General features: G+C 39.9%; 38 protein-coding genes, 2 tRNA genes and 1 pseudogene (1 of these 41 running past the window's edge). 28 read left to right on the top strand and 13 right to left on the bottom strand.

Annotation, left to right across the window (positions count from 1 at the left end):
* The 18 genes from M2419_RS16855 to M2419_RS16770 all read left to right on the top strand — a co-directional run.
* A protein-coding gene (locus M2419_RS16855; protein ID WP_259255432.1) for a rhamnogalacturonan lyase crosses the window boundary here: on the top strand, window positions 1-1,822 show its 3' portion. 26 nt of this gene lie to the left of the window's left edge; 1,822 of the gene's 1,848 nt are visible here — the last part of the coding sequence; the start codon falls outside the window, past its left edge; it ends in the stop codon at window positions 1,820-1,822.
* A gap of 55 nt (window positions 1,823-1,877) precedes the next feature.
* Window positions 1,878-2,648, top strand: a complete 771-nt coding sequence (locus M2419_RS16850) for a rhamnogalacturonan acetylesterase (protein WP_159727312.1) — start codon at window positions 1,878-1,880, stop codon at window positions 2,646-2,648.
* Between the two features lie 8 nt (window positions 2,649-2,656).
* Window positions 2,657-3,436 (top strand): rhamnogalacturonan acetylesterase, encoded by a 780-nt coding sequence (locus M2419_RS16845; protein WP_259255431.1) that lies wholly within the window; start codon window positions 2,657-2,659, stop codon window positions 3,434-3,436.
* A gap of 1 nt (window position 3,437) precedes the next feature.
* Window positions 3,438-5,033 (top strand): arylsulfatase, encoded by a 1,596-nt coding sequence (locus M2419_RS16840; protein WP_259255430.1) that lies wholly within the window; start codon window positions 3,438-3,440, stop codon window positions 5,031-5,033.
* A gap of 114 nt (window positions 5,034-5,147) precedes the next feature.
* Complete coding sequence (locus tag M2419_RS16835; RefSeq protein ID WP_259255429.1) at window positions 5,148-6,302, top strand: glycoside hydrolase family 88 protein; 1,155 nt, start codon at window positions 5,148-5,150, stop codon at window positions 6,300-6,302.
* Window position 6,303: 1 nt separating this feature from the next.
* Window positions 6,304-9,261, top strand: coding sequence for a glycoside hydrolase family 2 protein (locus M2419_RS16830; RefSeq protein ID WP_153844233.1), 2,958 nt, complete (start codon window positions 6,304-6,306; stop codon window positions 9,259-9,261).
* 41 nt (window positions 9,262-9,302) lie between these two features.
* Window positions 9,303-9,614: an L-rhamnose mutarotase gene (gene rhaM / locus M2419_RS16825; protein ID WP_153844232.1), complete on the top strand. Its 312-nt coding sequence runs from the start codon at window positions 9,303-9,305 to the stop codon at window positions 9,612-9,614.
* A 12-nt stretch (window positions 9,615-9,626) separates the two neighbouring features.
* Entirely contained in the window at window positions 9,627-12,368 is a 2,742-nt protein-coding gene (locus M2419_RS16820; protein ID WP_153844231.1) for a glycosyl hydrolase, read from the top strand.
* A 228-nt stretch (window positions 12,369-12,596) separates the two neighbouring features.
* On the top strand, window positions 12,597-15,770 hold the full coding sequence (locus M2419_RS16815; protein WP_259255428.1) for a TonB-dependent receptor: 3,174 nt from the start codon (window positions 12,597-12,599) through the stop codon (window positions 15,768-15,770).
* A 4-nt stretch (window positions 15,771-15,774) separates the two neighbouring features.
* On the top strand, window positions 15,775-17,280 hold the full coding sequence (locus tag M2419_RS16810) for a RagB/SusD family nutrient uptake outer membrane protein (protein ID WP_259255427.1): 1,506 nt from the start codon (window positions 15,775-15,777) through the stop codon (window positions 17,278-17,280).
* 284 nt (window positions 17,281-17,564) lie between these two features.
* Entirely contained in the window at window positions 17,565-20,693 is a 3,129-nt protein-coding gene (locus M2419_RS16805; RefSeq protein WP_259255426.1) for a TonB-dependent receptor, read from the top strand.
* Window positions 20,694-20,723: 30 nt separating this feature from the next.
* Window positions 20,724-22,802, top strand: a complete 2,079-nt coding sequence (locus tag M2419_RS16800; RefSeq protein ID WP_259255425.1) for a RagB/SusD family nutrient uptake outer membrane protein — start codon at window positions 20,724-20,726, stop codon at window positions 22,800-22,802.
* A 198-nt stretch (window positions 22,803-23,000) separates the two neighbouring features.
* Window positions 23,001-24,062 carry a glycoside hydrolase family protein gene (locus tag M2419_RS16795; protein ID WP_182330709.1) on the top strand — a complete coding sequence of 354 codons (1,062 nt, stop codon included), beginning with the start codon at window positions 23,001-23,003 and terminating at the stop codon, window positions 24,060-24,062.
* A gap of 132 nt (window positions 24,063-24,194) precedes the next feature.
* Window positions 24,195-25,595 (top strand): glycoside hydrolase family 28 protein, encoded by a 1,401-nt coding sequence (locus M2419_RS16790; RefSeq protein ID WP_159727291.1) that lies wholly within the window; start codon window positions 24,195-24,197, stop codon window positions 25,593-25,595.
* 104 nt (window positions 25,596-25,699) lie between these two features.
* Window positions 25,700-29,287, top strand: coding sequence for a DUF4450 domain-containing protein (locus M2419_RS16785; protein ID WP_259255424.1), 3,588 nt, complete (start codon window positions 25,700-25,702; stop codon window positions 29,285-29,287).
* 76 nt (window positions 29,288-29,363) lie between these two features.
* Window positions 29,364-31,520 (top strand): hypothetical protein, encoded by a 2,157-nt coding sequence (locus tag M2419_RS16780; protein ID WP_259255423.1) that lies wholly within the window; start codon window positions 29,364-29,366, stop codon window positions 31,518-31,520.
* A 35-nt stretch (window positions 31,521-31,555) separates the two neighbouring features.
* Window positions 31,556-31,756 carry a glycoside hydrolase family 88 protein gene (locus M2419_RS16775; protein ID WP_202883712.1) on the top strand — a complete coding sequence of 67 codons (201 nt, stop codon included), beginning with the start codon at window positions 31,556-31,558 and terminating at the stop codon, window positions 31,754-31,756.
* A 429-nt stretch (window positions 31,757-32,185) separates the two neighbouring features.
* On the top strand, window positions 32,186-33,223 hold the full coding sequence (locus M2419_RS16770) for a GntR family transcriptional regulator (protein ID WP_153844223.1): 1,038 nt from the start codon (window positions 32,186-32,188) through the stop codon (window positions 33,221-33,223).
* Window positions 33,224-33,420: 197 nt separating this feature from the next.
* Here M2419_RS16770 and M2419_RS16765 read toward each other — a convergent pair whose 3' ends face one another.
* The gene (locus M2419_RS16765; protein WP_153844222.1) at window positions 33,421-33,993 is read right to left on the bottom strand and encodes a DUF4136 domain-containing protein; all 573 of its coding nucleotides are present in this window, start codon (window positions 33,991-33,993) and stop codon (window positions 33,421-33,423) included.
* 284 nt (window positions 33,994-34,277) lie between these two features.
* On the bottom strand, window positions 34,278-35,921 hold the full coding sequence (locus M2419_RS16760; protein ID WP_182330713.1) for an NAD+ synthase: 1,644 nt from the start codon (window positions 35,919-35,921) through the stop codon (window positions 34,278-34,280).
* Window positions 35,922-37,016: 1,095 nt separating this feature from the next.
* Between M2419_RS16760 and M2419_RS16755 the strand changes: the two genes are divergently transcribed.
* Both M2419_RS16755 and M2419_RS16750 read left to right on the top strand, forming a co-directional pair.
* Entirely contained in the window at window positions 37,017-37,769 is a 753-nt protein-coding gene (locus M2419_RS16755; protein ID WP_259255422.1) for a hypothetical protein, read from the top strand.
* A gap of 19 nt (window positions 37,770-37,788) precedes the next feature.
* Window positions 37,789-38,664 (top strand): M57 family metalloprotease, encoded by an 876-nt coding sequence (locus tag M2419_RS16750; protein ID WP_259255421.1) that lies wholly within the window; start codon window positions 37,789-37,791, stop codon window positions 38,662-38,664.
* 162 nt (window positions 38,665-38,826) lie between these two features.
* On the opposite strand, the gene M2419_RS16745 is transcribed toward M2419_RS16750, so the two are convergent.
* From M2419_RS16745 to M2419_RS27515, 4 genes and pseudogenes are all read right to left on the bottom strand, one after another.
* The gene (locus tag M2419_RS16745; RefSeq protein WP_259255420.1) at window positions 38,827-39,420 is read right to left on the bottom strand and encodes an FKBP-type peptidyl-prolyl cis-trans isomerase; all 594 of its coding nucleotides are present in this window, start codon (window positions 39,418-39,420) and stop codon (window positions 38,827-38,829) included.
* 166 nt (window positions 39,421-39,586) lie between these two features.
* Window positions 39,587-39,804 (bottom strand): annotated as a pseudogene (locus M2419_RS27520) (transposase).
* Between the two features lie 470 nt (window positions 39,805-40,274).
* Window positions 40,275-40,478, bottom strand: a complete 204-nt coding sequence (locus M2419_RS16735) for a hypothetical protein (RefSeq protein ID WP_259255418.1) — start codon at window positions 40,476-40,478, stop codon at window positions 40,275-40,277.
* Window positions 40,475-40,582: a transposase gene (locus M2419_RS27515; RefSeq protein ID WP_409049514.1), complete on the bottom strand. Its 108-nt coding sequence runs from the start codon at window positions 40,580-40,582 to the stop codon at window positions 40,475-40,477. The genes M2419_RS16735 and M2419_RS27515 overlap by 4 nt, the downstream gene beginning before the upstream one ends.
* Before the next feature lie 273 nt (window positions 40,583-40,855).
* Here M2419_RS27515 and M2419_RS16730 point away from each other — a divergent pair, with 273 nt between their 5' ends.
* Entirely contained in the window at window positions 40,856-41,626 is a 771-nt protein-coding gene (locus M2419_RS16730; protein WP_259255417.1) for a hypothetical protein, read from the top strand.
* 119 nt (window positions 41,627-41,745) lie between these two features.
* Complete coding sequence (locus M2419_RS16725) at window positions 41,746-44,097, top strand: outer membrane beta-barrel family protein (RefSeq protein ID WP_259255416.1); 2,352 nt, start codon at window positions 41,746-41,748, stop codon at window positions 44,095-44,097.
* 398 nt (window positions 44,098-44,495) lie between these two features.
* On the opposite strand, the gene M2419_RS16720 is transcribed toward M2419_RS16725, so the two are convergent.
* From M2419_RS16720 to panC, 6 genes are all read right to left on the bottom strand, one after another.
* On the bottom strand, window positions 44,496-45,137 hold the full coding sequence (locus M2419_RS16720; RefSeq protein ID WP_259255415.1) for an FKBP-type peptidyl-prolyl cis-trans isomerase: 642 nt from the start codon (window positions 45,135-45,137) through the stop codon (window positions 44,496-44,498).
* A gap of 75 nt (window positions 45,138-45,212) precedes the next feature.
* Window positions 45,213-45,680, bottom strand: coding sequence for a thioredoxin family protein (locus tag M2419_RS16715; protein WP_259255414.1), 468 nt, complete (start codon window positions 45,678-45,680; stop codon window positions 45,213-45,215).
* Window positions 45,681-45,694: 14 nt separating this feature from the next.
* Window positions 45,695-48,031: a TonB-dependent receptor gene (locus M2419_RS16710; RefSeq protein ID WP_182330716.1), complete on the bottom strand. Its 2,337-nt coding sequence runs from the start codon at window positions 48,029-48,031 to the stop codon at window positions 45,695-45,697.
* Window positions 48,032-48,392: 361 nt separating this feature from the next.
* Window positions 48,393-48,755: a hypothetical protein gene (locus M2419_RS16705; protein WP_088163055.1), complete on the bottom strand. Its 363-nt coding sequence runs from the start codon at window positions 48,753-48,755 to the stop codon at window positions 48,393-48,395.
* Window positions 48,756-48,875: 120 nt separating this feature from the next.
* On the bottom strand, window positions 48,876-49,226 hold the full coding sequence (panD, locus tag M2419_RS16700; RefSeq protein WP_088163054.1) for an aspartate 1-decarboxylase: 351 nt from the start codon (window positions 49,224-49,226) through the stop codon (window positions 48,876-48,878).
* Between the two features lie 44 nt (window positions 49,227-49,270).
* Window positions 49,271-50,131, bottom strand: a complete 861-nt coding sequence (panC, locus tag M2419_RS16695) for a pantoate--beta-alanine ligase (protein ID WP_259255413.1) — start codon at window positions 50,129-50,131, stop codon at window positions 49,271-49,273.
* A gap of 148 nt (window positions 50,132-50,279) precedes the next feature.
* On the opposite strand from panC, the gene M2419_RS16690 reads away from it, so the two are divergent.
* The 4 genes from M2419_RS16690 (at window position 50,280) to uvrC (ending at window position 56,303) form a co-directional block, all read left to right on the top strand.
* Window positions 50,280-51,098: a glycogen/starch synthase gene (locus M2419_RS16690; protein ID WP_070570107.1), complete on the top strand. Its 819-nt coding sequence runs from the start codon at window positions 50,280-50,282 to the stop codon at window positions 51,096-51,098.
* 321 nt (window positions 51,099-51,419) lie between these two features.
* Window positions 51,420-51,899: a 2-C-methyl-D-erythritol 2,4-cyclodiphosphate synthase gene (gene ispF, locus M2419_RS16685; protein WP_070570337.1), complete on the top strand. Its 480-nt coding sequence runs from the start codon at window positions 51,420-51,422 to the stop codon at window positions 51,897-51,899.
* Between the two features lie 240 nt (window positions 51,900-52,139).
* Window positions 52,140-54,410, top strand: coding sequence for a transglycosylase domain-containing protein (locus tag M2419_RS16680; RefSeq protein WP_153845740.1), 2,271 nt, complete (start codon window positions 52,140-52,142; stop codon window positions 54,408-54,410).
* A gap of 93 nt (window positions 54,411-54,503) precedes the next feature.
* Window positions 54,504-56,303, top strand: a complete 1,800-nt coding sequence (uvrC, locus tag M2419_RS16675) for an excinuclease ABC subunit UvrC (protein ID WP_153845739.1) — start codon at window positions 54,504-54,506, stop codon at window positions 56,301-56,303.
* Between the two features lie 76 nt (window positions 56,304-56,379).
* On the opposite strand, the gene era is transcribed toward uvrC, so the two are convergent.
* Entirely contained in the window at window positions 56,380-57,258 is an 879-nt protein-coding gene (gene era, locus M2419_RS16670) for a GTPase Era (RefSeq protein ID WP_070570335.1), read from the bottom strand.
* 114 nt (window positions 57,259-57,372) lie between these two features.
* On the opposite strand from era, the gene M2419_RS16665 reads away from it, so the two are divergent.
* Together M2419_RS16665 and M2419_RS16660 are read left to right on the top strand one after the other, a co-directional pair.
* A tRNA-Met gene (locus M2419_RS16665) sits at window positions 57,373-57,445 on the top strand.
* Between the two features lie 56 nt (window positions 57,446-57,501).
* Window positions 57,502-57,574: transfer RNA gene (locus tag M2419_RS16660), tRNA-Met, on the top strand.
* Window positions 57,575-57,671 lie beyond the last annotated feature (97 nt).

Here is a 57,671-nt window from a genome sequence, read left to right as displayed (position 1 = left end):
TGGGGCACTGATCGGTTCCCTAGCCGTTTCAGGCCAACGTAAAATGGAGTTTTTGGATCGGGGGATGGTGGGTGTAAAAACGACGGACAACGCTGTTTTTTTAAGCTGGCGTTTGCTTGGCACTGACGATTTTGATACGGCCTTTGCAATTTATAGAAAGGAAGGGAATGGCAAGCAGAAAAAACTAAATACTTCACCTTTGACCAAAGGGACTAATTTTTTGGACGATCATGTCGATTTGAATCAAGATGTTACTTACATTTTGGATATAGTAACCGGAGGTAAAGAAAAAGAAGTCGCTAAATTGACCTTATCGAAAGATCAAAAAGTACAGCAATACTTAAATATTCCTTTACGTACTCCCAAAGGGTACACTCCTGGTGATATTTCTGTAGGTGATTTGGATGGCGACGGGACTTACGAACTGATTGTTCATCAGACGGGTGTTGGACATGACAACGCACACAATGGGATTACTTCGGAACCTATTTTTCAGGCATATAAACTAGATGGTACTTTTCTCTGGGAAATCAATTTGGGTAAAAATATCCGGGAAGGAGCACATTATACCCAATTTATGGTATACGACCTCGATAGTGACGGCCGTGCGGAGCTGGTCTGCAAAACGGCCGACGGTACGAAAGATGGACTGGGAAATGTCATTGGTGATGCCCAGGCCGATTGGCGTGATACCGTATTAAATTCGCGGACTGTTGGTCGCATATTGAAAGGACCTGAATATTTAACCGTATTTGATGGATTGACGGGCAAAGCCCTAAGCTCTGTAGATTATCTACCAGAACGTGGAGAGCTAAATTCATGGGGAGATACAAATGCTAATCGCAGCGATCGATTTTTAGCTTGTGTAGCCTATTTGGATGGTGTACATCCAAGTGTTGTGATGACGCGGGGATATTATGAACGGACAGCTCTGGCAGCGTGGGACTTTAAAGATAAAAAATTAGTGAACCGCTGGGTATTTGATAGCAAAGTTCGTAAAGATCCTTATTCCGGACAGGGATATCATAATCTTACGGTCGCGGATGTTGACCAGGATGGCAAAGATGAAATTGTATTTGGTTCGATGGTTATTGATGATAATGGCAAAGGTCTATACAGTACAGGACTGGGACATGGTGATGCGCTGCATGTCGGTGACCTAGATCCTGAAAGACCCGGCCTGGAGATCTTTGGAATACATGAACTGAAAGGAGGGCGGAAAGGGACCGGCGTGGCTTTATTGGATGCCAAAACTGGCGCAATATTGTTTAAAAGTGCAATAGACCAAGATATTCCCCGCGGTGTTGCTGCAAATATAGATCCCGATCATAAAGGGGCGTATCTGTGGTGGCTGGGATCTAGAGATATGTACGATACCAAAGGTAATCGTGTAGGGCCGGCTCCGAGATCGACCAATTTTTTGATTTGGTGGGATGCTGATTTGAGCCGGGAACTTTTAAACAGTAACTATATTGAAAAATATAAAAATGGGAAAATAGAACGAATCTTTACGGGGATTGGAGCATCATCGATCAATGGAACTAAAAGTACACCTAACCTGAGCGCGGATATCTTTGGCGATTGGCGTGAAGAATTGATCCTACGTGCAGATGACAACCAAAGCCTACGTATCTATACAACAACGATCCCTACAACGCAAAGGGTATATACGTTGATGCATGATCCACAGTATCGCTTGAGCATAGCATGGCAGAATGTGGCTTACAATCAACCACCACATACGGGGTATTATCTGGGGGCAGGTATGGATCGTCCGGTCAAGCCGAACATTCAGCTGGTTAAGTATGCCCGTAAAAAATAGAAATTTGGAAGCGCGATTTGGATTTTTTGACTAAAAGAAATAGATAAGTTAGCAAATGAAGCATACAATAAAATGGATAGGGATGGCACTGACAGCCGTTCTTTTGATATCCTTTGCAAAACAGCAAGATAGACCTACGATTTATCTTATCGGTGATTCGACCGTTAAGAACAGCAATAAGGAATATTGGGGCTGGGGTACCCTGCTTCCTGAATTATTGGATACGACACGAATCCGTGTAGACAATCATGCGATGGCGGGGCGTAGTACACGAACATTTGTCAAAGAAGGAAGATGGGCAAAAGTTGATTCTTTGTTCAAGCCGGGAGATTTTTTATTGATTCAGTTTGGCCATAACGAGGGCAGTAAGCCCGATACCAGCAAACAAGGCTATCGGGGTGTGCTGCGGGGTATTGGTCAGGACTCCGTTGTGCTGGATTGGGGAAATGGAAAGAAGGAGACCGTGCACACTTACGGTGAAAACCTGCGTCGTTTTGTGATTGAAGCAAAGAAAAAGGGGGTAACACCAATTTTGTTATCCATGATTCCGCGCAACCAATGGGATAATCAAGGTAAGGTGAAACGAGCCGACAACGACTTTGGCTTGTGGGCTAGGCAGATTGCAGAAGAACAGGGCGTTCCTTTTTTGGATCTGAATAGTATTACCGCAGATAAATATGATCAGCTTGGTGCTGAACGGGTAAAATCCAATTATTTTCCAGGTGACCATACGCATACGAATAAAGCTGGAGCAAGAGAAAATGCATTGTCTGTTATCGAAGGATTTCGGAGGATTAAAAGCCAATTAGTACAATACATTAAATAAAAACGAAGATGAAATTGAAATTGTTGCCTTGGGCTGCGGTCCTTTTCGCTGTAATCAGTATGTCTTTTTTGGAAAAACAGCATAAACCGACCTTATTTATTATTGGTGATTCCACCGTAAAAAACGGACAGGGAAATGGGGCCAATGGACAGTGGGGCTGGGGAAGTTTGATCGGTCAGTATTTTACATTGGATAAGATCAATGTCAAGAATCGTGCTTTGGGGGGAACAAGTACCCGGACATTTTATAACAATCCAAAGCTTTGGCAGAGGGTACTGGATAGCATACAGCCGGGCGATTTTGTCCTTATGCAATTTGGACATAATGATTCAAGTCCTATTGTGGATACGTTACGTGCTCGTGGAACGATAAAAGGAAATGGCGACGATTACCAAGAAGTGTATAATCCATTGCTGAAGCAACATGAAGTTGTCTATAGTTATGGTTTTTACTTACGTCGATTTGTGAAAAATATTCAAGACAAAGGAGCCACAGCAATTATTTGTTCACCTATTCCGCGCAATGCCTGGGAAGGAAACCAAGTGCGTAAATCGGATTATGCAACATGGGCAAAAGAAGCTGCACAACAGGCTAATGCGTTTTTTATCCCCTTGCAGGATCAAGTGATAGCCCAGTATGAAACATTGGGGAAAAAGAAAGTAGAAACAGAATTTTTTGATCCTAAAGATGCGACCCACACAATTAAAGCAGGTGCTTTGCTAAATGCTAAACTCGTTGCTGAACAATTGAAAGCACAAACCAAAATCGGACTAAAGAAATTTATGTAGTATGATAAAATCTACCTTTCCGCTGACGATCTTCTTTCTGCTCACAGTATTTACAGTCCGTGCACAGCAACGGCCCAATATTGTGTTGATTCTGGCCGATGACATGGGCTATGCTGATTTAGGTTGTTTTGGTTCCGAAATTCAGACCCCACATTTGGATAAAATGGCAAAGGATGGTATTAAGATGACTAACTTTTATAATGCTTCGCGTTGTTGTCCATCACGTGCTTCTCTATTGACCGGATTGTATCCGCATCAGGCAGGTGTGGGCGATATGATGAACAAGCGTCCTTTTCCTGCCTATCAGGGCTATTTAAATAGAAACTCGGTCACATTGGCCGAACTATTGAAAAGCGCAGGTTATGGAACTTATATGGCTGGGAAATGGCATGTTGGACAGGAAAAAGAAAATTGGCCTCGGCAGCGTGGATTTCAGCGCTACTATGGGCTAATTGATGGAGCAAACAGCTACTTTGAAAACCGGCCTTATCGTCCCAAACAAACATTGACGATAGCTTTAGACAATGAGACGATCGTTCCGCCAAAAGATTACTATAGCTCGGATGCCTATACGGATTATGCGATGGCTTTCATTGGCGAGCATTTGGAAACGAAAAAAGAGGATCCTTTTTTTCTATACCTCGCTTTTCAGGCGCCCCACTGGCCTATACATGCCAAACCGCAGGATATTGCAAAGTATCGGGGTAAATATATGGAAGGCTGGGAGGCTATCCGTGAAAAGCGTTTTCAAAAACAGCAGCAGTTAGGGATAGTGCCACCAACGACCAAATTGTCTCCAATGGATACCACCTTGCGAAATTGGAATGATTGCAGCTGGGAAGAAAAAGTAAAATGGGATGAAAAGATGGCTGTCTACGCGGCGATGGTAGACGAATTGGATCAGAATGTTGGCCGACTGGTTGATTATCTCCAATCAAAAGGGCAGTTGGACAACACTGTTTTCATTTTTCTCTCTGATAACGGGGCGAGCAATGAGACAATAACCAATGCGGGATTTACGGCAGAAATTAGAGCTGCGAATGAATTTCCTGCTAGTCATCCACGTTCTTTTACAGCTTATGGAATCGAAGGCGCTGCAGTGAGCAATACCCCTTTCAAAAAGTTCAAGCATTGGGAGTTTGAGGGTGGCAATGCAACCAGTTTTATCGCATATGGCCCCAAGTTTCTGCCTCAAGGAAAACAGTTTGATAGGCCAGCCCATTTGATCGATATCATGCCAACCTTAGCACAATGGTCGGGAGCAAACTATCCTAAAAATTATGCCGGTAATACGATTAAACCGATGGAAGGGGCCTCCTTGCTTCCGCTATGGAATGAGCAACAGAAGGATATGGATAGGGAAATTTGTTTTGAGCACGAAGGTAACAAAGCTGTGCGCAAAGGAAAATGGAAATTGGTCTCTTCCTATCCTGAAAATAGGTGGTATTTATATGATATAGAAAAAGATAGAAGTGAAACAGTAGACTTATCAGCCTCTTTTCCGAAAATATACCGAGAAATGGTTCAGATCTATGAAAACTGGGCGAAAAGGGTTGGTGTGATACCCTACGAGCAGCTCGCTCAAAAACCTTCATGATTTCGCAGACACCAACAGCAGTGAAAGCAAAAGAAGGTTCTCTCTGGCCAATAAGATCAGACACTTTCAGAAAAAAAAGGAATTCCCGTTATGAATAATTATATAAAGAAAAACATGAAAATATTTAATACTTATACGACCACTTTATTGATTGCATTTTTCCTTTCAGCATGTTCATCGACGAAGAAAGTTGTCGAACAGAAGCAGGAATTATCTGCTGTAGATGTACTCCAATCGTTGCAGTTGACCAATCGTTATTTCATGAACAAATGGACAGACACAGGGAAACCGATCTACACCAACCGTTGGCGGCCGAGCAACATCTGGACCCGGGCCGTTTATTACGAAGGGCTCATGGCACTTTATCAGATTGATAAAAACAACGAATACTACAATTATGCAGTGGATTGGGGAAATAAACATGATTGGGGGATGCGCAACGGTTTAGAAACTCGAAATGCCGATGACCAGGCTTGTGGGCAAACCTACCTGGATCTCTATGAGATTGAAGCAAAGCCTGAGCGTATCCAAAAGATTAAAGCCAATATAGATTATATTATCAAATCTGGAAAAGTAGACGATTGGACTTGGATTGATGCCATACAAATGGCCATGCCAATTTATGCCAAACTGGGTGTAATGACGAAGGATCAAACTTACTTTGATTACATGTATAAAATGTATCATCATTCAAAAACGCAGGAAGGTGGAGGCCTATATAATCAGACCGATAAACTTTGGTGGCGCGATAAAGATTTTGTTCCTCCCTACAAAGAACCAAATGGTGAGGACTGCTATTGGTCACGCGGTAATGGATGGGTGGTAGCAGCTTTAGTGAGGGTACTATCTTTAATTCCGGAAAACGAAGTACATCGAGCAGAATATGTAGCGGATTATAAGGCATTGATGGAAGCACTTGTTCCTATCCAAAGACAAGATGGATTTTGGAATGTTAGCCTGCATGATCCCAATAATTTTGGCGGACGGGAAACCTCAGGGACAGCATTATTTGTCTATGGTATGGCCTGGGGTATCAATAATGGTTTCCTGGATGCTAAAATATATCGCCCTGTTGTAGAAAAGGCATGGAAAGCAATGCTAGCAGAAGCGGTACACCCTTCTGGGTTTTTGGGCTATTTACAAGGAACAGGGAAAGAACCTAAGGATGGTCAGCCCGTCAGTTTTTCAAGTCAACCGGATTTTGAAGATTACGGTTTGGGTTGTTTTTTATTGGGGGGGACAGAGGTTTATAAAATGTTGTCAAGATAAGATGAAAAGGTTCCTGTTTATTTTTTGTTGCCTGCTGCTTTCATTCGGTACATATGCTCAAGCGGGGAGGAGGACTTTTAGTTTCAACGCTGACTGGCGTTACCATATTGGCGATGTTAGTGATGCTTCTGCGACAGGCTTCGATGATCGGGCATGGAAGCAGGTTGCCTTGCCTCAAGCATGGAATGAAGATGAAGCTTTCACAAAAGCGATACATGACCTTTCGACAACTATTGTTTGGTATCGAAAAAAGTTTAGTATTCCCAAGGGAATTACTTCCGATAAGGTCTTTTTGGAATTTGAAGGGATTCGCTTTGGCGGAGAATTTTATCTCAATGGAAAATTTATTGGTCGTCATGAAAATGGCGTTATGGCAGCAGGACTTGATATTTCGGACCTGATTGATCGCGATCACGAAAATATCTTGGCCATACGTATAGACAATAGTTGGAGCTATCGTGAAAAGGCAACAAATAGCACGTATCAATGGAACGATAAAAACTTTAATGCAAACTATGGTGGAATTCCAAAAAATGTGTGGATCCACTTTACTTCCAAAATTTATCAGACTTTACCATTGTATTCCAATTTGAAGACTACAGGTGTTTATGTGTATGCGAAAAACATAAATATCCCTGAAAAGACAATGGATCTTTTTGTTTCTTCGGAGGTAAAGAATGAAACCCTGCAATCGCGTCTGGTCAACTTTGTTGCCGAAGTACATAATGCCGAAGGAAAATTAGTGAAAACATTTTCAAAAAAGTTCAATCTTCCTGCCAATCAAACACAACAATTGACCATGAACTCAACCATGAATCAGGTTAATTTTTGGAGCTGGGGTTATGGCTATCTCTATACGGTTACGACAAAAATTGTACAGGACAACAAAACTATAGACGCTGTAAAGACGAAAACAGGATTTCGAAAAACGGCTTTTAAAGATGGCATGGTCTATCTGAATGATCAGGTTTTGATGATGAAGGGCTATGCACAGCGTACAAGTAATGAATGGCCTGCTGTTGGTTTGTCTGTAGCACCTTGGTTAAGTGATTTTAGCAATGGACTGATGGTCAAGAGCAATGCCAATTTGGTTCGTTGGATGCACGTAACACCTTGGAAACAGGATGTTGAATCCTGCGACCGCGTGGGACTGATGCAAATGCTACCTGCAGGAGATGCCGAAAAAGATGTCCAAGGTAGACGTTGGGAGCAGCGAACGGAGCTTATGCGTGATGCAATTATTTATTATCGGAATAACCCAAGTGTCTTGTTTTATGAATGTGGAAACGAATCGATTTCGGAGGAACATATGGCAGAGATGAAGACTATTCGTGATCAATACGATCCAGCTGGCGGACGGGCAATTGGCTCACGTGAAATGCTGGATAGTAAGCTAGCTGAGTATGGTGGTGAAATGTTGTATATCAATAAAAGTGCGCGTCATCCCATGATCGCAACCGAATATATGCGAGATGAGGCCTTACGTAAATATTGGGACGAATTGAGTTATCCTTTTCATAAGGATGGTGAAGGCCCGCTTTATAAAGGTGTAGATGCCAGTGATTATAACAGGAATCAAGATACTTATGTTGTTGAAGCGGTACACCGTTGGTGGGAATATTGGAAGATGCGTCCGGGCACTGGTGATCGCGTAAATTCGGGCGGTGTCAATATTATTTTCTCGGATTCCAATACCCATTTTAGGGGAAAAGAGAATTATAGAAGAAGTGGTGAAGTAGACGCCATGCGTATTCCCAAAGATGCTTACTTTGCCCACCAGGTGATGTGGGATGGCTGGATCGCTCCTGATCCAAAAGGCTTGTACCTGGTAGGACACTGGAACTATGCTCCCGGAACGAAAAAAGATGTATTGGTCGTTTCGGCCGCTGATCGGGTCGAATTAGCTGTGAACGGAAAAGTACAGAAAGAAGCGGAAAAGCTATACGACTTCCTATACCGATTTCCAGCCGTTGATTTTGAGGCCGGCGTATTGACGGCAAAATCATTCACAAAAGATGGAAAGTTGTTAAATAAGAAAGAACTAAAAACAACAGGTGAGCCTTACAAAATCCGTTTGACGGCGCAACATGGTAAAAATGGCTTATTTGCTGATGGTAACGATATGGTATTGGCAGAAGTCGAAGTGCTTGACAAAAACGGATTACGTTGCCCATTGGCTTCTAATACGATTGACTTTAAGTTGGATGGACCGATGGATTGGCGCGGGGGTATCGCCCAGGGGCCTGATAACTATATTTTAGCTACCTCACTTCCTGTGGAGGCTGGTGTAAATCGTGTATTACTTCGCACAAAGTACGATAAATCGGGGCGTGTGATGTTGAAGGCGACATCAAGTGGTTTACTGTCAGATTCAACCGTTTGGACGGTGCAACCGCTCAAAACCATGGCGGATTATTTCGTCAAGGAATCTAACGAAAATTTGCCTTCATTTTTAGCGCGTGGACCAAGTCCTGCGAACCCCACATTGGTGCAACTGAAAAAAAGTCTCAAAATCCGTGCAGTTGCTGCTGGTGCCAATCAAGAGAAAGCATCACAATCTTATGACGACAATGAACTGTCGGATTGGGTCAATGACGGACAACTAGGTACCGCCTGGATTACATATACTTTGCAGGAAAAATCCGATATTGATGAAGTTGACCTGAAACTGAATAATTTTAGATCAAGATCTTATCCATTGCAGATTTTTGTGGACGAAAAACTTGTTTTCGACGGCAATACAGATGTGACATTAGGCTATTGTACCTTGTCATTTCCGCGTACAAGGGGTGAAAAAATAACAATAAAACTTAAAAATGCACCTTTTACCACGAGGGAAAATAATCAGGTTGAAATGGGGGGCAAGAAACTTGATGATGGTGTGGCCCGTAATGACGCGAATGCCAAAGGCACCTTGAGCATTATCGAAGCTGACATACATCAGGTATTGGCCAATTAAGAAAATTTGTCGATCATAAAATAGTTGAAGACTTAAAAGAAATGGAGAAAATAGCATTTAAAATGAAATTGAAACCGGGAATGTCTGCGGAATATAAGCGGAGACATGACGCGATCTGGCCAGAATTAATAACCTTATTACGCGAAAATGGGGTGTCTGATTATTCCATTTTTTTGGATGAGGAGACAGACACTCTATTTGCTGTTCAATATTTAGCAGGACATTCGTCACAAGAGTTGGGTAAGGAAGCTATTGTTCAGCAATGGTGGGATTATATGTATGATATCATGGAAGTACATGCCGATCATTCTCCAGTATCGGTCAGTTTGAAAAAAGTATTTCACCTAGATTAGGCCAATTGTAACATGAAGAAAATTTATATATCATTAGTGCTTGCTTGTAATCTGTTGGCTGTCGGTCGAACGATGGCGCAGGATTTATGGCCAGCAGTTACCAAAGAAATGAGGCCTTGGACGCGTTGGTGGTGGCTCGGTTCGGCTGTGGACCGACCTAATCTCGAACGCGAATTAACCTTATTTGAAAAAAGTGGTTTTGGTGGAGTTGAGGTAACACCTATTTATGGCGCTAAGGGATTTGAATCCAGCTACCTGAACTTTCTTTCACCAGAATGGATGAATATGTTGGGGGTAACAACGGATAAGGCCAATGCCTTGGGCATGGGAGTGGATATTAATTTGGGAACTGGTTGGCCATTTGGGGGACCTCAAATCAAAGAAAAGGATGCCGCTACCAAATTGATCCTAGATGAATTTGAATTAAAAAAAGGTGAAAAAGTCACCTTTCCCTTAAAGCCTAAGGATCCTAAACAACATTATTTCTTTTTGCAGGCATTACGGGCATTTAGAGCCGACAATAGCGAGATTAATCTGGATGATCATATTTCAAAGACTGCTGGAACATGGGAAGCCCCTACCGATATTCGTTTAATAGCTGTCTTTTCTGGTAGAACAGGGCAGAAAGTCAAACGTGCCGCTCCGGGAGGAGAAGGATATACGTTGGATCACCTGGGGAAGCATTCTGTGGCATCTTATTTCAATAGATTTGCCGAAGCTTTTCAGGACAAACCATTGCATGTACGTGCTTTTTTTAACGATAGCTACGAAGTATACGGTGCGAATTGGACGGATGAGTTTTTGCAATCATTCGAACGGATAAAGGGATATAGGTTACAGGATCATCTCCTGGATTTTGCAGGTAAGGGCAAGAATGAAGCTAAAACAGCAGGCCTTAAATCGGATTATCGTGAAGTTGTGGATATACTGCTTGCCCAGAATTTTTTGACCCCATTTACGGATTTTGCCCATCGCTTTAGCGCAGTCTCAAAAAATCAAGCCCATGGATCTCCAGGAAATCTTATTGATTTGTATGCGGATACAGATATTGCGGAGTGTGAAACCTTTGGATCCAGCAGTTTTGATATTCCTGGATTAAGACGGGATACTGCTGATATCCGTAATGTGGATCCAGACCCCATGATGGCGAAATTTGCGACGTCGGCAACAAATGTATACGGTAAAAAATATACTTCTTCGGAAACATTCACCTGGCTGACGGAACATTTTAAAACTTCTTTGTCACAAACGAAACCAGAAGTCGAACAACTATTCCTTGCTGGAGTGAATCATGTATTCTATCATGGGACAACCTATTCGCCGAAAAATGTACCTTTTCCCGGATGGTTGTTCTATGCTTCCGTTAATTTTGTTCCACAAAATTCGTTCTGGGACCACCTTACCGGTTTGAATCAATATATTACACGTGTGCAATCTATCTTGCAATCTACGCGTGCTGACAACGAACTGCTGGTATATTGGCCCATTTATGATATTTGGAATAATGCCAAGGGAATGGATAAGGCATTAAAGGTTCATGATGTTGACGAGTGGTTACATCCGACGCAATTTTATAAACAAAGTGTTCAGCTGCAGAAACGGGGCTATAGCTTTGATTTTGCAACAGATAAAATTCTGGCGGGAACTACAGTAAACGAGGGGAAATTACAAACCTCAAAGGATGCGATCCCTTATCGGGCAATTTATATACCTGCCTGTCATTATTTTTCTGAAGTGACACTGCAGAAAATCCTGGAAATGGCCAACCAAGGCGCAACTGTCATCTTCCAGCAATTACCGCAAGAGATTCCCGGATATAGCCAATTAGAGGAACGTCGTACACTGTTTAATAAATTAATTGCATCGCTAGGTTTCGAAAAGGATAAAGCGAATCAGTATACAGCTTTTGGAAGAGGCAAAATCTATCTTACGACAGATGTCAATTCGGCGCTCGAAACAGAAGAGATCGCACCAGAACGGATTAACCAAACAGGGTTGAAGTTTTCACGCAGAGCCGCTGGTAAGGACAGGTATTATTATTTGGTCAATCATAGTGGACAGACCGTTGATCGTAACATTACACTAAATGCACAGGCTTCACATTATTCGCTGTTAGATCCCCAAACTGGGCGGACATATCAGTTGCCATCAGCTAACGGCAAAATACGGGTGCAGATTCCATCTGGCTATTCCTGGATAGTCCTTGCCTCAGTGCAACAGGCCGGAGAACCCTTTCGTTATCAGGACGAGTTAAACCAAGTGGCGCAATTGGATCGCGATTGGAAAGTGAGTTTTATTGCTGGTGGACCTGTTTTACCAAAGGCTAAAAAGCTCGATCAACTCTCCTCCTGGACAGATTGGGGAGACCAAGATGCTGTCAATTTTTCCGGAACAGGGGCTTATGAAACAACAATTTCGATCAATAAGGATCAATCAAAATCCTATCTACTGAAATTGGGTCGTGTTGCTGAAAGTGCAAAGGTCTATGTCAACGGAAAGGAGGCCGGTGTGTTATGGTCTATTCCGTTTCAGCTAGATATTACAACAATGCTTGTCAATGGGGAAAACAAGATTCGCATAGAGGTTGCCAATTTAATGGCAAACCGTATCAGCTATTTAGACCGTAAAAAAGTTGCCTGGCGAAATTATCACGAAATCAATTTTGTCAATATCAATTATAAAGATTTTGATGCAAGCGGCTGGAAACCCATGGAAAGCGGTCTGATTGGACCTGTTACCATTTGGAGTTATTAAAAGCAAAAAGCAGTAAGCACTATTGAAAGCCTCGTATAAAACGAGGCTTTTTTTTGGACATTACTTTTTACAATTTTGATGGTTAAAATATACAAAACAGAGTGCGTTTTAAGTTTTTAAAATTTGCAATTGTCTGGTTATCATGTAAGTTCAGGGCAGTTAATCAAACGAGTTCTTTTAAATTGATTTACCAATATAAATCAGATTAATAATTAAAAAACTCAATCCATGAAAAACATAATGCGATATGGGGCCATTGTTGTGGCTCAAATGGCTTTTACGCATGTATTGTATGCACAGGGGACATTGACGGGAAAAGTTGTTGATAATAAAAATCAGCCGATCAGTGGCGTTACAATCCAGGTAAATGGCAAAAATGAAGGGGCAAGCGGTCAAAATGGTGATTTCAGTATTCATGCAAAATCTGGTGACAACATTGTATTTCGTTCTGTGGAATACCAGCAGAAAGAAGTCCGCGTATCAACATTAGCATTTCTACGTGTTGAGTTGTTGCCGAAACAAGAAGCATTGGATGAGGTTGTCGTCATTGGCTATGGATCCCAAAAACGAACTAACCTTATAGCTCCGGTTTCAAAGTTTAATGCTGAGAATCTCGATGAGCGCCCTATTGCACGGGTTGATCAAGCCCTGATCGGACAGATGTCCGGTGTACGGGTTAAGCAATCTACAGGTGTTCCCGGAAAAGGGTTAAGTGTTCAGGTCAGGGGATCGGGCTCTATTACCGCTGGAAGTGAACCCTTGTATGTCATTGACGGTTTCCCACTGTCAACGGCTTCGCAAAACGGCTCGGGAAACTATGCCTCAGGAAATCCGCTGGATAATATGAACCCCAACGATATTGAATCTGTGGAAGTCCTAAAAGATGCATCTGCAGCTGCAATTTATGGATCCCGGGCAGCAAACGGAGTTGTTTTGATCACCACAAAACGCGGGAAGAGCGGCCAGGCTAAAGTAAGTCTCAATTCATACGTAGGCATGTCCGAGGCTTATAAAAAATTGGATATGTTAAATGGTGAAGAGTGGATAGATAGAGCGGTGGAGATGATCAATGCACAATGGGAAGCCTCGGGTACCGGAAGGCTGGCAAGCCAAAGCAATGCCGAACGACGGAAAATATTGGGACTCGCCGACGGGACATATAATACATCTTATATGTATGATGACCGTTGGCTGGAACCCGGACATCCCGGGCTTTACCTTATCAATTGGCAAGACGAAGCGTATAGAAAAGGAGTGATACAAAACTACCAGGTTGCGGCTTCGGGAGCGACAGAATTTGTCAATTATTATATCTCGGGGAATTACCTCAATCAACAAGGTATTGTGAAAGGCTTGGATTATAAAAACTATACTGCCAGAGCTAACGTTGAAGTAAAACCGAATAAAAAATTCGCATTTGGTTTAAACTTAGCACCTACCTATTCTATCGGAAATGACCCCGGAGTGGAAGGAAAGGATAATATCATGCATCAGATTTATTCGATGTCACCTGTTCAGGACCATCCTGCTGGAACAGTAAACGTTTTTGACAATGAAAAATATCCTTGGAGTACTTCAACAAACGATCCCATTGCCAAATTGAATTATTATATCGGGGAAAACAAAATTTCACGTTTACTGGGGACAGTTTACGGACAGTACAATATTCTTGATAACTTCAATTTTAAGACTACAGTTAATTTGGATCAAACCGATAGCAGAAGTAATAGATTTCAGCCCTACACTGTAGGCGGAACTTTGGCTAACCGAACCAACAACCCGAATCAAGCTACCTATGGCTCCAACAGTGTGTATCGAAAGCAAACTTTTGTAAACGAGAATACGTTAAATTATCATCTCAATTTTGACAAACATGATATTACCGCTTTGCTGGGGCAAGCCTATAATTTTGATAAACTTGAAACTTCTTCCATCACCTCGCAGGGAGGTTATACCAATAGTTCTATAGCAACTTTGAACGGTGCAGTTGCTACAGTTGCCTCAACAGGCGCAACACAAAGTGTCTTGCTTTCTTATTTTGGGCGTGTCCAATATGCCTATGACGGTAAGTATTTGCTTTCTGGAAGTATTCGTCGGGACGGCTCATCGCGTTTTGGATCCAATACAAAATGGGGTTGGTTCCCATCGTTGTCCATGGGCTGGCGTCTGTCACAGGAGAGTTTTATGAAACCAGTTACCTTTATCAATGAGCTGAAATTACGCGGAAGCTATGGTGAATCAGGGAATAACAATATAGGTGATTACAGTAGCATTGCCTTGTTGGGCTTTTATAATTATTCGTCAAATGGCCTTTCCGTTTCTGGACAGGCGCCAAGCAATATCATTAATCCGGATCTAAGATGGGAAAAATCGCGGACTTATGATGTGGGATTGGATTTTGGCCTTTTGGGTTCCCGCATTACAGGATCATTTGACTGGTATACCCGGAAGAGCAGTGATTTATTGCTAAATGTTCCTTCCATGCTTTCGACAGGTTTTTCTTCCTATTTGGATAATGCAGGAGAGGTGAAAAGTAAAGGCTGGGATTTAGAGATCACGTCCCATCAGGTCAGAAAAGCAGATTTTTCATGGTCTACTTCTTTTAATATTAGTCATAATTCCAATAAAGTAACAAAACTTGATGGTGAGCAAAAGGAGATTTTAATACCGTCCTCATTTGATATCCAGCATAGTCTTTTACGGATTGGCGAGCCGATGTATAGTATTTATGTCGTTAAACAAGACGGCATATTGAGTCAAGCAGACATTGATGCTGGGGCTGCGTTGTATGGTAGCCAAAAGGCAGGTGATCCAAAATATGTGGATGCCAATGGAGATGGTGTGATTGATGCGAATGACCGTGTGATTGTGGGACATCCAAACCCGAGCTATGTATGGGGGATAACCAACAACTTTAAGTATAAAAATTTTGATTTGAGTTTTATGTTCCAAGGCCAGAATGGTGGTCATATCTATTCCTTATTAGGACGTGCCTTGGGACGTACCGGTCAAGGATCATCAGACAATGCGCTTGGATTTTATCGGGATAGATGGCGTTCGGAAGAGGATCCTGGAGAAGGTCGTGTTGGAAAAGCTTATTCAACTTTTGGACGGATTAAAAATACAGATTGGCTGTATTCGTCGGACTATTGGCGTTTACGCAACGTCACTCTTGGTTATAATATAAAAGACCTGAAATTGGGGAGTCAGTCCAAACTTAGTTTGGTCCGTTTATTCGTGACATTGGAGAATTTTTGGGGAAAGGACAAATATGACGGGGGTGTGAATCCGGAATCTTCAAACACAAATCTAAGCGGAAGCTCTGATTACCCCGAGGCGGGTGATTATGGGGGCCTGGCAATTCCAAAGACAGTGACATTTGGTTTAAACGTAAATTTTTAGAACGATGAAAAAATTGAGCCTATTTTTTTTGATAGCAGGTCTATTGGGATCTTGCAAAATGGATCTGAACCAGCAACCAATTTCGAGTGCTACTTCAGATACCTACTTTAAGACAGCAAATGATTTTATTCAAGGATTGAACGCTATATATAACAGTACACGAGGATATCCTGATCGCCTGATGAATCTCTCGGAAACACGATCGGATAACTTGTACGCAGTGTCGGACGGCGGAGTGCGTGATTGGGAAGGGATCAACAGTTTTCATAAAACGATTGCGAGTAACCCCTATGTGATAGAAGCTTGGCAAACAAATTTTAACGGCATCTTTCGTGTAAATAATTATTTGGAACAACTTGCGGCGAATGGTTCCACGGCTATTATTGATGAAAGCCTTCGCAATAGAATGGAAGGCGAAGCCCGGTTCTTGCGTGCATTTTTTTATTTTGATTTGATCCGATACTTTGGCAAAGTGCCACGGATAGACAAGGTGGTATCCGCCAGCCAAGCTAAAAGCATTGGCCGGAGTAACGTGGAGGAGTTGTATGCTTTGATTATTGAAGATCTGAACAAAGCAATTAATGCGCTGCCTGCACCCAGTGCGTACGCTGCTGCAGATAAAGGCCGTGCCAATAAATACGCCGCAAAAATGTTGCTTGGCTTGGTCTATATGACACGGTCAGGACCCACATTGGGCGTTGAAGGTGCGGGTTTGAACAGTAACGAATGGGGGAAAGCGGTGGAGCAGTTCAACGAGGTGATCAACAGCAATGAATTTAGTTTGCTGACCAGCTATAATAGCATTTTTGATTACGGTAATGAGCGCAACAAGGAAGTGATTTTTAATATTGAATATTCAAGCGGCGCTAATCCTGTTGTTGGGGCAACATTTCCTTGGGTGCTTGTGCCTGATAATTGGTTCAATTCACTCGGGCTAGCCACGCAAGGAGGCTTAACAATCAGGCCAGTATCTGATGACCTGCTTAAGCTGTATGATACAGGTGACAGCAGAAAGACGTTCAGTATTCAGCAAGGATATATCTATGGCAATGTTGCTGAAACAAGATCATTTGTTAAGAAGTTTGTAGACCTTACCAAAGTGCCTGCAAATCGAATGGATTGGCCGATCAATTATATTGTATTTCGTTATAGTGATTTGCTGTTGCTAAAGGCGGAGTGCATATTGAATGGCGCCCCTGGGAACATTCAAACGGATGTAGATGCGGTCGTCAATCAAATCCGAAAACGTGCTGGATTGACAACTGAACTCACCAATATCACTAAATCACAGCTGATGGACGAACGGAGACGGGAGTTTATTGGCGAAGGCTTACGATGGTTTGATCTGATCCGCAGTGGTAATGTCGAATCTGTCATGAAGGCTTGGATCAGGAAAGAGGACGTCGCAAAGCAGATGTCAGATTTTCAAGCGAATTACGTCCTATATCCTGTACCACAGTCAGAACTAGACAATAGTCCGGGCTTGTATACACAGAATCCAGGATATTAATATTTTGATTAATTCAATCGCCCTTAGCATTTAAGGGCGATTTTTTTATTTTTGGCGCCAGCTAATGACAGGATTGAACAGGATGGTTATTACAAATCATCCTGTTACTTTTAACCAACATTATAAGCCTAAGGGGAAATCTGATTATTTTTTTAAGCCAGTCGTCCTATAAAGCAATAAGTAAAGATCATACAACATTTTCATTATCTCGTATAATGAAAACCGATTTTCACTACCGAAGATCAACAAGGGAAAGAATAAAATAATACCTAAATAATACTTTAATGATAAACTATTTAACAATTAGGTTTGATCATCATGTAAAGAAGTACACTTTTTTGCTGTTTATGGCGATGTTGTGTACGTTAAATTTATTTGCTCAAACTACGAGGACTGGAAAGGTAAATGATGAAAAAGGTTCACCTGTTCAAGGTGTGACAATACAGGTAAAAGGCAAAACCATGACGGTAAAGACCAATGCCGATGGGTCATTTACCATCAACGCGCTGCCATCGGATGTATTGGCCTTCAGAAGCCTTGGTTTCGAATCCCAAGAAATTTCTGTTGGTAGTCAAAATAACTTCAATATAGTTCTTGCACAAAAGGTCGATGTCATGGATGAAGTCGTGGTGGTTGGTTATGGCACGATGAAAAAGAAAGATGTGACGGGTTCAATTGCCAGTGTGGGTGAGAAAGAACTGAAGGCAATGCCTGTGAAAGATGCATTGCAGGCAATGCAGGGTAAGGTGGCTGGTGTTGATATCACTTCGAACCAACGTCCGGGAACAACAGGTAGTATAACGATAAGAGGTGTGCGATCGATCACTGCAGATCAGGGACCACTGTATGTAGTCGATGGGATGGTATTACAGGCCGGTGGCATTGACAATATTAATCCGAGTGATATAGAGACCATTGATGTCTTAAAAGATGCTTCTGCAACAGCTGTCTATGGTTCACGTGGAGCGAACGGTGTTGTTTTGGTTACGACCAAGCAGGGAAAAAAGGGGCGTTTAATGTTGAATTATGCTGGTACGGCAACGTTTGAGAAAATGTATGATGTCACAGAGTACATGGATGCTGCGGAATGGTTGGAGTACGCACGTTTAGCGAAATTCGGAACAACGACACCAGATTATGCAAAGGATTTTTCTAAATGGGGATCTGTAGCTGCCTCATGGGCAAATATTGCCAAAGGTTGGACTAGTAACAATACCGTATGGGATCCAAGCCTAGTCGGTAATTACGATTGGGCAGATCTTGGACGTAAAAATGCTTTATCTACCGAGCATACGTTAAGCGTCTCAGGTGGAGGGGAAAACTCCAAAGGTTATGGTTCTTTTGGTTATCTCAAGCAAGATGCTACACAACCCGGTCAGAAATTTAATCGCTATACCTCAAAAGTAAGTTTTGAAGCTACGCCAACAAAATGGTTTACCATGGGAGCTTCAATAAACACATTCTTCTCCGATCAAGATTATGGCTATAATTTCTCTAAATCTGTAACAGGTGCAGGTGACTATTACAGTGCTTTACGAGGTATGTTACCTTGGACAGTTCCTTATGATGACAATGGAACCTACCTGAGAAATCCTGCGGCGGGTGATATCAATATCATCAATCCAATTAATGAATTGGAATATAATACCAATCAACGTCAGACTTTTGGCGCGAATGGTAGTTTCTTTAGCCAATTGGATTTTGGACAGATTTATGAACCATTGAAAGGTTTAAAATATCGGGTGCAATTTGGACCTGAGTTTAGATATTACCGGTTGGGTTTAGCAAATGCAGCCGAGGGAATAAATGGTGATGGAAATAATGCGGTGACTTATTCAACAAACCGCAATTTAGCTTGGACTTTAGACAATTTGATCTATTACGACCGCGATTTTGGAACAGATCACCACCTTGGTGTTACTTTGCTGCAGAGTTCATCCAAGTATAATTCTGAATCAAGTAATATGAAAGCCACGGATGTGTATAGTGCTGGAGAATTATGGTATAATATTAATTCTGGAGGTTTTATCGGTAGTTGGGGAACGGGCTTATCTGAGAGACAGATGGAATCCTATATGGCTCGTGTAAATTATAGCTATAAGGATCGTTATATGTTAACTGCTTTTGTGCGTTGGGATGGATCTTCGGTATTGGCACCGGGGCATCAATGGAGCTCATTTCCTTCCGTAGCTGCATCATGGCGCATTGATCAGGAAGATTTCATGAAAGATGCACGCTTTGTCAATACACTAAAATTGCGTTTGGGAGCTGGTATTGTTGGTAATGCCGCAATTGGACCTTATCAAACGAAAGGATTATTGACGCAAAATTTTTACAACTGGAGCGCGACGAATTCAACACCAGGATATGTTGCTTCAGATCCTTCTGCTGCTAATCCGCAAAAAATGGCCAATCCCGAATTGGGCTGGGAACGTACGACCCAATATAATTTGGGTATAGATTATGGCTTTCTAAATAACCGAATCAGCGGTGCTTTAGACATGTATAAAACGAAGACGAATGATCTGTTATTGGCCATGACGCTAAACTCTATTTTAGGCTATGGGGCCACAATGGCAAATGTTGGTAAGACTTCAGGCTGGGGGATTGACCTTCAGATCAATACTGTCAATGTTAAGAATGATAACTTTCAGTGGAATACGACTTTAACTTGGTCCAAAGACAAGAATAAAATACTCGAATTGAATAACGGACGAAAAGAAGATTTAACCAATAACTGGATTGTTGGTCAGGAGATTCAAGTCCCTTATGATGTGGTTTACGATGGTATTTGGAAAACCTCAGAAGCAGAGGAGGCTAAAAAATATGGCGCTAAACCCGGACAGATCCGTGTGAAGGATATTAGTGGTCCAGATGGTGTGCCTGATGGCAAAGTAGATCGCAATTATGATAGACAAGTGTTGGGATCCTATCGTCCAAAATGGTCTGGCGGGATTATGAATACATTCACCTACAAAAACTTTGACTTATCTTTCTTTATTTTCTCGCGTTGGGGACAGACCATAAACGCTGGAGCTGCTACGTTGGATGGTCGTTATATGCAACGCAAATTGGACTACTTTATTCCGGGCGTTCATGAAGATGCTGAATATTATCAGCCAGGCTCAAATGGTGAAGCGGCAGATCCTTGGAACTCTTCCATGAATTACCGTGACGGATCATTTATCAAGCTAAGAAATGTAAGTTTAGGTTATAATTTTCCGAAAACAAAATTACAAAAACTTGGCATCAGTAATTTTAAGATTTATGCACAGATCATGAACCCGGCGATGTTGTATTCAAAAGTGGATTTTCTGGATCCAGACTTAGCAAGTTATAATAATAATACAACGCAAGCCGGCTCCTCCATCACCACAAGAGGAGCAGTGATCGGCGTGAACATAGGATTTTAAGCAGCAAAAGGATTTAAAAAATTGACTCTCATGAAAAATTATAAAATATTAGTTGCTTCAATGTTAGGTGCGGCAGGATTATTAGTATTGAACGCCTGTAGTAAAGACTTTTTGAAAGAGGAGCAGATTACCATACCGGATACAGACTATTTTAAAACTCAGGCAGGGCTAGATGATTTAGCAACAGGTGTTTACTCCAAATTGAAATTTAAATATAATTATACCTGGGGGATGGCCCTGTTCAATCTAGGTGTAGATGAGTTTACGGATGCAAATAATGCTTCCCCAAGCTTTAATAGTTATAGTATGGATCTTAATCCTGCTGAATCAACTTATGGTGGTGGAAATATTCAGCCGGTGTTTGATAATATGTATAGCGGTATCGAATCGGCCAATACCCTGATTCAAAACGTACCCTTATATTATGATAAATCCAATGCCAATTATAATACACGTCTTGGCGAGGGATACTTTATGCGGGGATATTTCTACTTACAGCTGATTGTACAGTTTGGTGGTGTCCCCCTGAAATTGACCCCGACCGAAAAGGTTGAATCCTATTTTACAAGAGCCTCAGAGGATGCCTGTTTTGCACAGGCCATAGCGGATCTTGAGCAGGCTTATACGTTGTTGCCGGCTTCGGCGACAGAATTTGGGCGTGTAACAAAATCAGCTGCAGCACACTACATTGCTAAAGCACGATTGACTCGATCGAGCGAGCTATATGCCTCTTGGAATTCAAAATATACCGCAGAAGACTTAGATGCTGTCATCAAATATGGAACGGAGGTCGTGGCGGCACATCCCCTGGTAGATGATTACGTAAAACTATGGGATTATCAAAAGGCCAATAGTGCTAACGAAAAAGTCTCGGAGGTTGTTCTGTCGGCACAGTTTTCGGACGATCAGGCAACCTGGGGACGTTATGGAAATCAGATCCATCTTTACTACCCTGCTGTTTATCAAGATTTAGGAGGAACAAGCCGCGATATCTCCGGCGACCGTGAATTCTCTTATGCACGTACCACAAATTATACGCTGGATGTATTTGACAGGGTGAATGATTCACGTTTCTGGAAATCCTTTATTACGATGTATGGTGCCAATAATACCGCTAATGCCCCTGTCTGGACTGCAGCTAATGCATCGCTTGGGCCTGAAGGAACTGTTGTTGGAACGAAGCGATTTAAAGGTGGAGAGCTGGGTATTAAATACATTGTGAACAACGCTGGCGATACACGCTACAAAGCAGTGGCCAGTGATGCAACAGGAGTTCTTAAAAATGGCGTGATGCAGAATCCGCATACTTTTGTACGTTACTTTCAGGGAGAACCTCAAGCTTGGGTGGGTCAACATGGAAATAACGGATACTTTGGTGTTCAATCACGTTATGTGGCGCTTTCGAAGTTCAGAGATGGCTATCGGGTTAGTATAGCGTCTGCCAATGGTACGCGAGATGTTGTTATGGCACGCTCGGCGGAAGATGTCTTAATGGTAGCCGAAGCCTATATCCGTAAAGGTGAAGGTCAGTACGCGAATGCAATCCAGTGGATCAATAAATTGCGCAGTCGTGCTGGCTATAAAAATGGTGAAGACCGAGCGAAGAATATCGACGGCGGACAAGCCTACAAGAATAATTCCTATGCTGTTGGAAAGGGCGGCGGCTTTTCTGCGGAAGGAGCAATCTATTGGGAAGGAAACTCATACTACGAATCCAATAATGATATTGCGAAAACTATGGCCTCTTCCGAAACACAGATGTTGATCAATTCTGTCACTGACATTTATAATTCAGCAGTTGATGCGCCAATCTACGAGAAATTGGGTGCAACAAGCAATGCACAGAAAATGATGGCATTTTTGTTGAATGAACGCACACGTGAATTGTGCGGTGAACTTTACAGATGGGAAGATTTGGCGCGCACCAAAACATTGGAAGCGAGATGGAAAGCCTTTAATGATGGTTATGTACGCGGGAATACAGTCTTTAGTCCAAATACACATTACTATCGACCGATTCCGCAATCTTTCTTGGATGCAACAACCAATGAAAGTGGTGCCGCATTGACGCCTGCAGAAAAACAGGCTATGCAAAATCCAGGCTATTAATTTTTGATGGTAATAAACGTGAACCTGACCTACCTGTTCTGAATGGAATGGGTAGGCTTTTTTTTGTCAAAATGTAAGCGATTGCAGGATAGCGCAGGATAGGGAATATTGCTGGTTTTGGTATCTTTCGGTTTGATTCTCATTACATTGGGAATCGGAATAAACCAAATTATAGATCAACGGAAGGGAAATGTTCACATGGATAGAAGAGTCTTCTTAAAATCAAATGCATTTTTGTGGGCGATGATGGTGTTACCTTTAGATACGGCAGCTAAAAAGGGTATACTGGAGTCTCCTTATTTCAAATTGAAACCGATTGGAAGATCCTTACAATTGGTAGATTACTTTATTTGGTGCTCATCTCCGATTTGGGGCGACGATGGTAAGGTTCATCTTTTTTATTCACGTTGGCGAAAGGAAAAAGGGATGGGAGGCTGGATCAAAGGTTCCGAGATAGCGCACGCAGTTGCTGATTCTCCCTATGGAACATTCCAACATAAGGATGTTGTTCTACAACCTCGGGAAGGATTTTGGGATAGTACAACCTGTCATAATCCACTGATAAAAAAGATAGCGGATACGTATTATCTTTTTTATATGGGAAATTCCAACGGAAAGACAGATACCAAAAGGATAGGTGTAGCAACGGCGAAAAACCTGGATGGACCATGGAAACGACAGGATAATCCAATCTTATTGCCTGGCGTGGAGGGGGCATGGGATGATCATTGTACCACAAATCCAGCATTTCTAAAAGGTAACGATGGTAAATTTTGGTTGTATTATAAATCTTGGAATACTGCTGAATATCTGCGGGATAAAGGTCCTGTCAGAGGAAATCGAAAGTATGGATTGGCCAAAGCTGAACATCCCTTGGGACCATATGTTAAAGTATCAGAGCATCCGGTAATTGATTTTTCTGATCGTCCGCTTAATGCACAGCTTGAAGATGCTTTCGTATGGAAACAGGATGAACAGTATTGTTTATTAGCAAGGGATATGGGGTTTTACAATCACGAAGATGGATTGATCTTAAAATCATCAGATGGCGTTAAATGGTCTGAACCGCAAGTGGCTTATCTAGGTTTATCGACCTATATTCAGGAACCGCCCCCACCAGCCAACTTGAAGCGCTTTGGCAGGCTTGAAAGACCTATGATCCTGATGGATAAAATAACGGATAAACCGCGTTTCCTTTTTGGAGCCACCCAAGGCGGAATAGCAGAAACTTCGACAGCCTTTGTATTTGAGATCGTGTGAAGAGTCTGCGATAATCGTGTTTAATTCGAGAAAATAACTGCAAAGTTTTGCTTCTGTATGTTGAAGATCGATACAAGTGAGCGGAATTTGACAGCTGATATAACAAGTATAACCAGAAACAATTATAAGCCAATGAAACAGATTTTTAGTATGCTCCTCGCAATTTTTGCATGCGTAGCAAGTCAAGGGCAACAAATAACCTGGACCAGTGCAAAGCAACCCTTAAAGGAAATTGAACAGCTTAAAAAGATTATTGTTGCTCCTACATTTAAAAAGAAAGATTATTCCATCGCTGATTTCGGTGCTATTGGAGATGGCAGGACAAAAAATACTGTAGCCTTTAGAAAAGCAATTGAAACGTGCAATAGGCAGGGTGGAGGACGTGTAATAGTCCCAAAGGGAGTCTATCTGACCGGTGCAATCTATTTGAAAAGCAACGTCAACCTTCATGTCAGCGAAGGGGCAACCGTACTCTTTAGTCGTGATAGTGCTGATTATCCGATGGTATTCACACGTTGGGAGGGCATGGAATGCATCAATTTTTCTCCTTTCATCTATGCGTACAAAGAAGAGAACATTGCCATCACAGGAAAAGGATTGTTGGATGGAAATGCCGATAATGATCATTGGTGGTATTGGTGTGGTGCCCGAAAATATGGATGGCACGAAGGCCGCCCTGGAGAACAAAAGCCTGCCCGGGCAATTTTGCATCAGCAGATGGCTGAAGAGATGGATCCGCATAAAAGAGTATTTGGCGACGGCAATTTTCTTCGCCCCAATTTTGTTCAGCCTTATTTATGCAAAAATGTCTGGATTGCTGAGGTCAAGCTGATTAATTCTCCGATGTGGAATCTTAATCCTGTCCTATGTGAAAATGTATTGATTGAAGGTGTGAAAGTGGTAAGTCATGGACCTAATAATGATGGCTGCGATCCTGAAGCAAGTAAAAATGTATGGATCAGAAATTGTTATTTTGATACCGGGGATGACTGTATTGCTATTAAATCGGGACGAGATGAAGATGGCCGCAATATTGGTCGACTTGCGGAGAATCATATCATCGAAAATTGTGAAATGAAAGATGGTCATGGCGGCGTCGTTATCGGTAGCGAAATTGCAGGCGGAGCCAGAAATATCTATGCGCTCAACAATGTCATGGACAGTCCAAATTTGGATCGGGCTCTACGGATAAAAACCAGTTCCAGCCGAGGTGGGATCATTGAGAACGTTTTTTTTTATAACACGGAAGTGGGGCAATATAAGGAAGCGGCTGTACGATTTAATATGTTTTATGAAAAACCCGGAAAATATATTCCAACGATTCGCAATATCTGGGTCGAAAACCTCCATGTTAAAGGTGGCGGAAAGTATGCCGTGCTCTCCACGGCGTACGAATCTTCACCTATAACCGATTTTACGATGGTTAATTGTAAGATTGATGGTGTAAAAGAAACGTTTAAAGTTGATTACCTCAAGAATGTCTCGCTCAAGAATGTCATTGTCAATGGAAAAGAAATCAAATCTTTCGATTAACATAACGTATAAATCGATGGAAAGTATAAACTCCAGTAACTAAGAAGTAGCTAACGGTCATTAAAAAAAACTGCAAACAGCTAATTCATGAAATAATTATTGATATGATACGAAAGTATTTGATTTTTTGCGGTTTGCTAGTTGGGGCTGTCCTGGAGATAGCTGTTGCCCAGTCAAAACATTGGAAAGATAACGACCGTGTACTGCATTATACCGAGGATAAGGGAGATTTCTTACTGGTGAATGGGCGATATCGATTTAATCGCGCTCTTTATGGTAATAACCTGGCATCCCGTGTAGAAGCAGGCGATTTACCTGAATTTGCGCTGTACATGCCGGGGATGGCAGGGAACTTACAATTTGTCCTCAGCAATAAACAGCAGCGAAAAAAAATGATTGATGCTGATCATATTGAGACAAGATATCGACCCGGAGCGATGTATTATCGCATCAAAGATGCTTTACTTGGAAATGGTTATATCGATATCGTTGTGATGGCGCAGGCCGATGCCGAAGGGATGATCGTAAAATTACAGGCGACGAATATTAAACCCGATGCACATCTTTACGCTGTCTATGGGGGAGCTAGCGGAAAAACATTCAGTAGAAATGGCGACATAGGCGCGGATCCAGAATCGGGGTTTTATCTTCTTCCTGCATATTGTGAACACAATCAATATACACTGGAAAAAAATAGTTTTGGACTTAAGTATCAAAATAAGAAAAATGAGCCCCAATTTATTCAGGGTAGTTTTTCAGGACTCTCAGGACTGCGGATGTCAGATGCTACCGTTTTGGATGATCTCGCTAATCTGACCAAAACGGAGAATAAGGGTAGTCCTATCTTTGTCGGGGAATTTATGCTGACTAAAAAATCAAGTTATATTCAAATCGCTAAAGGGAAGCGTTCTGCTGCGGAATTTTCTGAAGGCTCATTAGAAAAGATTTATGAGCTAGCGGATCAGAAAAGGGTTTCGTTGGCTAGTCGGGTTAAAATAAACACACCGGATCGATACATTAATAATTTGGGGGCAGCGCTTTCGGCAGCCGCTGATGGAATTTGGGAATCGCCTACTTTCTTGCATGGAGCTGTGGCATGGCGTATGCGTTTGAATGCCTGGCGGGGAGCTTACACCGCAGATGTATTGGGATGGCATGACAGAGCGAAAGAACATTTTTCGAGTTATGCGAATTCGCAGGTTAGAGAACCCGCTGCTGGACGGGTGGTGATGGATACAACTTTGCACTTAGCTCGACATTTGGAAAAAATGGGTACTTCTATGTTTTCAAGCGGCTACATTTCTCGGAATCCAAATAATAACACGGTACCCCATCACTACGATATGAACTTGGTATTTATCGATCAATTGTTGTCACATTTTAATTATACGGGAGATATTGCTTATATCAAAGAGATGTGGCCAACGCTGACTCGGCATCTCAACTGGGAAAAGCGAAATTTCGATCGAGACAATGATGGCTTATACGATGCGTATTGTGCAATCTGGGCAAGTGATGGTTTACAATATTCCGGTGGCGCGGTCACGCACACAACCGCCTATATGTACCGTGCCAATCAAATGATGGCCAAACTCGCAAAGGTAATAGGTGAGGATGCGACGCCCTACCAACAAGAAGCAAATAAGATTCAAAAAGCGCTAAAAGATCGACTTTGGCTGCAAAAGAAAGGTCATTTTGCCGAGTTCCAGGATGCGCTTGGCAATCAGCTTATACACGAAAATGCTGGTTTGTGGACCATTTATCATGCCGCAGACGCTGCTATTCTAGATGATTTTGAAAGCTACCAAAATCTCCAATATGTAACTAATTATTTGCCAAAGATTCCTATTCATGTCAAAGGACAGGAACAGCATGACCTGTATACATTGCCGACGACGACATGGCAGCCTTACACTTGGTCGGTCAATAATGTTGCTTTGGCAGAGAATCTACAGACAGCATTGGCCTATTGGCAATCTGGTCGGGCGGATGATGCCTATCAGCTCTGGAAAAGTAACCTCATGGAAAGTATGTATCATGGGATCAGTCCCGCCAACTTTCAGCAGCTTTCCCACTATGATGCATTTAGAGGCGAATTATACCGTGATTTTGCCGATCCAATTGGTGTAGCATCTCGTACATTAGTCGAAGGATTATTTGGCGTGCATCCACATCTACTGGACAAACAATTGTTTATTAAACCTGGTTTCCCATCGACATGGAATTTTGCACAGATTGAAATGCCGGAATGGAGTTATACGTACAAGAAAACTAAAACTGCTATTACATTTCAGATTAACACGCGTTATGCGATGCCCGTAAAACTTGCTTTGGAAGTTCCCGTAGATTTTACCCAGGTGAGTGCTGTTAAAGTCAATGGAAAAGAAGTCAAGTGGTCATTAAAATCTTCCGCTATAAATGGGGCATGTATTGTTGTTGAATCTGAAGCTAAGCGGAATTTCGACATCACGATAATGGGGGATGGTAAACTCGAAAAGATGGATACCAAAAATGTGGAGCAAGTATTCACCGATCAATGGGCTTTTCCCTTACCTGCTAACACCCAATTGTTGGAAAGCTACGATCCTCAAGGAATTATCCAAAAGAAAGCCGGTCACAAATTTTCTTTTGTCCAGCATGAGCGGGTAGGAACCTTTTTCGTGAAGCTTCAACAGGGAGCTATGGTTTGGTGGCAGGCAGTTGATATTCGATTATTGCCGCCATTAAAAGCAACTATTGTAAAAAAACAGGTTAGTTATGATCTAGTTGTAGAAAACCGTTCTGCTCAGCCACAACAACTGGCAATTGATCATCAGGATTTTCAAACAGCCTTCAGCTTGAGATCAGGAGAAATAAAGAAATTGGAACTTCCCATCAATATCTTTTCAAAGGGAACAAATAGCGTTAATCTGGTTGTGGGAACTTATCGCCAAACAGTAGATTATATCGATTGGAATATCGATGATAAACCTGATTTTTTAGCGGAAAATTTATCGAGTTATTACAATGCGCGTTTGACGGATATCTTCCAACAGAAATATCTTTCGCCAAGACCGGAAGGGCCAACCTTGCAGCTGCCTTGGCAGGGAATAGGCAATTGGTGTTATCCATTGACGACGGCAAATATTGACGACAGGGGAATCATGAAAAAAGGCAAGCAAGGGGATCTAATATACCTTGGTATTCCGTTTCAGCTAAAAAATGACTCCAAAAATGTGGTCTTTGTCAGTCAGTGGGATAATTATCCAAAAAGCGTCAAAATACCTTTAGCCGGCCAGGCCAGCAAAATGTATCTCTTGGTCGCCGGTTCTACAAATCCGATGCAATCCCAGCTTATCAACGCCAAGATTAAGGTCAATTATACTGATGGAACTTTTGATACGCTAGATCTCATCAATCCTATTAACTGGTGGCCTATCGAACAGGATTACCTCGATGATAATCACGCTTTTGAACTCCCCGATGAACGAATTCCTTACCGAATCAGTCTGAAGTCTGGAGAGCTTTATAAGGGCGGAACCTGGAGTCGTTATACCGATATCAAGGGGTATAGCAATCGTGCCATTGATGGTGGAGCAGCTTCATTATTGGATTTGCCTCTAAACAATAAAAAGAAACTTCAATCAGTAGAGCTTATTGCCGTAGCAAACGATGCGGTCATCGGTCTGATAGGTCTCACTTTAATGCGATAGATAAATTGAGAATGTACTCCGAAATTTCCGGAGGAATCTTGAACACGAATATAGTATGCATAAAAATCCAATATAGATGAAAAAGAAGTTTAGTATTATTTTCACTTTCCTTGTAAGTGTCCTAAGTCCTATGTTGGTCCTAGCTCAACAAGGAACCAAAATTAATCGGGAAAATGTCGTTAAAAGGCACAATGTTTCCAATCATACCATGGATACATTAGCTTCGCTCACAGTTGGTAATGGTGCCTTTGCCTATACGGTCGATGCTACAGGAATGCAGTCTTTCCCCATTTATTATAAAAATGGGGTTTCCTTGGGAACACAGTCAGAGTGGGGATGGGATTCCTTCCCCAATACAAAGAACTATAAATTCGAAGAAACATTAAAATCCTACGACTTTAACAACGAAGGGCGGAACGCGCAATATAGTATCCAATTGAAAGAACCGGAACGCAATGCAGAAGCTGTAAACTATTTTAGGGAAAATAAACACCGTCTGCAATTGGGTAATGTGGGCTTGGAACTTTATTTGAAAAACGGGCAACGGGCAACTGCACAGCATATCCAGGCTATTCGACAGGAGCTGAACCTTTGGACGGGTATTATCACAAGTGAATTTCAAATTGAAGGAGAACCTGTTTCTGTAAAAACCACATCGTATCAAGGCAGTGACCGCGTTGCAGTACATGTCGCTTCGCCATTGATTGCACAGCAAAGGCTGAAAATATTTGTACACTATCCTTACCCAAGCGGAAAATTTTTGGATGAAGGTACCAACTATGATCAGGTGAATGATCATAAAACAACGATCGTAGCTCAATCTGCAAATGTTGCAGTGATAAATCATCAGTTGCAGGGAGCCAGTTACTTTACACAATTGGATTACTCACAGGGAACTTTAAAAAATACGGCTTCACACTATTTTGTGTACCAACCAGCTCCTGAGGTCAAAGAGTTTGATTTTTCATTTGCATTTGCGCCCACAAACAACTTTGATAGGAAGAGGATCCAGTATATTGATGCAGCAGGTGAAAGTGCAAGGTCCTGGAAGCATTTTTGGGAAAGTGGTGCTGCGGTTGACTTTGCAGGTAGCACAGATCCAAGAGCCAATGAGTTGGAACGAAGAGTTGTACTCTCTCAATATCTGACAAAAGTACAATGCGGAGGAAGTAATCCACCCCAAGAAACAGGTCTTACTTTTAATAGTTGGTATGGAAAGCCACATACGGAAATGCATTGGTGGCATGCTGTGCATTTTGCATTATGGGGACGTCCTGAAATTATGGAAAAAACATTGGATTATTATTTTAGGACCTTTGAAAAAGCGAGAGAACTCGCAAAACGACAGGGCTATCAAGGGGTTAGATGGATCAAAATGTCCGATAATGAAGGGAATGAAAGCCCCTCATCTGTAGCTGCATTTTTAGTTTGGCAACAGCCACATATTATCTATATGACCGAATTGGCCTATCGGGACAAAAAGGATCTCGCTGTCTTAAAAAAATATAAGGATCTCGTATTTGCCACAGCTGATTTCATGGCCGACTTTGCACATTATGATCAGGCAACGGGTCGCTATAATGTAGGCAAGGGAGTTATTCCTGCACAAGAAGTTTTCAAGGCTTCCGAGACGATGAACCCGACGTATGAGGTCGCCTATTGGGATTGGGCACTTCGTATAGCGCAACAATGGAAGGAGCGTCTGGGAGAACCAAGAGCGACCAAATGGGATCAAGTTATTGAAAAACTGGCCCCCTTACCAAGTAAGGACAGCGTCTACTTGGCCACTGAAACTGCTCCCGATTCTTATACATACGATCGTTGGATGACGGACCATCCCGCGGTACTCGGTGCATTAGGGATGGTTCCTGAATCACCGAAGCTAAATAAAGCGGTGATGAAAAACACACTGGATGTCGTTTGGGAGAAATGGCATTGGGAAAAGACTTGGGGGTGGGATTTTCCCATGACGGCCATGAATGCTGCTCGTCTGAATCTTCCCAATAAAGCGCTGGATGCATTATTTATGAATGTCCAAACCAATACCTATCTCAAAAATGGACATAATTATCAAGATGGACGCCTGCGGATCTATTTACCAGGCAATGGTGGTGTGCTCACGACCGTAGCGATGATGCTTGAAGGGTGGGACGCTTCCAACAGTGATTTACCAGGGTTCCCAAAAGATGGCTCATGGGTTATAAAAAAAGAAGGATTTAAAAAAATGCCCTAATATGATGAAGAAAATAATATTACTATTGCTTTTGGGTGGAAAAGGGATGGAACGCAATTTCTAAAGAATCACTGCAACCGAACGGATTTTTGGGATATGTGCAATCGACAGGAAAAGAGCCCAAAGATGGCCAGCCTGTTACTGTTGATAAAGTTTCAGATTTTGAAGATTATGGGCTTGGTTGCTTCCTCCTGGCTGGAACTGAAATATATAAACTTGTAGAAAGCTCTATGTAATGTTGGATTTGATGAGTTGATTGAAAACATGAAATAAAAACAAAGGCGCATTTCAATTTGAATTGCGCCTTTGTTATTCAGATGCTTGTTGCTGACTAATATGCAGAATTGTTCTTTAAGCAACGTAATCAGTATTTGTGCAATATTTAAATATACACCTTCATCCTACACAGAAGAGGAACATTAAATTGAACTGTCCATTGAAAAATAACATACAGTGCAGGATGATGAAATCGGACACATTTTATAGTATTGTAATAACCAATATAGCTTATTACGTTGGAGAACGAATCCGTGAAAATGATGCTAAGGCGACAGGTCCTTTTATTATGAGATGCATAGAGGCTGGGTTTTGAAAAGCGAGTTTTAAGTGTTTTTTTAAAATATTTATAAACAAATCGTTAATTTTATAATTAATAAAATCTAACAATGACCAATTCCGTAAATCAATTTTTAAAAACTTTAGAAATTAGCGATTTTTCTGCCACACCTAAGTATTTGCAATTGGCAAATACGATTATCGATGCTGTTAAAAATGAGACATTGGTCAGAGATGATATGCTCCCTTCTATTAATGAGTTGAGTGCATATTTGGAAATATCACGTGACACTGTCGAAAAAGCGTACCGTTATCTTAAGAAAAATGAAATTATAGCATCTAATCCTGGAAAGGGGTATTATGTAAACAAAACGGATGTCGAGTCCAAACTTAAGATAGCACTCTTTCTAAACAAACTAAGTGCCCATAAAAAAATAGTATACGATTCCTTTGCAAAAGAGCTGAGTGATTATGCCAACCTGGATCTATTTGTATACAATTCAGATCTATCGTATCTGAATACATTGTTGGGAAGCTTAACGAAAACATATGACCACTATGTTCTATTCCCCCATTTTAAAGAGGGAAGGGACAAAGCGCCAGATATCATCCGTAAGATTCCGGCAGAGAAACTCATGTTATTGGGTAAATTCATCGAAGATGTGCCCGGAGATTTTCCTGCAGTCTATGAAAATTACGAACATGATATTTATTCCGCATTGGAGGAAGCTAATGAAGTGTTGAGTAAGTACAAAAACTTAAAACTTGTATTTCCTGATTATAGTGATTTTCCAAAAGCCATTATCAAGGGGTTTTATAAGTTTTGCCAGCAATATGCATTTGAACACGAGCTCGTATCCGATATTGATGAAGAGAAAGTAGCGAAAGGAACATGTTACATCAATATTATCGAAGATGATCTGGTAAAATTGTTGAACAAGGTTATTCAGAAAAAACTCGTTATAGGAAAAGATGTTGGTATCATATCCTATAATGAAACTCCATTGAAAAAGTTTATCCTGAATGGTATTACAACAATATCAACTGACTTTGAAATGATGGGAAGAATGGCTGCTGAGTTGATTATCAATAAATCTAAAGATCGGGTTGAAGTGCCTTTCTACTTAAAACTAAGACCTTCTGTTTAGTCTTAATGGGTACCTCTGTCAAGGTACAAATGATCATGAAGCTGATTAGTTCTTTATGTTTCCGCAGGCGAGCGGGCGGTAGTGAATGGAAAAGACGATTCTTTTACTCGAGGAACAGGCTAATAGAAAAAGCAAAAGGCTGATCTACTTAAATAAATCAGCCTTTTGCTTGTGTATGTTGCTTTTGAAAACTTCGTTTATTTCTTTATTGTTTTTACAGGGAACAAGTCAATAACACCTTTTGCAACCTTGCTGATGTTATTAATTGCTTTTTCTGGATTGTCAACATCGCCAGAACCACGTGCCTGCCAGATCACTGCGTTTGTTTTACGATCGATGGCTTCGATAATCAAATGGCCATAACGATAGCGTTCTTTTGCAACTGGGTAATAACCGCCGCCATAGTAATATGGTGAAAACCATGGGCGGTACCAGCCCCAGGGGCCACCCCAGCCGTAATAACCGCCGCCACCATAGACCAAACGGCTTTTATTGTTGACAATGGTAATATACCGAAATAGTAAATCAGGATTATCTTTAGAATATTGTAGGCCCTTTGCCTCCAGCGCAGTATTCGCGGCATCCAGGATATTGGCTTTGGCGATATCGTTGTCAAAATAAGACTTCGAAAGCGAGTCTACCGGAGGTAACCAAGCATACGTCTTGAAAGGAGTAAAATCCATCTTTTCTACCCGAGTGGTATTGTATTGATAAGACGAACATGATGCGAGTGCAACGCAAAGCACCAAAAATAATAGAATCTTTTTCATCGTAGTAATTTATTTATCAACTGTGATGAATCTACCATGAGTATTTTGGCGCCGCATTGGACAACCGCACTCATGATGGTTCATGGCCTATATGGAACTTATATTTATTTAACTAATTTGTTTTTATTCTTTATCCGCATACCTTTCAATTGTAAAAATAGTACAGTTGACGGTCTTCATGGCAATTGTTTTTTTACCGTCTCGGATGTTACCATCCTTTTTGATTTTACAATCTATTACTTTAGACAAAAAACTATAAATATGGTTTAATCCGAATTGTAAAATTAATAGGGATATTTTGCCACCAACGGAATCTGCCTTCCTGGACCAAAAGCTTTTGGACTAATACGCAGGATAGGCGGAGCTTGAAAACGTTTGAATTCCGCATTATTAACCAATTTACATACCCTTTCTACTAACGATTTTTCAAAGCCCATTGCTACAACCTCAGATCCCGCTTTCTCATTTTCGATAAGTTCAAAGAGGATTTGATCCAATAGATCGTATTCCGGTAGCGAGTCCGAATCTTTTTGATCTGGTCGAAGTTCCGCAGAGGGCGCTTTTTCAATGGTATTGACTGGAATGATCTCCCTTTCTCGATTGATATAGCGCGCTAAATCGTAGGCTTTGGATTTATAAACATCACCGATTACAGAGATGGAACCTGCCATATCACCATAGAGTGTACCATATCCTACAGCAGCCTCACTTTTGTTGGATGTATTGAGTAAAATATTGCCGAATTTATTGGAAGCAGCCATCAGAATTACCGCACGTGCGCGCGCTTGAATATTCTCTTCAGTCGTATCTGGCTGCAGCCCTTCAAAAAGGGGAGCTAAACTATGTTCGAAGGCATTGGCGATATCTTTGATCGGAACAATATAATGTTTGCAACCGGTATTGTTGACGAGATCCATCGCATCTTTTATCGAATGGTCGGAAGAGTAAACCGATGGCATCAGAATAGCTAATACATTATCTGCACCCAGAGCCTCGCAGGCCAAAGCAGCAACTAAGGCCGAATCTAGCCCACCGGACAGACCTAAAACCGCCTTCTTGAAACCAGATTTTTGAAAATAATCACGTAGCCCAAGGATCAATGCATCATGTATAAGAGCCATCTCAGCTATAGACTCTTTCGAAGAAGCTGTGGTGGAGGTGATATTTTGTTGATAATAGGTGACAAATTGAAGATCTTCTTCAAAGCTTTTTAGTTCAGCAATTTTTGTTCCTTCATTATTCAGGGCGATTGAACGACCGTCAAAGATAATATCCATGTGAGCGCCAATTTGATTGACATAAATTAGCGGTCTGCCAGACTTTGTTACCTGTTGGCTGAGAACCTTGATCCGTTCATCAAAATGGGTATAGGAAAAAGGGGATGCCGCAATGTTGATGAGGAGGTCTGGATTTTCTTTTCTCAACTCTGCCATGGGGTCACCAACATATGAATTGCCCCCTTCGTCATCATCCCACAAATCTTCACATATGGTTAAGGCAATTTTTACGCCGTTCAACTCGATACAATCAAAACGTCTGCTGGGCTCAAAATAACGATATTCATCAAATACATCATAATCGGGCAAAAGGCCTTTTTTAACAATGTTTCGGACTGCCCCGTGCTCAATAAATACAGCGGTATTATAAAGCTCTTTGCCCTCAGGATCACTATTTTTGACGGGTGCTCCGATGATACAGGCGATATCCTGACAATGAGCAGCGATTTGATGAATAGCTTCATCACATTGATGTTTAAAGGCCTTACTTCGCAAAAGATCCTTGGCAGGATAACCACCGATCGCGAGTTCGGAAAAAATAATAAGATCGGCTGCTGCTTCTTTGGCCTGTTGGATCGCGCTAATTATTTTTTTAGTATTTGCTTCAAAATTACCGATATGGTAATTCAATTGTGCTAAAGCTATTTTCATATGCTATTAATCGTCTAACTAAATAAGATACCAATTGATGTCGGATCTTCTCACAAATTTATTTCTTTTTTTTGATACTCAGCCCGCACTTATGCGAATAAAAGCGCTAAATTATCTTCCGACCAATTGATGGATATCTATTACCAAGTTCGGCCTGTAAGTAGAGTGAAAGCATAGTTGGTCCATGTTGAGTCCACCTTTTGAGCTGCTATCGTTGTAGATGTATGTTTTTTACAACGCGGGACGGTATTGAATGTGCTAAATTGTTTTAACATAATTTTAACAACGTTAAATGCTGTTAAATTTCTTGACATGAAAGCAGATCTGTAGTACCTTTGATATATCAAAAGAAACGAAAGATATTTAAAAATAATATATAAAGAACTTTTCATAATTTAGGTTAATAATTGGTTAGGTAAAGCTCGGAGTTCCCCACTTCGAGCTTTTATTTTTTCTAGAAACCTGTTTCAAGTTGTGTTTCAATTTCCTTCTTTTTTTAATTTAAAGTGTTGTCTTTGGATCATACCATTGCCGCACAACAGAGATTTTTTTGTTACGTAAGTATAGCTCCTTCCCTTTTTTCTCTTTTATTTTTTTGCGGGGAATTAGGATCTGATTGTGATCAAATTAACTCTTTCGACAGTACTTGTTCAGTGATCGTTCAGTGCTTGTTCAGTGATCGCTCAGTGTAGACTGAATGACCAGTGACTGATCACTGTTTAAGAATTGATTGAAAATTGTTATTAGGTATAAAGGGATATGAAAATATCTTGATCTTATGTTTTCTCGGTTCTTTATTAACTATTTCATTGTAGTTTGTTTAATTATATTTATTTGCTATTTTTTTTTGTATTTAGTATGTGAATATGAAATTATTTGGCATTTTAATGTTTTAATATTTTTTATTGTTTTTATGTTAAAATTGTGTTTTTGGTGTTTTTTTATAATTATCATTGCATTTTTTATTTTAACATAGTAATGAGAGGTGTTGTTGTTAGGTGTACAAATTTGATATTGTGCTTTATTTGCTCGATAACTTTTGTTCGTTCTCAGGAAAATAAACTCAAGATGATGTTTGCGCCAAATATTGGATTAATGAATAGTAAAGTTAATTGGGCAATATCTGGTGATGAAAATGGACAGAATCCAAATTATTTGTCGGAATTAAAATGGAATAATTATAGTATCCAAACAGGAATTATCTCAAAAGTAAATTATGGAAATTTGGGGCTGGGCTTAAATTATTCTCATGCTGATTCAAAATACGGTAAAGCTGTAGATACAGATTTTTTAGGAGATGATAGAACGAACATTAATTACCAAGAGAAATTTTCAAGTAAAAATAGCTCCTATTATAAATGTGGTATAACGCCAGAATTCCGCTTAAGACATAATTGGATTGTCTCTATGGCATATAACCATATAAAATCTAAAAACCTTTTAAATCACGATACTAATTTCAGTACGTATACATTTGTGCAAGATTTATTACTGGTAGGTTTTAGTTGGCGGTATATCCGTAAGAAAATTATCTGGGAAATTGGCGGTGATTTTATATCAGGTAAATATTTAGCAGATGGAGATTGGAAGTTGAGAACTGATTTAGCCCATCCTGTAAGTTTTTCTCATAAAATGGATATATATGGAGGTAACTTTTCCACCGGCCTTGAGTATGCTATAGGCGAGTCGGTTGGTGTACGGTTGGATTATAATTTAAATTATATATATGGTAATGATGGTAAAGATAAGATGTACTATTCCAATAACTATTCTGTTGATACCAGGTTAAAATATACTGAAGTAATTTATAATTCCATATCGACAGCTATTGTATATAAGTTAAAATAAATAAACTACAATAATAATTATGAAAAAAGTCAATTTAGTATTATTAGCACTGTGTGCGCTAAGTTGTTCAAGGGAAAGTGTTGAGCAAAAAGTTACACAAGATGAAAATGTAGTATCGCTTATTAATAAATTGGGACTTGATAGCAATTCCATTATTATAAAAGGCGATTCTATTTTTGTTGAAGGAGATATACTTCTTTTTAAATCCAAGTTACTAAAAACTTCTCCTAGACAAGCTACGTTTTTTCAAGGTCGATATAATTTAGTTGGTAATGCTAATGACAATATTGGAGGTAATATCAAGTATTATATTTCACCGAATTTAGTGGATCACAACTCTGTGCAATCTGCATTGGAAGAATTTCAAAATGTAAGTGCAAATGTTCCTGCTGGATTTCCTGTGGGAAGCGTTCAATATGTTAAAAATAATATTTCAGTCAGTAAAGTGGAGGATCCAAATCAGGCAAGTATAATAATTGAAGAATATTCGGGGGCTGTTGGCGAGTATGGATATTCTGAACTTCCTACTTACATTTCATCATCGAGCGTTTTAGTTTGGCCGAGATTAGTTGTTGCAAGCAAAATTCATGTAAATTCTTTGTATTGGAGTAATTTAAGCTCTGCCCAGAGGAAGTTCTTAGTTGCACACGAGTTTGGGCATGCCATTGGACTGAGACATACTGATTGGAGAGGACGTGGTGAGGGCGGTAATACTGTTGTAAATGGTGTTGCTGTTGGTGCGTATACTGTAACTAATACAAATAACACTTCTAATAATCCTGATCCGGGTTCTATTTTTAATGGTGGGCAATCTGGTGTGCCTAATTGGAATGGATTTACATACAATGATATAAGGGCTGTTTTTTATACTACATCTGGAACAATTATCCAATAATTTTACCTTATTTTCTATATGTTGTATAGGGGATTAATAAATAAAAACCAATAAAATTTAAAGATTTTATTGGTTTTTATTAAAAAGAAATTTGACGATCAAATGTTTGATCTTGAAACATTCAAAAACTTAGGTTTTATGAAATTTCGTCAAACTTTTTTTCTATTTTATGTCTGTCACTTCAATCACAAAGTCTAAGGGAGAGTTTACTGGAATTGTCCCTACCGCTTGATCTCGATAGCAATATAAGGAAGGCGCCATTATGTGGATTTTACTGCCTTTTTGTAGGCCTTTCTCTGTTAATCCACCTAGTTTCATGTCCCCGATTTTTTGAGGAGCAAAAGCAAAGGTCCAAGCAGGAATGTATCTAGTGTAAAATGGATATTGATAACCAGTGTTAGTTAGGATTTCAAATTCCTGAGGAGTATCTTTTTGATCGAATACACTTCCGTTTAACAATCTGCCTATATATTTTACAGATACTTTAGCTTTGAGGTATTTGCCATCCAACGTGTCAATCACTTTATATTCATAATTTCCTGTACCTTCTGCTAGAATTTCATACCAAATTCCTGTTTCGCTATTGTACTGCGCATCAGGGTAATTTTGGCTAATATAATTTTTAAGTGTGACAGAATCCGTCTTAAATTGTGCTGACGCATCATAAACAGGAGCATCGTCGTTTTTGTTACAGCTGATAATAAGGAAAGCGATTGCTGCAATTCCCATAAATAGTGGTGATGACAGTTTTTTCATTATATTTTTTATTGGTTTTTCAAGGAAAAGCTATTTTCTTTATGAATATAGCTTTGCAAATGTATATTATTTTTTCTTCGTTAAAGGTTTTCGGTATAACAATTAACATTTTGATACAGTAATTAACATTTCAAGTTTCAAGCTTGTTGTTTTGGACTTTTCTAATTTACGTTAATAATTGATTTATTTGTTGTTGGTGTCGAATATTTTTTGATAATTCCGTTGGTGTGAGATTCCCAAGCCCTTCATGCGGTCTTTTGTTATTATATTCATCCGTCCATGCTGGGTATGTTCTCTTGTTTCTGAAAAATTGAAAAATAAATAAGCATCCAAAATTTCTTTGCGAAAACTTCGGTTGAACCGTTCGATATAACAGTTTTGCATAGGCTTGCCGGGTTGGATAAATTTAATAACAATGCCTTGATCTTTACACAAGAGCTCAAGATGATGAATGGTGAATTCAGTGACATTATCTACCCGCAGACATGGCGGCCTGCCCCGCCAGCCTATGCTTTGTTTCAATGTCCGGGTTTCCCTTAAAGTAGAAATAGATGTAGCTATTTCGACATACAATATCTCTCGGGAGCATCACCTATCGCATTAAAAGTTCTAAGTCTGTTTCCGTTTACTAAATTATCGCTCATAAAGTCCACGCTCCATTTTGGTTAATTCTGACCAGTTATTCCAGAGGCTTTTTCTCCCGAGCAGGTATGCGAAGATTGCCACGCTTCTTTTTGTTTATATTAAGTATCTTATATACCCGATTAGCTTTTTTATGATTCCAAGGTTTCCGCACTCTGCGCAGACAGGCGTAAAGTTTTCGGAATCCATGTACAGGATGTTTGGTGGTCAGATCATACAATTCGGGGTAACAAACTGTCATTTTTCTTACTAATATAGTAATATTGTGAACGGTACATATGTGTCAATTTGCAGGACACGGTAACACTCAGACCGGGATCTAGGTCAATCTCCTGGGTTAAATATTTTGCTGCCGGAGTTCCAGCCTTTTTTAGGATAAAATGGTTCATACTGAGCTCGATAAATATCTTTTTCAAGCGTGTATTTTTTCTTTGAGTTTCTTTAGTCGTTTAACATCGGAGGCTTCCATACTACCGTAAAGGCTCTTCCAGTTATAAAATGTAGTCTTATCGACCTCCAGTTCTCAACAGATATCTTTGGTCTATCTGCCTCCTGCGCTCTCTTTGAGTGCTCTCACAATCAAGCTTTCGGTAAAATGTGTTTTTTTTATCATATTGCTTAAATCTAAACATTTATGCTTGGTTTTAAGCTTATTTATTTTTATTTCTTTTTAGTTGTGTAAAAATATTGAATTAATTTAGTTGTTAAATTTTGAAATAACGTTGTATTTTTTAAGTGTTTTGATTTTATTTATTTTTTTTATTATATGTGTTAATATTTAATTTATTTTTATTTGATTTTAGTTTTATTATTAATGTATATGTTTTATATTTGCACTGCTAGCGATAAATTTTATATTTTATTAATTATGAAAAAGAACATTTTATTTATTTGTGCGTTTATCTTGTTTACCATGGCAACATTTGCACAAAGCCCTTTACCGGTGGTGTCGACTCCATCCGATATTTTTTTATCTTACTTTGATATAGATAGAGATGATTTTAAGGCAACTCGAATTTTGGACGCTAAAATTGGTGCTGACGGTAATTGGTATTGTCTTGTAGAGCTCGAGGCTCCTCGGATTGGAAATCGTGTTAGTGGATCTATCGTAGATGGTCCATATTTGATTCCCGGTGGAGGGCTTTACATTCGCGCAGCGAGTATTGGTCCTACTAATGTTGCTCCTAATTGGTACAAATCAGTAGATAACAATTCGCATTATAACCCTAATACAGTGTCTCCAAATGAGATTGTAGAATTTAAATCTTATTCTAGATATGCTCCTACGGGAAAAGAAGGTGCTTTTATGTGGTTTAAGGCTACATATCTTTCTCCTACGGAGGTGGGTATATATTATGATGGTCAAAATATAACGCCTTCTAATTCAGGTTCTATGTTTGAGGTAATTTATACAGCGGCAGTTACTGTTAAAACCGGTACATGGCCTTTTCAGAAAATTAAGGCAATGCCATGGTATGTACAAATGTCTAAAAGTCCTTTAAGCCCGCCTTTTACTCTAGGTCCTTGGCTTGTTATCAATTTAAAGATTAAACGGCCAAATTAGGTTGCATTAGCATTAGCCTCTGGGTAATTTTATTTATTCAGAGGTTAATTTTTAATGTAAAATCTGTTTATACATTATTTAACTTTAATGATATGCTTTTATTTCTTTAAAGAGCGTGAATGAAATTTATATTTACTTTAATTTACTTTGTGGTTTGTAATAATTCTTTGTTTGCGAATAAAAGGGCTTTTTCAGATAGTTTTTGTAATACAAAAATGCTACATGGTACTGTAGATACTTTAAAGAAGAACTTATTAGACACAGTGGATGTAACAAGTAATTATAAAACTTTCTTTATTGATTCTTTACAAAGAGAAGAGGGGTTAACGGCCTATGATGTTTTAAGTAGAAATCCAAATTTCAGACTGACAGATGGTGAGGTTTATTATAGGGATAAGTTGTTAGATATAATTAAAGTAAACGGTCAGGTATTTAAATTCACATCCCCTTTGGAACTTCTAAAAATGTTTCCGGCTAACATACTTTCATCTTTTTCCTTGAGCCCTTATACTGATCCTTTAAACAGTTTTTTGGGGAATAATAATAAAGATGTTAATTCGATTGATTTGAGGACTCCTAGCGGAAAAATTTTGGGGATATTAGGTTCTGGGGCTTTGAAGTATAATTTTAGAAAGAAGTTTGATTTCTTAGCGAATACCATAATTTTTAAAAATAATAAAAATTTTGTTGTCGACTTTAATTTAAATAACAACGCATGGGATTGGGGGGCAGTTATAGATGCGAATTCGAATAAGATAATGAATGGTAGTTTTTCGGTTCAGAATAACCTCAAATTTAGGAATGGGGAATTTAATCTTAGTTTTAATTTCAACAGAAGTCAAAGCTTAACGAAGGATTATTTTCTTAATACTATAATAGTAATTGATAGTATTGATAATTCAGTTTTTGAAAGAATCCAAAAGAGTAATAGTAATAATATTAGTTTTAATACGTCTTTTAGTAAATTTTATGAAAAAATTTATTTCGATGTAACTTCTGGTTTTCAATATAATCAAAGTTTTACTAGTGTTAATAATTCAAATGAGTTAACACAAGAATTTCGTTCAGATGATTCTATTCACTCAAAAAACTATAATGGGAGTTTTAATTTGGGGTATAAAATCTATAAAGATCAATTATTTATTGTTGGGGGTGCAGGTTTTGGCGGAGGGCAAATTGATGGGAGGAATAAATTTATAAAAGAACATACAGAGAATTATGTGTTTAGTAATTCAAATAGTAATTTCTTTCAACCCAAGCTGTCTTTGAAATTTAATGTTAAAAAGGTGTTTTTTTGGGAAATCTATCATAATTTTAGCAATTCACTATCATATTCTAGTAATATAATAAATAGGAGTAAGGCAGAAACATTATTAAAAAATCAGCTAACGCATACTGGTACTATATTAAAATACTCTAAAAAGACTTTTGATTTCAATACAAATGTATATTACGAAAAATCAAGTAGTAGGTTTGAAAATAATGTAAATAGGTCTTATTTGGATCAAAATAGTGGTATTTTAAATACATCAAGTGTGTCAAATAGGTTATTAAAATCAAAACTGAATCTTACATTATCCCTTTCTAAATCTTTGGTATATCCATCTATAGGGCAAAAAGATCCAACTATTGTTGCTGTGACAGATAACTACGCAAGCATTGGAAATCCAAATTTGAAAAATCAGTCATTGCTAAATTTAAATTGGAATGGAAGCTATCTGATTAATAATACCGATAATGCAAGCTTAAGTTTTGCAAGATCAATTAATAGAAATAAAATTGTTGAAAATCTTTTTGTACTGCAAAGTGATACTGTTATTTCCGGTATTAAGTTTTCGAAGGGAGGGCGTTTATTAACGTTTTCCAATTCTGTAGATGATAGAAGTCCAAATACTACAATTTCTTTTTTATATAATAAGAGCAAATTTTTAATAGATAACTTGAGTTTGCAACATGGTCTTTCATATTCTGCAAATCGGACAGAAAGATTTATTGCTACAAAAAATTACACAGATGTTTCTAGAGGTTACCGTGGAAATTTAAGTGTAGGATATTTGAAAGATGTGTTTTCCATAAATACTAATTACAGTTTTTTTTTGAATAGAAATGAATATAATAGTGTTGAAGGTATTGGTGAGAAGGAGGTTAATCAGACAATTAATCATAACTTTACGACTAACTTAAGATTTAACTATTTTGTGCTGTTTAATATTGAGTTGAGAAATATGTATGATGCTATAAGGTATTCTTCCGATCTATTTGAGAATAGTCGTACAGATCTAATTTTATCTCAAAAATATTTAAAAAGAAAACTGGAATTTAAGCTTAATATCTTTGATCTTTTTAATCAGATGAAACAAAATAAAGTTATTAATAATGATTTTTTGATCACTAAAAAATCTCGAACTGATTTAATCGGAAGGTACTTTATGTTAAATATTACGTATAGATTTCAGAATTTGAGTTCATAGATTTTACCAAATATTTGTATAGACGATGCCTATGCATAAATTGGGCTTTACAATATCCCAACTCTATATTAGATTTGGGGATAGACTCAAACTCGAAAGAAGTTTTTAAGTTTTTAATCCAATGACACAGTTTGTGTTACACACCCAAAGGGACTTTTCCGCAAAATGTGTAAATACAAAAATACAAGTTCAGTTATGTTGAATTATTACTTTGACAAAGTTTTCGTTTCAGTCTCGAAAGAACCCCCAGAAAGTGTCGAACTTTTTGGGGGTAGTCCATTTTGGGTAGCTTCCTTCTTATATGTATTTCTGCCTGAAGTGTCATTTCAAATATTTAACCCTTTAGGACTTGATCTTATTTTTTGGACGGCTTTATTGTGTGTCTATATTTGTATTTTTTAGTTGGAAGTAGCTCTAGCAATATCTGTTACTTCAATAGTATACACAACCGGAGAGTTTTTAGGGACAGTGACATTTTCTGTGCCTTTATATTCTTGATTATCATATGCGAATACCGAAGATGAAACAAATCGAATCTTAGAACCTTTTTGTAGTCCTTTTGGTAGCAAACCACCTAATTTAGCATCTTGGCCATTTTGATTAAGTGTTTGTGGCACAAATGCATAATACCAGCATATTCCAAAATTCTGTCTAATTGCCAATAGTAAATTGGAGAAATTAGCTGGAGTACCTTCTTTGCTTTTACTAAAAACAGTTCCATTTTGATCCGTAAGTTGACCAGTGTAATTTACACTGATTGATGGGTAGCCATTTTTATAATCATAAGAATCTGACTGACCTACAGCAAGAACTTCATACCAAATTCCGGAAGAATCGGATTTAACTGGATTTTGAAAATGTGTTTTGGCATATTGCTCAAGTAAGGGAGCCTGAGCTTTTCTTGTAGAATCAATTCGGATCATTTCTAATCTTTGTTTTTCTTGTTCAGCTGCCCAGTCAATGCCATCGCTTTTACTACAAGATGCGAAGATCGTTCCCAGACACAAAAACGCCATTAATAATTTCGTGATATTTTTCATAATTTCTTAAAGTGTGTATTAATTATAAAATCCAAAACGCAGGAATAATGGAGTTCGCTACAAGTAAATGTTAAATTATTCTAAAAAAACAGCTAACTCCTTTGAGTTCAGGTATTTTTGTCGTATACTTTTTAGACGAAATTCGCTATCAAAACGTAGGAGAGTTGGGAAGATCATTTTTCTTCCTTTTAGCAATTGCAAAGCTAAAGGATGGTATTGTCCTGTTTTCTTTCTTTTGCTTAAGGGCCTCCATATACTTTGGTCAAAAGCAATGTCTTGGATAGATTCTGCATCTAAATGAACGGCATAGTAACGCTTGTTGATTAATTGGACAATCTCCTTTTTTGTAAAGATTTCCTGTTCCATTTTCCGGCAATAGCTGCACCAATCCGTATGAATAAAGAGGAGCGTTTCGCGCGGTGAAACAGTCAGGAGTGAATCCAGTTGTGCAAAATCAATCCAATTTATCCGCTCCTGTCCATGAGAACTGAGCGGATAAAAGAATAGGATCAATAGCACATATATTTTTTGGAAATGCTTCATATCCCAAATCCATGTTAATGAAAATGACCAACACGAAGGCCAAATGTATAAGTTCGGGGGCGTGTTGGACCATAGATATAATCTGAATCACGTAGCGCTCCCTTGTCGAAGTCCTTCTGAAAAGCATTGAACATGTTTTGTACACCACCAAAAATTTCAATGCTGAAATCTTTATGTATTGGAAAGGTGTACCCTAAGCGGAGATTTAATTCCACAAAGTCCCGGGCATTTTTAAGGGTCATTACATCTTGTTGAATATGTGGAACAATCATTTTTCCAGTGTACACGCCCGTCAGATCGATCGCAAATTGTTTGGTCGCTTTCAGGTTGCTATTCATATAACCATAGATATTTGGCGTACGGACATATTTCTTGGTGAGGATGTCCTGCCCGTCTTCTTTTCCTGTATAGATGAGTTGGTCTTTCTTATAGCGAGAACGCTGGATCGTCCCACCAGTTTGGAAAGAAAACCAGGAGGATGGCGCAATATTGATTTCAATATTGGAACCATACACCCGGGCTCCTTCACCATTTTGCATTTCCTGGATAATCAATCCATCTTTTTCAGACGCCATGACGTTGACAAACTGATTGTTTAGATCCGTGTAAAATCCTTCCACGAGCAAACTTGTCTGTACATTTCCAAAATTTTTATTGTAGCTAAAAGAGCCTGTATAGGCATTGGAGTATTCTGTTTTCAGATTTTCACCGATCAATACAAATACTTGGTTTCCGCCAATGGAAGTGACGTGCATGTCCTCATTAAATGCTTGTGGTGCACGGAAACCCCGTGCATAGCCTCCTCTAAATTGAAGGTCTTTTGTGATATCGTATAATATTGTCAATCTGGGGCTGAAAGTACCAAAACGCTGATCCGAGTTTCGGTTTATACCTGCGAGACTATATTTGCCGTCAACATAGGTGTAATCGTATCGCGCTCCGATTAAGGTTTTAAAGTTGCTTAAAGGCTTCCATTCGTATTGGGCATAACTCCCTAGTCCTTTGTTCTGCTGATCAATGGTTCGTTTATACCCTGGTATTTCATCCTGGGTATTGTTGTATGAAAACTCCACTCCGGCAGTAAATACATCTCTTTCAAAGTTGTAGGTATATTGTCCCCCGGCAACTAGCGCGATATCATTCGTTTTTCCATAGGCATTTGCGGCTAATGTGCTGTCCGCAAGGGTTGTTCCACCTCCAAGACCGCCATAGTAGCTGTCGCGAACAGTTTTCTGCACAGAGCCATACAACGACATTTTTTGCTTATAATCTGTGGAATAGTGATCGTATGTGATTCCGCCAACAAGCGAACTGGTTTCCAATTGCTCGGTAATCTGCGTCAGGTGCGGTACTTTATCGAGTTGATCACCACCGCGGCGGAACTCATTCACGGTGCTAAAATCAACCGTTATCTTATCCAGGTCACTCGGTTTGTAAAATAGTTTTGTGCCGAACGTGGTGTTACGAAGTTTGGTTATTTCCGAAAAACCATCGCCATTTGCATCGTAAGCTTCCCGATTACGGTGCATACCGTAGAATGTGGCTCCTCTTTTGAGGTCTTCCGAAACGGTAGAGGTATTAAAATCCACTGTATTATCCCAGCTTTTGCCGCCAATGAGTGAATTGGTGGATTTTACCTGCCAGTCGTTTTCTACAGGATCTTTTGTAATAATATTGATTGTTCCGGCGATCGCATTGGCACCAAATAATGCCGAACCACCACTGCGCACAACCTCAATACGATCGATCATACTCGTTGGAATCTGATCCAATCCGTACACGCTATTTAATGCGGAAAATACCGCCCTACTGTTGATCAATATTTGTGAATAGGGGCCCTCGAGGCCATTCAGGCGGACTTGTGAAAAGCCGCAATTCTGGCAATTGTTTTCTACCCGTACACCCGGCTGATAATTCAATGTTTCCGACATGGCAACTGATTGTGTCGCATTAAATAATTTTGGACCGATGACATTGACAACCACGGGGGCGTCCTTACGTTTGACGCCATAGCGTGTAGCCGAAACAACAACCTCATCCAAATTGAGGTTGTCTTCTTCCAGTTGAATTTGCAAAGGCGACTTCAACGTGTCTAAAGAGATGACTTTGCTGAAGGAGCGATAGCCCACTGCCGATATATTTAAGGTTACTTTTTGCGTTGGTATTGCAGACAGCTTAAAGTACCCATTTGGATCAGATGTAGTTGCGAGCTTGCTGTTTTTTAAAGTCAGTGTACCAGAAGGAACCGCCTCATGGTTTTTGTTAAATAAGTAGCCTTCAAGTTTTGATTGGGCGTATATAGTGGATGTACCAGCCAGTAATGTGGCCAATAAAGTGTATTGCTTTAGCATCGTAATTTTATAAAAATTTTATAAATACAGGCCTCGTATAGCATGGTCTGTTCCTGGTTATGAACCGCGTTCAAGGCATTGCGTCTTATCGGAAGCAGGGTAATAGCTTGTTTCCGACAAGGTAATGTATGCCAATGAGCTCACTGAAACCATAATGACAGTATTCAGCGAAGGTTTTCGCTATTGTAACAGGGACAATTCTCAAAGAAGAGGCAAATAAAAATGGGATCAAAGCGGTATTTCATGCTGTCGTTCTGGAGCCAAGCGATTTAGCACATGCGTAATGTCTTACTTGTTTGCGCCAAGTTCGTTTGATCGTTATGGAACTAGCGACAGGCCTTCGAAATCTTTGATTTTTGGTTTATGCTAAGCTGGGGGGACCACGTAAGTGGTAATGATCGATCGTTGTGCTGATCGCCTCCGGACAAAATGAATTATAATGTTCTTCTTTTACTTCACGCGGAAGAGGAAGTTCAAGGACGGTAAATTCAGTTTGTACGTAGGTATTGTGATAGATGACATTGAGGTATTCGATTTGGTCATCTGTTTCTTGCGGTTTCTGTTTCTTGGTAAAATCATAAGGGTGGGTGTGCATGACAATTTCACCGGTTGATTTTACCTCTTTGTGCATAAAAACAACACCCGAAATAATAATCAGCGACATTAATACCAATTGGCAAAATGCGATAAGCTGACGTGGGGATTTCGTTGTTTTTCGGTACATAAAAAAGCGCTACTTTTTAGGGTAACGCTTCAAAAATACGATTTTATTTTGTGAGTATTCGTGATCTACTCATTAAAAAAATATGAAATAGCTATATACTAAGCTTACAGTGCTTCCTGATTATTTAATCAGATGATTGTTGTCGTCTGGGAATACAACGGAAGGTTTGAACTGCTTAGCTTCTTCAAAGTCCATGGTTGCGTAGGAAATGATGATAACAATATCGCCTACTTGAACCAAGCGTGCCGCAGCACCATTCAAACAGATAATACCTGATCCACGTTGACCTGGGATGACGTATGTTTCAAGACGGGCTCCATTATTGTTGTTTACGATTTGAACTTTCTCGTTAGCGATGATATTTGCGGCATCCATCAAATCTTCATCTATTGTGATACTACCCACATAATTCAATTCCGCTTGTGTGACTTTAACGCGGTGAATCTTGGATTTCATTACTTCTATTACCATGGCGCAAAGGTAGGGCTTTCTGCTGAATTTGAAAGATTTGTCAATTAATTTGACAAATTATTCAGAATCATATTATCAATCAAACGGACACCTTCGACCCAGGCCGTGACAAGTGCGACATGCTGCTTGCTGAAATCGATGTGATCGACTTCTTTTAACGTTGAACTTTCACATAGCGCAAAGTATTCAACGCTAAGCCCATCGGTGTCTGTTAAAATCTTTAAGGCTTTGTCTTTTATTTCCGCTAGCGGGATAGCGTCATGTATATGATCTTTGACATATTGCAGGGAACGGGAGAGTGCCAAAGCCGTTCTTTTTCCAGCTTCACTTAAGCGCGCGTTTCTAGAGCTCAGTGCTAGGCCGTCTTGATCCCTAATGATAGGACATATCGCCAATTGAATCGCGAGATCCTTCATGGCTATCATGCGTTTGATAACCATGACCTGCTGAAAATCTTTCTGCCCGAAACAAGCAATATCCGGTTGTACCAATGTAAATAATTTATAGACGACCTGGGTGACACCTTGGAAATGGCCAGGGCGTTTTTCACCTTCCCAAATTTGGTCCAGTTCGCCAAGATCGAGATGCCAGACCTCATTTTTATCGGGGTACATCTCATCAACGCTTGGTAAGAAAAGGATGTCGCAATCGACGGATTCCAGTAATCTGATATCGTTTTCGATGGGGCGTGGATATTTTTCGAGATCTTTCGGATCGTTAAATTGTGTGGGGTTAACAAAAATGCTGCAAACACGAATATCACTGATTGGTTTTGCATAATTTAATAAGGACAAATGTCCTTCATGTAAAGCGCCCATCGTAGGGATTAGGGCTATTTTTTGACCTGTTGATCGGGCTTCTTGCAGGTATGCTTGGAGAGATGCTTTCGTTTTGAAAATTTCCACTTTGCTATTTAGTTTTTTGTTGGCAAAGGTGCATAATATTTTGGGAATATAAAACGATGATTAATAGTAAATTGCATAGTAAGTATTTTTTTCGTACCTTTGTAGACCGATTTTACTGTTCGAAAATAATAAATAAAAATAACTGGAGATGGCAAAAACGAAGATATTGTTTATTACTCACGAGATGTCGCCTTTCCTCGAATTAACTAAAATTTCTGAAATTACACGTCAACTTCCGCAAGCGATGCAAGAAAAGGGTTTTGAGATCCGGATCTTAATGCCGCGTTTTGGGAATATCAATGAGCGTAGAAATAGATTACATGAGGTTATTCGTCTTTCAGGCTTGAACATTGTTGTGGATAATAATGATAATCCGCTAATTATTAAAGTTGCTTCATTACCTGCGGCCCGTATGCAGGTGTATTTCTTGGATAATGAAGACTACTTTCAGCGTAAAAAAGTTTTTAGTGATGAGCATGGCGAATTCTTTGCAGACAATAATGAGCGTTCAGTGTTCTTCTGTAAAGGAGCGTTGGAAACTGTGAAGAAATTAGGATGGTCCCCTGATGTAGTACACTGTCATGGATGGTTCTCTGCTTTGGTACCGGCTTACGTGAAGACAACTTATAAAGACGATCCTACATTCAAGGATGCAAAAGTGATGTACTCTTTATTCAATGAAGAATTTAAAGGTACATTAGGTACAAAGTATGCTGAAATGGCGCCAGAAGGTTCCTTTAAAGCAGCGGATGCGCAGGTGTACGGTGATGGTAGTTATGAGGCTATCTATAAAGGTGCTTTGCATTTTACCGATATGGTGGTTGTCGCTGACGAAAATGTCAACACTGAAATAGTTGATTTTGCTCGATCAAAAGATATTCAGGTTTTTGAGCCTAATGGCGATCAGGACTACGATGCTTTTGGAGAAGTGTATGATCAGTTTGCGCCCGAAGAAGTAGAAGCGTAAGCTTTACTTGTCGAAGCGTTTCGAAAAACAAACAGACAATAATATAAAAAAGGCTATTCTCAAGGATAGCCTTTTTTTATGCGTCTTTTTTTTCCTCCGGTCGAACCGTTATTTCAATGATTTTCGTTGCGCTACCTGCTAGAAACCTTTTGTCGCGGTAAATGTAGCTGCGAATTGTTATCTTCGCAGTAATCTGTCATTGTTTTTAGATATCCATACCAGGGGATCTCCGCGAAGATAAATCGGGTTTGATCTATACCTCATAGGTTAGGTTATCAAATAGCATACATTGGCTGTATTTTATTATATATAATTCGTGTAATGAAAATTAAGGTAGGATTTGGATTTGATGTCCATCAGATGAAAGAAGGTCATCCATTTATTGTAGGTGGAGTGCAATTGGAGCATCATGCTGGTGCCTTTGGGCATTCTGATGCCGATGTGTTGGTCCATGCGATATGTGATGCCATTTTGGGGGCCGCCAATTTAGAAGATATTGGCTACCACTTTCCAAATACAGATATGCGCTGGAAAGGCATTAGCAGTTTATTGTTGTTAAAAGAATGTATGGCGCTGATTGCTGCGAAGGGATATACGCTTGGCAATATTGATGCGATGCTGTGTCTGGAAGCTCCTAAGATCAAACCCTATATCCCACAAATGAAAGTTAAACTGGCTGAAGCAACGGGTTTGGATATCGACGACATCTCTATTAAAGCAACAACAAATGAAACGATGGGATTTATCGGTCGTCAGGAAGGGGTGGTTGCCTATGCGGTTTGTTTGATTGAACGCGCGTAGTTCGCCTCAATATTTTCACGTTTAAATTCTTGCTTTTGGCCCAATTAGTAATACCTTTGCCAAAGTAGGGATTCTTGGCACACTATCTGATAGAGTGAGCATTAATGTCTTAATTGAAATCTTTAAAGATCAAAATAATGCAGTATCCAAGTTTGCAAAACACAACTGTGGACGGAAAAATGGGCTATGCAATGCGGTCTTTAAAATGAATAATATTTACGTCTGAAATTTAGTAAATAGATGAAACGAGTATCAAAAAAAAATCAACTTACTGAGGCTGATGTCAAACGGTATACGTTCAATTTTTGGAAAATTATCGTCGGGATCGTCGCGATAGGTTTCCTTTTTATATTGAGTATACGTCTTGGCGTATTTGGAAAATTACCCTCCTTCAGTGATTTGGAAAACCCCAAAAGTAATTTAGCTTCCGAAGTTATCACGGAAGATCATAAGGTATTGGGAACCTATTATGTCCAAAACCGCTCCAACGTAAAGTATAGTGAATTGTCACCTTATTTGGTCAAAGCATTGGTTTCGACAGAGGATAAACGCTTTTATGATCACTCTGGGATTGACTACTCACGTACATTTACAGTTATCTTTCACACCCTTACCGGTAACAAACAGGGGGGAAGTACAATTACACAGCAGCTGGCACTTAATCTATTTTCGGATGGACGGCAAAAGAATTTTCTAAAGCGTGTCATCCAGAAATTTCAGGAATGGATTACAGCTGTTCGCTTGGAAAGAAATTATACCAAAGATGAGATTATTACCATGTATTTTAACACGGTAGATTTTGGTGCTTACAATACATACGGAATCAAATCCGCTGCGCGGACTTATTTCAATACGACTCCGGATAAACTGACAGCTGACCAAGCAGCCCTTTTGGTGGGGATGCTTAAAGGCCCAGGAGCATATTCTCCTGTGCGGTATCCAGAAAAATCACGTACTCGCCGTAATACGGTGTTGAACAATATGGTTGCCGCAAATTTTATTTCGGCTGAGGAGGCTACAAAAGCGAAAGAAAAACCACTTGGTTTAGAACTTAAGATCGCAAATTACGGTGAGGGTTTGGCGCCATATTTTAGAGCGGTATTAAAAGATGAAATCAAAAAGGAATTTGCAAAATTGTCCATCACCAAACCAGATGGCACACCTTATGACCTCGATCGTGATGGATTGAAAATCTATACGACGATCAATATGTCTATGCAGCAATATGCAGAGGATTCGCAAAAAGAGTGGATGAAGCAACTGCAGTCTAAATTTGCTGCGCAATGGAAAAATAGGGATGCTTTTAAAGGGGATAAAGCCAAGTTGCTCATTAGTGGAATGAAGCGCTCTGACCGTTACCGTATTTTGAAAGAAGAGGGCTTGAATGAAGACGAGATCAAAAAGGCCTTCAATGTAAAGGTTCCGATGAATATATTTACATGGAAGGGAAGTGTTGATACGATGATGACGCCAATGGACTCCATAAAGTACAATAAACTCATGTTGCGCAATGCGATGATGTCTATGGAACCGAAGACCGGACATATCAAAGCTTGGGTTGGAGGTATTGACTTTGACCACTTCAAATATGATCAGGTAAAAATGGGTACGCGTCAAGTCGGATCAACGGCGAAACCATTTACGTACGCTGTGGCGATTGACAATGGTTATTCACCATGTTACAGTATTCCCAATTACCAACAAACTTATAACGGATGGACACCAAGAGGAAATGCACAAGGTGGAAACCCGATTACCTTAGCGAAAGCATTGGCTTATTCGCAAAACTATGCGACGGCCTATCTGGTGCACGAAGTTGGTGCTGCGGAAGTAGCTGCATTGACAAAACGGATGGGTATAACAAGTGATGTGCCCAATTATCCTTCGATCTCATTAGGGGCTTATGAAGCGTCCGTCTTTGATATGGTAGGTGCTTATTCGGCATTTGTGAATCAAGGAACTTGGATTGAGCCAACAGCGATCCTACGTATTGAAGATAAAAATGGTACACCAATCTATGATAAAGCACCAAAGGTCGTAAAAGCCTTAAATAGTGAATCGGCTTATATTATTGTTGATATGTTGAAAAAGGTGGTATCCCAAGGTACGGCAAGACGTATTCAATGGATGTATAAGCTAACAAATCCAATTGGCGGTAAAACAGGTACAACCAACGATAACTCAGATGCCTGGTTTATTGGTATTACACCAGAACTGGTTACGGGTGTTTGGACTGGTGCAGAAGATCGAGGCATTAGTTTTGACAGGATGGAGTACGGACAAGGGGCAGCAGCAGCAATGCCAGTATTCGCTTACTACATGCAGAAAGTGTATAAAGATTCAAATTTGAAGTATACCAAAGGTGATTTTGAGCAACCTCAGGGTGGGCTTACCCGTGTCATTGACTGTAATCAGTATTGGGGCGGTGGTGGCTCTGATGTCGAAGATGGGTCTACGGATTCAAGCGGCAAAGATGCGACTAAACTAAAAGATGATCGCTTAGGTTTCTAAGTTATTTTAACGAATACCATTGGGCCAGACAATAAATTTTTTCGAGATTTGTTGTCTGGCTTTTTTGCTGACGGTGTTTGATATTGGAATATAATGGACGTATTTGACTATAGAGAAGAATTAAAGAAGATACCGCATCGACCGGGAGTCTATCAGTATTTTGATAAAAATAACGAACTGATCTATATCGGTAAAGCGAAGGATTTGCGTAATCGGGTCGGCTCGTATTTCGTTAATGAAAATCAGCTGAATGGCAAAACCCGTGTTTTGGTTCGGAAGATCAACCGTATATCTTTTACTATCGTTGACACGGAGATTGATGCTTGGTTGCTTGAGAATTCATTGATCAAAAAGCACAAACCCAAGTATAATGTTCTGTTGAAGGATGATAAAACCTATCCCTGGATTGTCATCAAGAACGAACCTTTTCCGCGGGTTTTTTGGACCAGGCAATATATTAAGGATGGGTCCCGTTATTATGGCCCCTATCCTTCCGTGGGGATGATGCATATTGTATTGGATCTGATTCGTGAATTGTTTCCCCTCCGGACCTGCAATTTGGCCCTAACACAGGAAAATATACGGAAAGGCAAGTTTAAGATCTGTCTCGAATATCAAATTGGAAATTGTAAGGGGCCCTGTGAAGGGTATCAGTCCGAAGACGATTACGATCAGAACCTGAGTGATATCAAGGATATTCTGAACGGAAAGATTGCTGTGGTGACCAATCGTTTAAAGGAGAGTATTGCTACCGCAGCTGCAGCTTTGGATTTTGAAAGAGCGCAGTTAATTAAGGCGAAGCTGGATAAGCTGGACAATTACCAGAGCAAGTCTACAGTGGTCAACTCATCTATTACAAATGTGGATGTATTTAGTATTGCTTCAGATGAGGGCTACGCTTTTGTCAATTACCTGAAAGTCATGAATGGTGTTATTATTCAGACACAGACGCTCGAAATGAAGCGGCGTTTGGATGAGAGTGAGCAGGAGCTTTTAGCCTTGGCCATACCGGAGATTCGGGAACGCTTCAAAAGCCTTTCGCGGGAAATTATTGTACCTTTTGAATTAGATATTGAAGAGAACGAACGGATTCGATTTACGATTCCGAAGCTGGGCGAAAAGAAAAAATTGCTGGAGCTTTCCCAAAAGAACGTGGCATTTTTTAGAAAAGAGCGCCTGTTGCAATATGAAAAGCTTAATCCTGATATTCGGACCGAGCGCATCTTAAAGCAGATGCAAAAAGATCTTCGCATGAATGTGCTGCCACAGCATATTGAATGTTTTGATAACTCGAATATTCAGGGGAATTATCCCGTATCGGCTATTGTTGTCTTTAAGGATGCAAAACCTTCGAAGAAAGATTACCGCCACTTTAATGTGAAAACAGTTGAGGGGCCCAACGATTTTGCTACGATGGAGGAAGCTGTTTTTAGACGCTATAGGCGATTATTGGATGAAGACCAGCCTTTGCCGCAATTGATTATTATCGATGGCGGAAAAGGGCAGCTAGGCGCAGCCTTAAAGAGTTTGCGCTTGTTGGGGATAGAGCGAAAAGTAACCGTCATCGGTATTGCCAAAAGACTGGAGGAGCTTTTCTATCCAGGTGATCAATATCCACTTTATTTAGATAAGAAATCTGAAACCCTCAAGATCATTCAACATCTTCGGGATGAGGCACACCGCTTCGGGATCACCTTCCACAGGAATCAACGGAGCCGGAAAACCTTCGTTTCAGAGCTGGAAAATGTTCCGGGTATAGGTAAAACAACAGTTGAAAAAGTGTTAACTGAATTTAAATCGGTGAAAAAAGCGAAGGAAGCCTCAGATGAAGAGCTAAAAAAAGTGCTTAATCTGAAACAGATTAAAGCACTTCGTGAATATTTTGCAAAGTAAAAATTTACAAGAAAAACAGTTCGTGCAGGGGAGGTCGGTATAAAAAGATCTCCCCTGTACGAATGTTCAATGCGAATTAATCGTCGTAACCGAAACGTTTAAGGTAGTTCTTTTTACTTCTCCAGTCAGGAATTACCTTAACAAAAAGCTCGAGGAATACTTTTCCGTCGATAAACTCTTCAATATCCTGGCGCGCATAGGTGCCGACTTTTTTGATCATGGCTCCCGCTTTTCCAATGATAATATTTTTTTGAGAGTCGCGCTCAACAATAATTTCGGCAGCAATACGTGTGATATTTGCTTCTTCTTTGTAAGATGTAACAATTACTTCTGTACTGTAAGGAATCTCTTTATCGTATAGTTTGAATACTTTTTCACGAATCATCTCAGAGACAAAAAAACGCATGGATTTATCCGTTAACTCATCCTTTTCATAATAGGCTTCGTGAATCGGTAACTTGTCCTTAATGTAGTGCATCACGGCAGCAACATTATGATTTAATTTTGCTGAAATCGCAAAAACGGTATCTGGATTTAATTTTTCCTGCCAAAATTCAATCTTAGCCTTGACCTCTTCTTCCGAAGATTTATCAATTTTGTTGATAAGCACAGCAACAGGGGAATTTGTTTTACGCAATTTCTCCAGGACATCGTTCTCATCGTATTTTTCGTGGATATCTGTCACAAATAAAATAATGTCTGCATCGATCAACGATCCTTGGACAAAATTCATCATCGATTCTTGCAAAGAATAGTTTGGTTTGATAACACCAGGAGTGTCCGAAAACACAATTTGATGGTCTTCATCGTTTACAATACCGATAATGCGGTGTCTTGTCGTTTGCGCTTTGGGTGTAATGATAGACATTTTTTCACCCACTAAAGCGTTCATTAGGGTGGACTTACCAGCATTTGGCTTTCCGATGATACTTACGAATCCTGCTTTATGTGACATTTTTCTAAATTTTATTAGGATTACAAAGAAACAAAATATATCTTTGTACTCCAATTCGGAAGGATCATAATCTTGTTTTTTTAAAAGAAAAAGCAATTTTGTTCAAAAATATATTGCGGGGTGGAGCAGTTGGTAGCTCGTCGGGCTCATAACCCGAAGGTCACTAGTTCGAGTCTGGTCCCCGCTACTAAAAGAAAGAGCCGATTGCAATGATCGGTTCTTTTAAAGAAACTTAAAATACATTGCGGGGTGGAGCAGTTGGTAGCTCGTCGGGCTCATAACCCGAAGGTCACTAGTTCGAGTCTGGTCCCCGCTACTAAAGAAAGAGCCGATTGCAATGATCGGTTCTTTTAAAGAAACTTAAAATACATTGCGGGGTGGAGCAGTTGGTAGCTCGTCGGGCTCATAACCCG

Origin of the sequence: Sphingobacterium sp. BIGb0116, assembly GCF_024808035.1 — a bacterium.
Classification (GTDB): domain Bacteria; phylum Bacteroidota; class Bacteroidia; order Sphingobacteriales; family Sphingobacteriaceae; genus Sphingobacterium; species Sphingobacterium paramultivorum.
Note: the sequence above shows the minus strand (reverse complement) of the source record. Positions and strands in the feature narration are given on the sequence as shown.

Bases quoted from the DNA above. Each gene is read 5' to 3' on its own strand.
- M2419_RS16805 (WP_259255426.1), top strand. From the start codon at position 17,565: ATGATAAACTATTTAACAATTAGGTTTGATCATCATGTAAAGAAGTAC.
- M2419_RS16810 (WP_259255427.1), top strand. From the start codon at position 15,775: ATGAAAAAATTGAGCCTATTTTTTTTGATAGCAGGTCTATTGGGATCT.
- M2419_RS16785 (WP_259255424.1), top strand. From the start codon at position 25,700: ATGATACGAAAGTATTTGATTTTTTGCGGTTTGCTAGTTGGGGCTGTC.
- M2419_RS16745 (WP_259255420.1), bottom strand. From the start codon at position 39,420: ATGAAAAAACTGTCATCACCACTATTTATGGGAATTGCAGCAATCGCT.
- rhaM (WP_153844232.1), top strand. From the start codon at position 9,303: ATGGAGAAAATAGCATTTAAAATGAAATTGAAACCGGGAATGTCTGCG.
- M2419_RS16820 (WP_153844231.1), top strand. From the start codon at position 9,627: ATGAAGAAAATTTATATATCATTAGTGCTTGCTTGTAATCTGTTGGCT.
- ispF (WP_070570337.1), top strand. From the start codon at position 51,420: ATGAAAATTAAGGTAGGATTTGGATTTGATGTCCATCAGATGAAAGAA.
- M2419_RS16790 (WP_159727291.1), top strand. From the start codon at position 24,195: ATGAAACAGATTTTTAGTATGCTCCTCGCAATTTTTGCATGCGTAGCA.
- M2419_RS16680 (WP_153845740.1), top strand. From the start codon at position 52,140: ATGAAACGAGTATCAAAAAAAAATCAACTTACTGAGGCTGATGTCAAA.
- M2419_RS16780 (WP_259255423.1), top strand. From the start codon at position 29,364: ATGAAAAAGAAGTTTAGTATTATTTTCACTTTCCTTGTAAGTGTCCTA.
- M2419_RS16755 (WP_259255422.1), top strand. From the start codon at position 37,017: ATGAATAGTAAAGTTAATTGGGCAATATCTGGTGATGAAAATGGACAG.
- M2419_RS16800 (WP_259255425.1), top strand. From the start codon at position 20,724: ATGAAAAATTATAAAATATTAGTTGCTTCAATGTTAGGTGCGGCAGGA.
- M2419_RS16835 (WP_259255429.1), top strand. From the start codon at position 5,148: ATGAAAATATTTAATACTTATACGACCACTTTATTGATTGCATTTTTC.
- era (WP_070570335.1), bottom strand. From the start codon at position 57,258: ATGTCACATAAAGCAGGATTCGTAAGTATCATCGGAAAGCCAAATGCT.
- M2419_RS16760 (WP_182330713.1), bottom strand. From the start codon at position 35,921: ATGAAAATAGCTTTAGCACAATTGAATTACCATATCGGTAATTTTGAA.
- M2419_RS16840 (WP_259255430.1), top strand. From the start codon at position 3,438: ATGATAAAATCTACCTTTCCGCTGACGATCTTCTTTCTGCTCACAGTA.
- M2419_RS16705 (WP_088163055.1), bottom strand. From the start codon at position 48,755: ATGTACCGAAAAACAACGAAATCCCCACGTCAGCTTATCGCATTTTGC.
- uvrC (WP_153845739.1), top strand. From the start codon at position 54,504: ATGGACGTATTTGACTATAGAGAAGAATTAAAGAAGATACCGCATCGA.
- M2419_RS16690 (WP_070570107.1), top strand. From the start codon at position 50,280: ATGGCAAAAACGAAGATATTGTTTATTACTCACGAGATGTCGCCTTTC.
- M2419_RS16795 (WP_182330709.1), top strand. From the start codon at position 23,001: ATGGATAGAAGAGTCTTCTTAAAATCAAATGCATTTTTGTGGGCGATG.
- M2419_RS16725 (WP_259255416.1), top strand. From the start codon at position 41,746: ATGAAATTTATATTTACTTTAATTTACTTTGTGGTTTGTAATAATTCT.
- M2419_RS16720 (WP_259255415.1), bottom strand. From the start codon at position 45,137: ATGAAAAATATCACGAAATTATTAATGGCGTTTTTGTGTCTGGGAACG.
- M2419_RS16845 (WP_259255431.1), top strand. From the start codon at position 2,657: ATGAAATTGAAATTGTTGCCTTGGGCTGCGGTCCTTTTCGCTGTAATC.
- M2419_RS16710 (WP_182330716.1), bottom strand. From the start codon at position 48,031: ATGCTAAAGCAATACACTTTATTGGCCACATTACTGGCTGGTACATCC.
- panD (WP_088163054.1), bottom strand. From the start codon at position 49,226: ATGGTAATAGAAGTAATGAAATCCAAGATTCACCGCGTTAAAGTCACA.
- M2419_RS16765 (WP_153844222.1), bottom strand. From the start codon at position 33,993: ATGAAAAAGATTCTATTATTTTTGGTGCTTTGCGTTGCACTCGCATCA.
- M2419_RS16850 (WP_159727312.1), top strand. From the start codon at position 1,878: ATGAAGCATACAATAAAATGGATAGGGATGGCACTGACAGCCGTTCTT.
- M2419_RS16715 (WP_259255414.1), bottom strand. From the start codon at position 45,680: ATGAAGCATTTCCAAAAAATATATGTGCTATTGATCCTATTCTTTTAT.
- M2419_RS16830 (WP_153844233.1), top strand. From the start codon at position 6,304: ATGAAAAGGTTCCTGTTTATTTTTTGTTGCCTGCTGCTTTCATTCGGT.
- M2419_RS16750 (WP_259255421.1), top strand. From the start codon at position 37,789: ATGAAAAAAGTCAATTTAGTATTATTAGCACTGTGTGCGCTAAGTTGT.
- M2419_RS16770 (WP_153844223.1), top strand. From the start codon at position 32,186: ATGACCAATTCCGTAAATCAATTTTTAAAAACTTTAGAAATTAGCGAT.
- M2419_RS16815 (WP_259255428.1), top strand. From the start codon at position 12,597: ATGAAAAACATAATGCGATATGGGGCCATTGTTGTGGCTCAAATGGCT.